Raw genomic sequence first — 57671 nt, 5'->3', positions numbered from 1 at the left:
TCATGCGCCAGTCCGTCAGGTACTGCATCGGGGTTTGGCAGAGGGCTTCGAGAATACGCGGGCGAAAGCTGCGGGGAGAGCCCGCTGAGCGCTACGCCGGCCCGCAGCAACCGCCCAGTAACACCAACACCGCGCTCATATGGTCGGCCGGCATCCTCAACGACTTCCCCGCCGCGCCACGCCAGCCAGGACCCGACTCATTGCACACGACGTCCTGGCCCGCACCATCCTGCGATGGTGGTACGGCGAAGCCGACATGCGAACACGCATGGCAGCACTGAAGGAAAACGAGCTCGACCCGACAGCCTTCGAGCCACTGATCCACCGCGTCCGCTCTGCGAAGCCCTCTCTCGACAAACCCACCGAGACTGGCTCGCCGCCGCGACCAGAGTGCTCAATGAAAATCCACCCGTGCCGGGGCTCGAACGAACAACCACCAAACTGAGAACCCCACCCGGCAAGTCGGCGACTACCGCACGGAAACTGGCGTCACTGCCCGACTCGTATCCCGCAATTTCCGGGCTGCCCCGAATTATCACAGTCCACCAAGTAAAAGGCGATGCGGCAAAAGCCGTCCTCGTACTACTTCCGAAAAGCAAGAGAGGAAAAGGCTTGGAAGGTAATAGCAATGCCTCGGCAGCAATGGAAGAGTGGCTCGGCGGCGAAACCTCTCCAGTGAAGCCATACGTGCGCACTGTGTGGCAGCTACCCGCGCCCGACGCCTACTCGGCATGGCTGTGCCAGCCGAGTTCAAACCCAGAACGTCCGAATTCTCAAAGGCATCGGAGTGCCGGTGCAAGAACACTGAACAGCACATCGATGTTTCCGGGCGTCGCTCTGTGCCGCGCAGCTACGCGCGTCCAGACCGGCACTGGGAAACACTGAGAGGACGCCGCTCCCGGAGCAGCGGTGGCAAACACGCAGGTCAGGTACGATGAGGGCAGTCGCAAAAGGGTGATGTGCGTGGACCCCTTTACTCGGCCGAGTATAATTTTCAACGACCTGGTAGAACGTTCGGTAGCACGTCGCTGGGCCCGCCAATGCCTGGGGGTCAAGGGGTCGCAGGTTCAAATCCTGTCAGCCCGACGATCAAGAAGGCCGTTTACCGTGGCATTATGCCTGGTAAACGGCCTTCTTTGTGTTTCGCTTGATCCTCAAATTCCTACTAGCTTGGGTGCATTCGGGGACCGTCTGGGGACCATGGGGGCAATCCTGGGGTCAATTGACTCCTGATCAGACGGCCCGGAGCCGGGGAATGGCAGGAGACCGTGGGGCCTTCAAGTGGGCGCTGAGCGCGTCACCCGCCTCGTCGATCGAGCGCTGATCCGGGTGCAGATACCGCTGTGTGGTGCTGAGTGACCCGTGCCCGGCGATCACGCGCAGTACGTGCACCTTGACACCGGCATCGGCTAGCCACGTCAGAGCGGTGTGCCGCAGGTCGTGCCGGCGTAGGTGCTCGTACCCCAGCGCGGTAACGACCTCGTCCCAGTGCGTGGCGTCCCGCAGCACCGCAGTGTTGATCCGTCCGCCGGCGGGGACCACACGGTATGCACGCCAGCGCTCTGACCCGCACGCTTGGCGGTCTCGCGAACGGTCCGCATCGCGTTTGACGTGCGTAAAGACTGTCCACAATGGCCTGGGGGTCGGGCGGTCTGGCAGGTCGCCCTCCCATGTCAACTCTTCCTACAGGACCGACCTCGGGACCTCGATAGAATCCAGATCCAGGCGAAAGCCGATAGTCCCACCATAAGATACAGATGAGTTGGCTTGCTGGGCGCCTGTTGGATCACGCGCTCAACTACCGAGGGCTCTTGGCCTCCCTCCGATGCCGCTACTTGGGGTCTTTGGTCGATGCCGCTAGCGACGCTCGGCTTAATGTGGGGTGGGAGAAAGTACTTCAAGACTTGTTTACGCTCATGTAAATCTCCTGCCATATCTCGTATGCGCAGTCGAAATTCAAAGTCTTCAAATTTCCGAAGTGATTCGGTTGTGAACCAAGCTACGACGTGCTTGTCCCTCCTCCCGGTTTTTGGCACGAGTGGATAGCCGCCAGCGCCGATCCATTTCAGATGGAAATCCCTATCCGGAACCAGTCCAAGACCTGTCAGTGCGGTGAAGGCTTGATTGAATGTGATCCAATTTCGGTCTGTGTCGTCGTACTTGTTAGCCTCGATTGAATAGGCGACCTCCTCTATAACCCCGGTCCCTGGGCCGGCATTCAAGAAGCAAATATTCCAGGCTTGAACGTCGTCCGCGACCGATAATAAATCGATTTCCGTGCCTATTGACGGTCTGATTGAGCGCGCCCACTGTTGTCGCGCAAGTATTAAGCCGGCGGTCACGCCAAGAAGGCTGGCCGAGGTGGGGAGATCGAATAGTGAAACCTTCAGGAAGCCATCACTATTTCCTGCGCGGATGAGGTTAGCGCGAAGAATCTCCCACGTTGTGTTTAGCGTCAGTAAGGCGAGAATAATGAGCGGAAGGTGGAGGAAGCCAAATGACCGTGCTACTACCTTCTGCCTGCCGTATAAATCGGCTTTTTCGAACTTGGGTGCCGCTGGCTTCATTCGCCCGCCTCCCTGGTCGCAACAACGACTACAACCCCCAGTGTGGCTCCGGCGGTCCAGGATCACGCCCTGTCAGGCGTGGGGCCCCTCTACCCAAGGCCCGGTTCAGCCTGTACCTGCGGCTGCTGTGTGGCTGTCTGCGCCGGGGACCAGATGGGGACCACACGGTATGCACACCGATGCCTTCAGCCGCACACTTGACATGTGCATAAACGCTGCGTATCGCGTCTGACGTGCGCAAACGCTTGATCCGCCGGCCTGGGGGTCAAGGGGTCGCAGGTTCAAATCCTGTCAGCCCGACCAATCTGACCAGGGGATATGCGGAATTCAGCATATCCCCTGAGATCATTTCGGGGTCATGTTGTCGCCTGGCTGTCGCAGCCGAACACGAATCTTGCAACGGCGCTCAGGCTGCCATAGCGTCGGCCGCGTCGAGGGCCGCGCAGGTGGCGGTGACGCCGTCGTCGGCGGCGTCGCGGGTGAGATGGCCGTAGAGGTCGATCGTGGTGGCCACATTCTTGTGCCGCAGATCGTGCACCCGGATGGCTGGCAGCTCGGCGGCGGCGGTGAGGCGGCGCAGGTGGTCGAGCACGTACTGCGGGCGTAGGGGTTGCCCGTCGGGCCGGGCGGACCACCCGAAAGCTCTCGTCGCTGAACCTGCGAACTCGGAGGAAGCTGCGGATATCGAGTTTGGCAAGGTAGCGGAAGATTTCGTTCGGGAGGTCGATTCGATTGATCCGGGCAACTCATAGCGGGGCGGGCGCGATCAGCGCCTCGGACGAGGCTCGGGACGAACGCGGTCGGCGAGTCTGTTTATATTGTCTATTTTTCGCTTGTTGCCCGAGCCAAGTGCGTCAGTAGAATTGGCCATGCGTCTGTCGCTTCCTCGCGCGACACGTGGATGCATTGACCGCAGCGCAGTTGCCAAATGTCAATTCCGGTTACAGTTTCGCCGAAGAGGGCATCTTCTGGCTCGAACTCGTCGCAGAGTGCTTTGAAGGGTGCCGCAGCCACAAGCGCGCATCGGTCCAGGGAGAGTCCGTTCCCAACGTCGGCGAGGATGCAAACGCGGCCGGCAACGCTGAGCGCATCTTGTAGGACCACATCGACGTCTGCGTTGATGACGTGGCCGAGGGTCCGTACATCGCTCTTACCGACGGTGGAAACTGTCCGCAGGTCGGCCCTTGCGAGGTCGATGTAGGTGTCGAGCATGTACCGCGCGTTCTTCGCTCTACTGACGCCGGCTCGACGCCAGTACTCCGACTTCAGGCCGTCCTCGAGCGCTGAGGATGCGGTTTCAACTCCGCCGGTGTGGAACATTCTGATCGCCTTGCGCAAGGTTCCGTCGGTGCTGATCTTCGGACCTGGCTTCTCTTGCGCCACGCGATAGGTGGGATCGCTGATCGCTTTCCGGATCTGGCTTGGCGATATTCGCACGATGCCTCCCGCAGGATCGCTTATCGGCCTAGAAGGTGCGCTGAGTGCGGATGCCGTTCCAAAACACTCAGGCACTGCTCGGCCCACCGATAGTGCATGTCCATTGACTGCCTGCGCGTGAGTTGCCCGTCACAGTTGATTATCTCGGTGAAATCAAGTTCTAGCTCGAACTCGTCGGATTGGGACAGCGCAAGGACATGGGCAGCGAGGTGGGTGACATTGTCGATCGCGGTTTGCTGACGTATCCCCCCGTTAGGGATAGTGTCGAGCGGGTAGATCTCGTGTGACGTGTCGCTCAGTCCAGCGTGTTCGAACGATATTTGCCGGATGAGGCAGGGGACGCAATATCCGCAGTGTCGCCTTGTTCTTCCGATCTGCCAGCAGCTCACGGTCTTCGGGAGAACGTCGCGTAACCCGAGTGTCGCTGCTTCCAGTACGACTTCGGGCTTTGTTGATGTCACAATGATGTTGTGGATGGTCCCGGTCCAGCCGAGAGCCTGCCCGGCTATTTTAGCGACGTCGTAGACGATGGTCGGATTGCACGTGTGGGTACTGAAAGAACCGATGCGGGCCGGGGTGAGAGGCACGTTAATGGCCATGATGCCATTCTCGTTGAGATAGACGTCGGAGATATCTAGGCATGCAGCAGCGAGGCATGCCACCCCCATATAGAGGAGCGAACGGGAGCGCTGACTGCTCTCGGTCCCGTCGATGCCCTCCTTCTGCGCGGTGAAGGAGCGACGGCCGGCATGTTGGCCGATGCGAGCGAGTCCCTCATCGACTGCTTGCAGCGCATCGGACACGGCACCGCTGTTCTGATGGCTGATGAACAGCGGTGTGCGGTGGAGGTCGAGCAGCCTGGCTGCGCCAGTCAGGCTGTCTATACCGCCCGAGACCAGAGCGACGCTGTCGGCCCGCGGGAACGCTTCGCGGTCCTGGCGTGGTGTCGGCGGCGCGTCGGGGTCGGCGACGAACGTGACCGCAAACTGGTCGTAGGTGAGGGATTTGAAGACGAGCTCGATTTGCGGTTTCAGCGGCTTCCAATGGTCGGGTTCGCGTACGCCGATCCATAGCTGGATGCGTCGGCTCCAGTCGTCGCCGGCTCCCCGTTTGCTTGCGACGTCGGCGGCGAAAATGCTCGTCAGGATGTGGAGCCAGTCCTGCTGGATCGGCGTAAGCCGTTCTGGTAGGCCCCCGATGATGTCCTGGAAGGAGCTGGTGAAGTTCCGTCCGCCGTATGGGGTTGCGCGCGTGCGCAGATGCGTGAGCCCGAGAACTGGAGGGCTGGCGCAGTCGTTGACGACGATGTTGTAGTCCTTGGGCATCACATGCCCGGATTCGCGTTCGGTCGCGCCGCCGATTGCATCGCGGCGCGGACGGCGGCAGTCCAGCCATCAGTTCCTCGGCCGCTCAAGGCCGGACGACCGGCGCGGGCGGCGTTCGCGGCCGCCTCGCCGATACGGCGAGTCGTGGTGTTAAAGGTCTGGACGTCCGGGATCGCAGCGGTTCCGGTATAGGCGGCGGCGTCGCGGGTGTAGAAGTGCATGGCAGTCTGGCGCATCAATTCGCCGAGTAGACCGGGGATCAGGTTCGGTGGTGGGAGGGTATGTGGTTGCTGCCCACGACCGGCGGCATCGGCGTCGTCCTGCAGCCGTCCAAGGAGGGTGCGGGCCAGCGCTCTTTCGGCGAGCCCGACGGCAACACCCGCACCGCCGGCCGAGAGTGCTCTTGTTCGCGCGTCGCGCAGCACCGAGCTTACTTCGGCACGCCGGTCGTCTTCCGTTGGCTTTTCAGCCACTTGGGCCCAGGCGTCGGCGGCGTATTGCGCGTACACCGTGACTCCGTCGCTGGTTAACATGCTGAGCCAATCGCCCGCAGCCGCGCGGATAACGTCGGTCAGGACCGTCTCGGGGGATGCTCCGGTGCTGATGCTGGCGCGCGCCATGGCCCAAGGCCGGCTGGTGCGCGATGATCGCATCGAGACGGAGGTGCCCATCAGTGTGGTCCGGGCGAGCTGCGACAGGATCCCACCAATGTCTCTCGGGTGACCATTCCCTCTGCGAGTACGTCACACCAGGCGATGCTGTCGACGGGGCGGGTGTCGCCCGGGTGGTCCAGAAGTTCGAGCGACGCCTCGACGAGGTCGTCGGCTCGGATGCAGGCTAGGTCACTTCCGGCGTCGGTGAAGCGGCGTCGGCGGTCGGTGAAGCGCCGCGGCTGCTCGTCGAAGGTGGGGAAGGAGGAGCTAACCAAGACGACGCAGCGGGGCTGTCCGCTGAAGCCGTATTGCATATAGGACTGGCCGGCGTATTCGAGTAGGCGCCGCTCGTCGTCGACGCCGAGGCGGTAGCCGTCTTGGGCGGCTTTGCAGTCCAGGAGAATGAAGTTGTCGTCTCTCCATAGCAGGGCGTCACCTACGCGCTGACCGCGCTTGGCGGTGCCGAGGCGCAGGCCCCCGAGCCGAAACGTCGACGTGGCGAGTTGGAAGACGATGCGCTCGAACCACTCGTCCGGCGGGGTCGCGGTCTCTCGTAGTTGCCAGGGATGCTTGAACCGAGATAGTGATGGCAGCCAGGCCAAACCTAAGCGGTCTACTTCTTGAAGTCGTTGGGCTCGACGCCGCGCGCTAATGAAGTCGCTGCGGCGCGGGCGGGGCAGGTCACCGGACCACGCGACGGCATGGGACGAACGCAGCAGCGCTAGGAACTGCTCAGGGCCTAACACATGGTCCGATGGCGCTAATCCGGCGGGCAGCGGCCGTGCTGTGACGATTAGATAGTCAGCGCACTCCCGGCGGTGTGCTTCCTCAGCGACGTCATGCAGCGTGGCGGGGGTTGGCACGTCGATTGTGGAGCGTACTAGAACGCGGCGTGGATGCAGCAGAACGTTGCAACTGAAGAAGACGTCCGTGCCCGATGGGTGGAAACGCGTCTCAGTGACAACGACACAAAGTTCCTTCATCTCGGCGAGCGTCAGCCCTAGGCCGACCTGTTGTCCTTCCCCGGGCTGCAGCTCTCCGGGCGGATTCGGTTCGGCCGTGGTCAGAGAGCCCACAACGCCTCCACCGATGTCGATGTATGAACACACTATGTCATGGTGCGGTTACTTGGCGAGACGGCGGCATGATCGGGCCGTGGTCGTGCTCGCCTCAGCCGGTGGGAACAACGTGTCGCGCCGATCGCGCGTCTCGTGCAGGCCGACGAGGATACGATCCGGCAGGTCATCCCTCGGCTCAACGGATGGGGATGGCCAGCCTGGACCCTCATTGGTGGGTGGCCGTCCCGCCATATCAGTCCTGACGATGAGCAGCGCATCGACACGACGGCCTTACCTGCCCCGAAGCCTGCAAGGCGGTTGCGTGATCGCCGGTGCCATCGCCCTGCTGCTCACCCTCGCCCACTACCTCGCAGGACGGTGAACCATGGCTGGACCGACGAACTATCGCGCTCCCGCCGACGTGCGCTACCAGGTGAGCGGCGACAACAGCATCCTGAAGCTGGTGCTCTACCGACTGTGGAACAAGCGCTGCTACTGGTGCATGACTTCTGTCGTCTTCCGCGACGCTCAGATCGACCACGCCATCCCGCGCAGCGGTGACGAGGCGGTACGATCTGACCGACGTGCAGTGGGCAGCGCTGGAGCCGCTCTGCCCGTGGCGCGCCGTCCAGTACGTCCGCCGAACTGGACGAAACGGCAGCTCATCAATGGGATCCGGTGGCGGGTCCGGGCAGGGACACTATGGCGTGACATCCCGGCCTGCTATGGCTCGTGGGCGGCGGCGTATGCGTTGTTCCGGCGGTGGCAACGCGACGGGACGTGGGCGCGGATCCTGACGCGTTGCGGCGGCCGCGGACGTGGCGGGCCGGATCGTGTGGGACGTGTCGCTCGACTCGACGGTGGCCCGGGCGCATCAGCATGCCGCCGGTGCCCTTAAGGGGGATCTGCAGACCGAGCCGCCGGGCGGCGTCGCGGTCGAGCCGGCCGATCACGCGCTGGGCCGATTGCGGGGCGGGCTGACCACGAAGTTGTATCTGAGCCGCGAACAAGGGCAGACGCCGTTGTCGATGGTGCTGACTGCGGGCCAGCGCGGTGACAGACCGCAGTTTCATCGCGGTGATGGAAGGTATCCATGCTCCTCGTCCGGTCGGGCGTCCGCGCACCCGGCCGGACCGGGCCCTGGCGGATAAGGCGTACACGTCTCGTGCGAACTACCCCGAGATTTACAAACAGCGCCACGCCGTGGAACGCGGTATCAACCGGCTCAAACGCCACCGGGCGGTGGCGACCCGGTTCGAGAAAATGGCCGTGCGCTACGCAGCCACCGTGACCATCGCCGCGATCAACGAGTAGCTATGACTTCGATACACGCCCTGGACCGTGACAAGGCGCTCCCGGCCCGGCGACCAACTCGTGCCGATCGTCGAGTTCAAGCCGCCGGCCCTCGTGGACGAGTCCAGTTCTTGATCTCGGAGATGGGACGACGATTTCGCAGGACATCACCGCTCGAGCCTGGTCCGATTCATTGAAAGCCGACACCGTGCAGCTGCGCAAGCGTCGAATCATCGATCGGGGCGGCCGGTCACCCGTACCTCGGAACGGGTTTGCCTCGTCCCCCAGGCCGGATCGGTGACGCGGGACAGGGAGACGAACTTCAGCGGCAGGAGGAGACCGATACTGATCAGTGAGAAGAGGGGCAACCTCCAGAGGAAGCTGAAGCGGTTGGTCGCCAGCGTGGCCGCGACGGCCCGAGTCAGGAAAATCGCCAGGACCGCGCCGGCCAGGGCCGCCAGATGTGCTGGCGAGAAGAGCGACACCAGCACCGTCGCCAGTAACAACGGTGTCGACAAAGCACCGATGACCCAGTCCAGGGCGAGCATCGGCGATTGCACCTTAATCGCCTGGAAAGTCCAGATCATCTCGCGCCAGTATGATTTGCCCCACCGGGTCTGCTGGCGGCAGTACCGCGCGAACGTGGCGGGCAACTCGGCGCGGCCGCGCGCCCGCGCGTAGAGCACCCGATGTCCGCGACCGAGCACCAGATTGGTGAGGTGGCGGTCGTCGCCAAACGTGCATGGCCGGCCGAGGAACGTCTGCGTCACGAACTCGTCCCTGATCTCGTCGATCAGGGCGCGGCGATAGCCACCCAGCTGCCCGGAGACGCAGGTCAGTGTCCCGGCCCAGGCGGCTGCCGCGAACTCCACCTGGAAGGTCAGCCAGGTTCGGGCGGCGGTCAGCCCGGTTAACCAGGACTCGCCGGGGTTGAGAGCGACCACCTCGCCGCCGCACGCGCCCGCCCCGGGGTCGGATTGCAGGCAGGCGACCATACCCCGCACCGCGCCCGGGTCCCAGACGGTGTCGTCATCGCAGGTCAGCACGAACTCGGTCGCAGGGTTGAGGTTCGTGAAGGCGCGGTACATGGCCTGCCGCTTGCCGATCTGTGGCTGGCGCAGATATCGCAGGCCGTGCCGCTCGCAGAGGATGCGCACCACCTCTGGATCCGGGGAGCCGTCGTCGACGACGATCACCTCGAACCGGGGCCAATCCTGCGCGGCGAGGGCCGCCATCGCGCGGTCGAAGGTGGCGACGCCGTTGCGGTCCAGCAGGGTGGCGACCACAATCGAGATCATCGGCTCGCCGGTCGGCTCGGGGTTCCGGCGCCGGACCGCAGCGGCGAGCACGCTCTGCACGACGGTCCAGGCCACCGCTGTCGCGCCCAACGCGGCGATCGCGAGCCAGGTGCGCGGGAGCCACACGAGGTAGCCGAGGGCCGCGAACACCCCCGCGGCGACGACTCTCATCCGGTGACCGGTGCCGTGACCGGTTCTGGGCTCGGCGGCGGCGGGACCCGGGCGAGGCGGCGTTGCAGGCTGATGTGCCGGAACTGGTAGTACGCGCCGCTCTGACGAAGCACGCCGTGCTGGATGTGGGCGTCGGCGAGGAACGTCATGAGCCGCCAGGGTAGGCGGCCGGTGAGCGCCAGCGCGCAGCGTACGACGAGGTAGCGTCCCCAGGCGGCTTGGCCGGCGGCGGCGATCGGGCCGATAATCAGGCCGTAGATGAGAGTGGCGCGGATGCCGTACGGCACGTCGGACGCCCGCCCCGGATCGAACATGGCGTCGACGATGACCGCGATCGCGACCGGCAGCACCAGCGCCACGATCGCCATCGCCACGACGAACACCAGACGGTCCTGGGCAAGCACGCGTGCCGGGCTCTCCGGGGAGGACTGCTCGTGCGGCTCGCCGTGGAAACCGTAGGCGGCGCCGATGCACACCGCGATCAGTACTGCGGCGAGGAGACCAACCCGCATATCGAAGTTGAAGCCCACCACCAGCAGCGCGAGCACCCCAGCGCTGGCGGCGATTACGAATCCGGTGCCGTCTGGCTCGAGCGTGCGTGCCGGCAGCGGCTCGGTGTCCAGGCGGCCCATCAAGATGGTGATGAGGACGGCGCCCAAGCCCGCGGCGATGCCGTGCGTGAAGCCGTAGACGATGCCGAACAGCACGGTGACGAACGCGGTGCCGACCGTGCCGGCCACGATCCGGCTCGACGGCGCCCGGCGGCGCCGGTGTGCGGCTGCGCGGACCGGACGCAACAGGACGGCGGCGAATCCGACGACGATGCCGGTGGCAACGCCGGATGTGACGCCGAACTGAAACCCCTGCCACGCGGATCCGGTGAACCAGTACGTGCCGCCGAGCACCACGCCGATCAACAGTCCGGCGCCGAGCCCGCCGAAGCGGTTTGCTGGCGCCAGGCCGTTCCAAGCCCGGGCAAGCTCGACGACCAGGCCGGTGACGAGGCCGACCACGAGACCGGAAGCGATGGCGATGGACAGCGGTGCCGCTGCCTCGCCGGAGAACGCGAACTCGGAGCTGTAGCCGCTCCAGCTGATGTCATCGGCGATCACTCCACCGCCGACCAGGTAGAGCGTGCCGACCACGACGCTGGCGGTCACGGCCGCGCCCAGCGTCGCGTAAAGCGCGGTGCTGCGGCGAGCTAGCAGGCCGGGGTTGCGGATCGCCGCGATCAACAGGGCGCCGAGGCCGGCGATCAGTCCGGCTGCGATTCCCCAGTCGATGCCGAAGACCGCGGCGCGCAGGGCGGCGTCACCCCATTGCCCAGGTTGGTCGGCGTCCCAGATGTCCCACGCCCGATCCAGAAAGAACGCGGATCCGATCGCGGCCGCGACGGTTCCGCCGACGGCGAGCCCGGCCACCGGCCAGCGGGTCTGCCGCACCGGTTGGCCGGCGGGATCGCCGAGACCGCGCGTGAGCCTCGGGCCGAGCGCCGTGACGAGGGCGGCACTTATGCCGCAGGGAACACCTTGCGGCAGCATGCTGATGGTTCGATCGAGGACGAACAGCAGATCCGGCTGCCGCACGCCGTCGAGATCGACGAACTCCAGGAAGACATAGGCAGCCGTCATGGCGGCGGTCATGGCGACGCCGGTGCGCACGGCCATCCCGGTGAGTCGCCGTCGTGGCACGTACGGCGGCCAGGACAGACCGACCGCGAACCCGGTCGCGATAGCGAAGGAGACCCCGACCTCCGGCGGGGAGGCGAGATCGGCGACTACCGCCGCCGCGAACCCGGCGGTCAACCCGGTGGCCAGCCCGGCCCGGACACCGGCGGCGACGCTGCGGGTGAGACGGAAGATCGCCACACAGGTCGCCGCCGCAGCGACGGCGGTGAGGAATCCGGTGTAGAAGCCCCGGGACTCGCTGGTGAAGACGAAGGCGAGGGTGAGCCATACGGCGGTGCCTGTGACCACCGCCAGGGCCAGGGCGGCGTTGACCACGAGCGGTCCGTCCGCCTCCGGCTCGCGCGGCGGTGTGCGCAGCCGCCACCAGGCGAAATCGGGTCGGCCTCCCTCGTCTCGCTGGAGGTGGACGGCGAGGGTTTGCAGCCAGCGCTCGGCCTTCTCCGGGTTCCAGCGTCGGCGGCGCTTGCCGTGCCGCACGCGCCTGAACGACTCCCGCACGTAGGTGTCGAAAAGGTAGTCCCGGACCTCGGGCGCGCTACGACCCCGGGTGAGCTCGTCGGGGTCGCGCATTGGTCGCGGACCGTCCAGCTCCGCGCCGCGCGGCGGGTTGTATACCGTCCGGGCCAGCATCGCGATCAGTGGCGTGGTCAGCGCTTCGGACAGCGCCGGCGATCTGTTGCCGACCTTCTCCGCAACGCCGTCCCAGCGTTCGGGTTCCGAGCCCGCGCTGTCCCGGAGGTAGGCGATGACCGCGTCCGGCTCGAGCGGGTTCATCGCCACGCCGGCGGTCGCGAACAGCTTGGCGTGGCCGCTGGGCTGCGCCTCCACGGCGGCCCGGAACTCGTCGATGCGGCTGCTGAGGATCAGCGGCTGCCCCGCTGGCAGGGCGGCCGCCCCGAGCCGGGCGACGACCGCGCCACGGACGTCCTTCGGGATCTCGTCGAATCCGTCGAGCAGGACAATGATCCTCCGGGCACGCAGGAGTACCTCCGCCAGGCTCTGCGTGTCCTCATCGGCTCCGCGCACCCTGCGGTCCAGCCAGGCGTGGTCGACGGTGAGGCGCCACGCCAGCCAGTCGATCAGGGTGGTCCGCTTCGGGTCCCAGGACGCCACCGACACCATGACCGGCACCGGTCCGCCGTCCACGCGCTGTCCAAGCAGGTCCAGGACCAGCCGCGCGAGGAGCATGGTCTTACCGGAGCCCGGGTCGCCGAGCAGCACCAGCCGGCCGGTCGGCACCTTCTTCCAGCGCGCCAGCAGTTCGTCACCGCGGCCCGCGAGTTCGTCCGCGGACGCGGCCGGCGTCCCGGGCTCGCCGGGCCAGCGGGCCACTGCGGATCTGTTGTCGAGCAGCTTCTGCCAGTCCTCGAACAGCTCGGCCGGCGCCGCCCGCCACGACACGGACAGCTCGGGGTCCATCAGGTCCCACCGTGCCACCTCGGCCGACCACTGTGCCTCGACGTTGCCGGCCAGGCGGTCGGCCGCCTGTTTGAGGTCGGTCGGACCGGGCTCGTCGGCTTTCCATCGGGCGCGCAGCCAGCGCAGGTACGGCACGCCGATCAGAGTGATCACCGCGAGGATGGCGGCGACCAGGCCCACATCGAACTGGCCCATGGCACCGCGGTAGGTCTGCGTGGTCTGGTCCGGCGGCCGATGCACCCAGCGGTAGTACTCGATGGACGCCCAGAGGGTCAGAACGGTCACGACCGCTCCGGCCACCGCACCGACGACAAACCGCGGACCCCGGCTCATCAACGTATTATCACGGCCAGTCGGCGATTTTGCTCGCCCGCGGATCCCTGATGGTTGTCATGCATTTTCGTCCCTCTCCGGAGAGAGCGTGGACTTGCTGATCACACTGCTGGCGGTCGCGTTCTTCCTTCTGATGCCGGGCCTGCCGGCCGCGATGCTGCTGCGCCTGCCGGACCGTCTCGCGACGCTGGTGCTTGCCGTCGGCGTATCTCTGGCCACGAATCTGGTGGCCAGTTACGTGCTGCTCCGGATGGGCCTGCTCAGTACGGCTACGGCGCTCGTGCCGATCGCCCTCATCGGCGCGGTCCTCCTCGCGGTCCGCTGGTGGCGTGACCGGCCACGTGTGGCCGCTTGGCGACCGGGTCGGTGCACGCCCGTGGCGCTGCTCGTCGCGGGCGGGCTCTTCGCCTGGGCGATAGCGGTCACCGATCCGGCCGAGATGAACGGGTACGGCCTCATCTCGGTGGTCCCGATCCCGCTGCTGCTGGCGCTGGCCGTTCTGTCCGTGCTGGGGCCGAAAGGGCTGGTCGGCTTTGCCGTCGTCCTGTTTGGATTCCCGGCCGCCATCGAGCCGGAGCCGTTCCCACCCGTGGCCTGGACAATCGCGTCCTTCGTCGACTACATCGCGGTATACGGCGACGTGGTGCCCTACTTCGACGCCAGATTCAGCTGGCCGGCCTTCTTCGCCGCCTCGGCGAATCTGACTGATGCGGCCGGACTGCCAAGTGCGATGTCCCTCCTGGCACCCACGCCGATCGTACTCAACCTGCTGATGGCGCCACCCGTTCTGCTGATGGCACGGGTGCTGCTGCGGGACCGCCGGGCTGCGTACCTAGCGCCGCTGCTGTTCCTGCTCGGCAACTGGTACCAGCAGGACTACCTGTCCCCGCAGGCGGTGGCGCTGGTGCTCGCGGTCTCGGCGGTGAGCCTGCTGCTGTGGCTGACCGCGGGCTCCCCCGGCGTGCCCGGCGCGGGATGGCGGCGGTGGATCCCCGTCGCGGCGGCACGGCCCGGACTCGGACGCCGCGTACCGGTGGCCGTCGAGGCGTTCGTGCTGCTCATGACTGGCGCCGTGGTAATCACGCACCAGCTGACGCCGGTGGTCCTCGTCCTCTGGCTGCTTGTGCTGCAGGTGGCCGGCCGGCTGCGGCATCGGGGCCTCGCCATCGTAGTGGGTGTGTTGTTCGCCGGCTGGGTAGTGGTGGGAGCCGCTGAATTCTCCCGCCGGAACCCGGGCGAGATCCTCGGTGACATCGGCCGGCTGCGTGAGACGCTGCGGTTGGCAGTGTTCGTCCGCATCGACGGGACGCCGGAGCACGTGCGGATGCAGCTTCTGCGCGTAACCGTCAGCGCCGCCTACCTCCTGGCGGCGGCCGCGGCCGCTCTCACCAGACCTCGGCAGCTCGTCCTGGCCGGGCTCGCGGTCGCGCCGTTTATTCTGGTGGCACTCAACAGCTATGGCGGGGAGGTGATGCTACGGGCGTTCCTGTTCTCGCTGCCCGCGACGGCGGTGCTGGCAGCGTCGCTGATCCCGGTGCACCGGGTCGCGACGGCCTGCATCCTCGTGCTCGCCGCCGTCGCGTCGATCGCGTCTCGCGGCGCCAATCAGCCGTTCGAACGGGTCACACCCGCCGACGTGGCGGCCTCCGCATACGTCGGTGAGCACGTGCCGGCGACCGCCTCACTGGCGCAGTACAGCGGCTTCTCGCCGTACAGCCGGCTCGGGCCGGCCGGGCCGAGGTCGAGCTTCCTGCTGGACGACGACCGCTGCCTGACCCCGGGCGACCAGACCGACTGCGCGCTGATCCTGCGTCCCGACTGGATTCTCATCACCGAGGGGCAGGTCGCCCACGCCCGGCTCGCCGGCAACGGGCCGCCGGACTGGGCCGAACGGCTGCTCGCCAACGGCTACACCGAGGTCTTCCGCCAGGGCGAGGCTCGTGTCCTAACCGCCCGGTAGGCCCGCCAGCCACGGACGGCGAGGCCGTCACGCGCCCACGCCTGCGGGCGGATCGTGCCGTCGAGCCAGCCGCGCAGCCGATCCGTGTCCGTGGTGGCTCGGACGGTGAGGCGGCTGACGGCGTACGGCGGCTCGGCCGCGGTGGCATGGGTGTCGCGGACAGCGCAGGCCGTCGTGTGACCCGCCGCGGCGACCAACCGCCGGACACGGGCGCTGGCGTATCCGTACGGGTAGGCGAACGAGTGGACCGGCACGCCTAGAAGATCCCGCAGCGTGTCGCGGCAGCCGATGACCTCGGCGTGGGCCTGCCGGGCAGGCAGCACGTCCAGTTCCCGGTGGTGGACCGAGTGCCCGCCGATTTCGTGACCCATCGCGTGCAGGTCACGCACGCCGGCCCGGTCCAGACGGTTCCGGCCGCCGAGGAAGGCGGTCGTCACGTAGACGGTCGCCGGGATCCGATGCTCTGCGAGCAACGGGCCAGCCACCGTGGCCGTGTCGGTGAACCCGTCGTCGACGGTGACGACGACCGGCCGCTCCGGCTTCGGGCCGTCCCCGGCGAACAGCTCGGAGACTGTCATCGGCGTACGCCCGGACGCCACGATGATCCGCAGATGCTCCCGAAAGACGGCGTCGGTGATTGCGAACGGCGACGAGGCCTCGCTGACCGAGTGATAGAGCAGCACCGGGATCATCGGCGGCTCGCCAGGCCGGCCGCGTAGCCGAGCGCGGTGACGGCGAGTCCGCCAAGGATCGCCGCGAACCGGGCCGGGGTGGCACGGGCCAGGGCGCGGGGCAGGGTCCGACGGACGTGGGCCCGCTCGTCGGCGAGGCCGCGTCCGGCGCCGACCAGCCGGGTGATCCGCGCTTTCGACAGCCCTTCGCCGAAGCAGCGAGTCACGAAGTAGCGGACCGTCTGCCGCGCGACGGGCACGTGGTGCCGTACCCGTGCCCGGGGATCGTAGAGCAGGGTGCCGCCGATCCGAATGCAGAGCTCGGTCTCTTCACCGAAGAGCAGCCGGTCACCCCGGCGTCCCAGCGAGGTCCGGAACCCGCCCGACTCTCGCAGGACCGAGGTCCGGAACGACATGTTCGTCCCGATCAAGTTCCGCACCGCCGCCAGCTCCCGTGGCATTCCACTGTGGCTGCACCCGACGACCCAGTCGAATTCCGGCGGAAACCATGCCGGACGCCCGCCGTTCCACATCGGCTCGACGCAGCCACCTACCCCGGAAACCGACTCATCACTATATGAACGAATAAGCAAGGACAGCCACTGGCGGTCGACAACCGCGTCGTCGTCCACGAACGCGACCACGTCACCGGCGCAGGCGCGCACCCCGGCGTTGCGGGCGCCCGACAACCCGGGCGGCTCGGAGCTCTCCAACACCATGACCGAGAAAGATCGGTGACACCGATCCGCCAGCTCAGGGCAGTGATCGACCACCACGATGATCTCGAAGGGCGACAACGCCTCCACAGACGCCACCGACGCCCGCAGCGACTCCCACCGGCTCATCGAATAGGTGCAGACGACCACCGAGACGCGCAGCTCAGCCATCGCGATACCGCCACCGGCTGCGCAAGTAGCCCCACGGGCCGGCCAGCACCCCGGCCAGCTCGAGAAGGGTGAGCCCGGGACCCTTTCCGCGATTCCTCGGTGACGCCGGTGCGGCCAGGTAGCGTACGGCGCCCGCTCCCCGGCGCAGCATCATCGGCAACGCTTGCGGACGGCACGCGATGGTCGACAATAGGTAGGCGCTCAGACCGTACCCATAGCTGTGAATGATCTTGCGCAGCTCGCCGAGCTCGCGGCGATGGACATGCCGGACCACCGCGCCGGGTTCATAGACGAGGACGCGCCCATCGAGGAGCACGTCGGCGAAGGCGGCCAGGTCGTCACCACCGCGCGCCGGGGTGCCGGTGCCGATGGCGGCGTCGAACCCACCTCGTCCGCGCAGCCAGTCGGTGCGGAACGCCATGTTCGCGCCGGAGCCGAGGCGACCCACGGTGAACGGGAACAGCGGGTCCGGCGGCGGCGCTGCCGTCGAGAGCCTCCGTCGCTCGAAGCCGCGCGCGTAGCCCCCAAGGTCTTCTATCAGCTGCTGGGCCGGTGTATCGAGCTCGGCGGGCAGGATGAGCCCGGTGGCGCAGACGATGTCGTCGTCGGTGAACGCGCCGCCGAGCGCGGCCGTCCAGTTCGGATGGACGATCACGTCGTCGTCGGTGAACGCCACGATGTCGGTGCGTACCCGGGCGAGCGCGAGGTTGTGCGCATGGGCTACGCCTGGCCGGTCGGTGCGCAGGTAGCGCAGCGGAACGCCGCCCACACGATCGGCGAGGGCCTGCGCGGTGCGGTCCGACGCGGGAGCGCTGTCGACGACGATCACCTCGCTCGGCTGGTGCCGCAGCCGTTGCAGGGAGTCCAGGCAGCGGAGAAGACTTGCGGTGCGTTCGTGGCTGGCCACGACGACACTGATCAGGGTACGGGTGACCGGCGCCCCACCCGGAGAAGAAACGGACGGTCGTGCGCCGAGCTGTGCCCGCACCGCCGCGACGAGGTCCGCTCCGGTCAGGCCGGTGACCGGCAACGGCAGCCGGATCTCGCCGAGTGGTGTGTCCCCCGACCAGACCAATAGCCGCGCCGAGTCGTGCCCGGGCGACGGTCCGACCGCAACCGGGTCCTCCAGGCGGACGTCGCCGACCAGCGTAGCCATCAGACCGGCACCCGCAGCAGCACCCGCAGCACCCGCCAGCCGTCCGGGATGCTGCGCAGATGCGACCGTCCGCTGCGCCGCGCCAGCTCGACGCTCGGGACTTCGGCGATCCGCAGCCCGGCCCGGACCGCCCGGACAATCACCTCCGCCTCGATCTCGAACCCGTCCGCGGTGAGCGGCAGCCGGTCGAGAGCCTCCCGCCGGACCGCCCAGAAGCCGTAGCAGAGGTCGGTGTGGCGGGTGGCGTAAAGTGCGTTCAGCACCGTCAGCAGTAGCCGGTTGCCCAGCCGCCGCCACGGCGTGATGTCGTGCGATCCGCCGCCCGGCCGGAATCGCGAGCCCTTCACCAGGTCGTATCCGCGATGGAGCGGCCCGATCAGCGCCCGGATCTCGTCCGGCGACATGCTGCCGTCGGCATCCATCACCACCAGGATGTCGCCGGCCCCGGCACGCAACCCGGCCCGGACGCCGCTGCCCTTGCCGAGGCCGTCACCCTGGTGGACGACCCGGATGTCGGGCCGGTGGCGAACCGCCAGGTCGGCGGTTTCATCGTGCGAATCGCCGTCGATCAGCACGACCTCGTCGACGAACGACGGCATCCGCTGCAGCACCCAGCCGAGGTTGGCGGCTTCGTTGCGAGCAGGAAGGAGCACGGTGACCTGCGGTGCTCCTTGAACCACGCGCTCTCCTGCGGTAAGTGTCAGCCCACAGTACAGAGGTAGAGGCGCTCGTGAACCACGCCGGCGTGGCGCGCAGCGGTCTTGGGCTTGGAACGGACTCGCAGAGTCCGAGCCGCCGGTGCTCTACACGCAGATCCGTGGCGTTATGGGCCGGCACGCCGGGGCGGTGAGTGTGCTCTGGATGGCTCGAGCCTGACGATGGCGCCGCACCGGTCCTTGCAGACCCGGGACGTGATGAACAGATGGTGGGCCAGGTCAGCGGGTGGGGAGCTTCGCGGCTTGAGGCCGGTCTTGACCGGGAAGGCGACTTCGTACGGCTGGCCGGTACCCGGGTCACTGAGGTTCGCAGCCCGGTCGACGTCTTCGCCCGTACCGTGGAGGCGGTCCGGGCGCCGGTGCTCACCTGCTGGCGTTCGGACCGCGGCTTGATATCGCGATCTCGCCTGCTGTTACTCCTCGATGCTCTTCACGCGGATCGTGTGCGAGCTGGGTAGGAGGTTTCCCCAGGAGAGGTCGGTCATCAGCGAGGCGGTGAAGAGCCGCATGATGGCGAGGTAGGAGGCCCGTTCCGGGACGGTCAGGTAGGTGAACGCTTCGAGGCGGTCCAGGTCCTCGTCCGGTGCGCTTGTGGTCAGAGGTCGGCGCAGGTGTGTTCGTCCGGCAGCAGGGGCCGCATCATCAACGACACCCGCTGGCCCTGGGACTCCCAACGGGTGTCCGGGCCGGCGCCGGCGAACTCCGGCATCAGCGGTTCCGCCTCCTCAGGGGGCAGCACCTGGCACGGCTCCGACGGCGCCCCGTTGATCTGTGCCAGCGGCACGGTGAGCGGCCATGGCCGGGCCGGGCCCTGGCCGTCGGAAGCGCCCGTGACGAGTACCGCGTAGCGCTGTGGCCGGTACTCGCCCGCGTCGGTACCGCCGGCCATCACCGTCTCGGCGAACGCGATCACCTCGCCGCGGAGCCCACTTTCATCCTGTTCCGGCCCGGCCACGACGGTCTCGTGGGTGCCTGCGTCGTCGGTGATGCGCACGGTGAGCGCCCCGGCGTCGGCGATTGCGCGGTCGTGGGTGCGGCCGGTGAACAGCCCGGCCCGCTGCGCCGTCCGGTACCACTCGGCGATCCGCTCCGCTGTGACGGTGCGCCGTACCCCGGTCAGCAGGGCACCGCGGGTCTCTCCCGGAAGCACGGCGGTGCCGTCGCCGTAGAGCGTGAAATCCGGCAGCGTCCACTGCTCGGCGGTGGTGGGCAGGCCGGGTGACCGGTTCACCACCAGGATCGCGGTCGCCGGGTCCGCCGGTGGGCGCGGCGGTTCGCCGGAACCACAGGCGAAGATCAGGAGCAGCAGGGCCGGAGCGGCGTACATCAGCGGTCGTCGGCTCATCACTCTGGGACGCTCCCGGGAGTGGCGCGGTTCCGGTGGGCCAATCGGGCCCACCGGAACCGATCGGTCAGGACCGGGTCACCGTGTACGTCCCGACTCCCGCCCTGTTGATCACCACGACGCCGACGCAGCCGTCCGCGGGTGCGGTGTACGCCACCTGTTCCGGCTGGCCCGGGCCGGCCGGGGTGGCGGCGACAGCCGTGCCACGGATCTCGATGTCGGACTCGGTGCCGGGGGACTCGGCCAGGAACAGCTCCGGGTCCTGGGTGGCGGCTGAGGCGTACGACTCCGGCTGCTCTTACCGGAGCCGCGAGTCAGTTGACTGATGGCAACGGCCGCGCGGACCTCCACGATGGTGTTCAGCTGACCACCACGATCAGGAGCAGCCATGACCGCGCCGACTCTCACCCACCGCACCCAAATACTGCCGGCGGTCGACCCGTACCAGGTCGCCGCCCACTATCTGCCGGCCGACAGGGCGAACGCGGTGGGCGGCGACTGGTACGACGCGGTGCCCGGCATCAGCGGCAGGCTGACCGCGATGATCGGCGACGTGGCGGGGCACGACATGGCGGCGGCGGCGCGGATGAGCCAGTTGCGGAGCATGTTGCGGGCGTACGCGGTGGACCGCGACGAGTCCCCCTCCGCCCTGTTGCGACGGCTCGACGCGGCCAATCACCGGCTCGGCGATCCGTCCGTCGCCACCGCGGTCGTCGCCGCGCTCGACACCATCGACGGAAGACACCGGCTGCGCTGGTCCAACGCGGGCCACCCGCCGCCGGTGCTGATCTGCCGAGACGGCCGGGTACGGACGCTGAGCGGCCACGACATCCTGATCGGCGTCCGCCAGTACGCGCGCCGGCACACCTGGACCTGCGCCCTGCCGCCCGGCGCCACCGTGCTGCTCTACACCGACGGCCTTGTCGAACGCCGCGGCCACAGCCTCGACGACGGGATCGCACGGCTGAACCGCCGCCTCGCGGCGAGCGCCCATGGCAGCCTGGCCGACGTGCTGACCGCGGCCGGATCGGACACCGAGCAGACCGACGACATCGCGATGATCGCGATCCGCGTACCGGCGGCGGATCGCTGACGGCCTGGGCTCGATCGCGGTGGTTACCGTGTGCGGCGTGGTGCTCACGCCGGCGGCAGCGGTGCTGCCCACCGTTGTGGCCCTCCGCCGCCCGTTGCCGCAGGTCCTGGCCGCGTAGTGAATGGGTCAGTCGACTGACTTAGGACCGGGCGGCCGATCCGCCCGACGATGGTTTCAGTTCGAACCCACAACCGGAGGAATCCACATGACCATCACCACGACCACTCCCGGCAAGCCGACGATCGTCCTCGTCCACGGCGCCTTCGCCGAATCTCCAACGTGGCCGTGGCGGGCACGAACGTCACCGGGCTGGTCTTCGTCGGAGCGTTCGCCCCGGTCGCGGGGGAGAGCGCCGTCGAGCTGTCCGGGAAGTTCCCCGGCAGCACGCTCGGGGAGGCGCTGGCACCGGTCGGGCTGCCCGGCGGTGGCACCGACCTCTACATCCAGCAGGGCCGCTATCACCACCAGTTCGCGGCCGACTCGTCGCCGGAGCTCGCGGCTGTGATGGCGGTGACCCAGCGGCCGATCACCGACGCCGCTCTGAACGAGGCCTCCGGCGAGCCGGCCTGGCAGTCGCTGCCGTCCTGGTTCCTGTTCGGCAGCGAAGACCTCAACATCCCGGTCGCCGCGCACCGCTTCATGGCCGAACGAGCCGGTTCCCGCCACACCGTGGAACTGGCCGGTGGCTCGCACACCGTCGCCATCCCCGAGGCGGCCGCCCTCGTCGACCTCATCCGGGAGGCCACCACCAAGGCGAACTAGCCATCCACTTCGGACTTTGCAACGCGTTCTATGCTGCGGGCACTGGGAAGACCCGACCGGAAGGATCCCTATGCCAGCGGCATCGTGGCGGCTGCGTGCCGCTGTGACCTTGAGCGCGACCCTCGCCGTCACCGCGTCGCTCGCCGTGGGTGCCTTGCCGGTGCACGCCGCCGGCAAGGCCGGGCTGCTCGCTGTCGTCGACGGCACGGTCGTCGAGTACAAAGCGGCCAAGGGGAAGCAGAGCACGATCACGCTGACCCGCAAGGGCGCCACGATCACGGTCGACGATCGGGTCGCCATCACGGTCGGGGCCGGTTGCAGGCGAGTCAAAGGCGACAAGACCAAGGCCTTCTGTACGCCGGAAGGCGCCGCCGCGCCGACCCGGCTGCGGGTCTACGCCTACGACCGCAACGACACGATCGTCAACAGCACCGACCTGCCGATCACCGCGGACGGTGGCACCGGCAACGACAAGCTCACCGGCGGCCCCCGCCGCGACCGGCTCGCCGGCCACTCCGGCAGAGACGTGCTCAAGGGTCGCGGCGGCAACGACGCTCTCGACGGCGGGACGGGCAACGACAAGATCTACGGCAACGGTGGGAACGACACGCTGCTGGGCCACCGCGGCGTCGACAAGATGTACGGCGGCGCCGGCGACGACTATCTCGACGGCAACGACAACCCCGGCGACTACGACGAGTTCGACGAGGTGACCGACCTGCTCAACGGTGGCTCGAACACCGCGGCCGGCGACCGGTGCATCGTGCTCGTCCTGGCCCTCACCACCGGCTGCGAGAAGAACTGACCGTAACTACCGCCGGCAATACCGCCAAAGACATTGACGCTGGTCATAGCCTTAAACGCGATTTCCCTGCTTGACAGCGCAAATGTGAACGATAACATCAGCCCGAAACGTCGTCGTAACATGTGACGGACGGAGGGCTCGGTCCAATGATCGAAAATGCCATGAGGCGCCTGCTGTCGATCACCGTGGTGATCGCGCTGACCGCACTGGGCGGCGCGGTCGCCGGCTCGTCGCCCGCCGCTGCCGCCACCAGCCAATTCCGGGGGATGAACTGGGCTGTCCTCGGCGACAACTTCAGCACCGGCCCCCTGGTCGTTCAGGGCTTGAGTCAGTCCGACAGCAACGCGACGGTGCGGGCGAAAGCCAATGCGGTCTACAACAGCATGGCCGCCATCGGCGTGAACACCGTCCGGCTGCCGATCAACACCCACACGGTCGGTACAACCTGGTGGGAGGCCTACCGGGGCGCGATCGACGCCGCCACCGCCCGCGGCTTCAAGGTCATCCTGGCGTATTGGGAGGACGGCGCCGCCTCCGGTGGCCGGATCACGAACATCGCCGCGTGGAACACGATGTGGTCCAAGGTCACCTATACCTACGGATCGAACACCAACGTCTACTTCGAGCCGATGAACGAACCGCACGGCTACACCTCGGCGGACTGGCGCACGGTGGCGGCGAACTGGCTCAGCTACCACTACTCGGCGGTGCCGGCCCGGGTGCTCATCGGCGGGACCGGTTACAGCCAGGACCTGCGCGACGTGTGCAACGACAGCCGATTCTCCGCGACGTTGCTGTCATTCCACCACTACGCGTTCTTCTACAGCGCGATGACCTACGACGCCTTCCGCAGCCACGTACAGACCCGTCTCGGTAACTGCGCCTCCCGGGCGGTGGTGACCGAATACGGCGCGCCGATGTCCACCGGCCTCAATTACGCCGACGCGAACAGCACCGACAACTTCGTGCGTCACATCCGCGCCGTCACCCAGGTCATGCGGGACAACCAGATGGGTGGCAGCTATTGGCCCGCCATCGGCGGCAAGCCCACCGGCAGCTCCGGATTCGACTACTACTCGATGTTCGCGCTCAGCGGCAGCGGCACCAACCTGAACCTGACCGTCCGCAACACGTCCGGCCGGGACCGCATCCGGTACGGCTGGGGACTGTGAAGGACGCTAATCGACCGCGGCCAGCACCTCACGCACCCGCGCCCGCAGCCAGCCGTGTGCGGCGTCGGTGTCGTAGCGCTGATGCCAGCTGCAGATCATCGGCGGTGCCGGCGCCGGGAATGGCAAGGCTTCGGTACGCAGGCCGAACGCCTCGATCAGCGGACGCCATGTCGCCTCCGGTGCGGTAAGCACGGCGTCGCTGCGACTGATGATGAGCATCGCGCTCGCCGCCGTGCCGACCGAGGCGAGGACCCGCCGGTGCAGGCCGTGGGATTCCAGGATGTCGTCGACCGGGTCGGTCAGCCGGCCGCGGCGTGACACCAGGATGTGCGGCTGGGCGGCGTACGCGGCCAGATCGAGCCGGCCCGCGTACGGATGGTCGCGGCGCAGGATCGCGACCACCCGGTCGTGACCGAGCACCTCGCTGCGGAACTCTGGCAGGTCGGGTGCGGTCGCGCCGATCGCCAGGTCGATGCGGCCGTGGCGCAGGTCGTCGGTGTCGGAGGCGGGCTCGGCCAGGAAACGCAGGCGCACGTTCGGGGCGAGCGTCGCGATGGCGTTCAGCAGCGGCGGCGCCAGCGTGGTGGCGAGGGCGTCGTGGCACTGCAGTGTGAAGGTGCGGTCGAGCTCGGTCAGGTCCAGGCGCCGGCTCGGGGTGAGCACGTCGCTCGCCTGCCGCACGAGTTCGCTGACCTGCTCGCGGACGCCCAGTGCGTACGGCGTCGGGGTCATCGTGCGGCCGGTCCGCACCAGGATGTCGTCGCCGGTCAGCCGCCGGATGCGACCCAGCGACCGGCTGACGGCGGGCGAGGAGAGCCGCAACCGCTCGGCCGCGCCGAGGACGCTGCCCTCCTCGAGAAGTGCGTCGAGCACCGTCAGCAGATTCAAATCCAAGTGCATGGTGGTAAATCCTAGCTTAGCAAGAGTGCACTGGACTTAATCGTGGCCTGACTCGAAGCTGGACACATGACCGACGACCTGCTCGAAACCGTGACCACCGCCGTCCACGAAGCCGCGAAACGCCTGCCCAGCATCGACGTGAAGCCCGCGACCGCCGAGGCTTTGATGGCCGCGCTCCGGGCCAACGACGACGCCGTCACCGACGTGCTCCGGCCGGCCCTGACCGCCGCGCTGCCCGGCTCCGGCTGGAACACCGACGAGCACGGCTCCGGCCCGATGTCCGATGGTGACTGGTGGGTCGTCGACCCGGTCGGCGGTAACCTCAACGCCGTCTACGGCATGCCCGACTGGAACATCGGCGTCAGCCTGGTCCGCGAGGGCCGGCCCGCCCTCGCGGTCGTGCACGCACCGGTGCCCGGCGAGACGTTCACCGCTGTGGCGGGTCACGGGGCGCACGCTAATCACGTACCCATGAAGGTCTCGGGAAAGAGTGACCTGGCAGTGGCGCTGGCGGGGACCGGGCAGGCGAAGCCTGACCGTGATCCGGCGCATGCGGCGCGGGTGGGTGAGGCCGTCGCGGCGATGATGCGACACGCCCTCTATGTCCGGGTGTCGGTGCCGGTCAGTCACCAGCTCACGCAGGTCGCGGCCGGTCGGATGGATCTGCACTGGCAGTTCGACAACCTGCGCTCGCACATCGCGCCGGTGCTGATCGCGCGTGAGGCCGGCGCGACCGTGACCGATCTCGACGGCAAGCCGTGGGAGATCACCAGCGACGGCTATCTGGCCGCCGCGCCGGGTCTGCACGCCGAGGCCCTCGACATCCTGCGCTCCGGACGCTGACGATGGAACTCACCATTCTCGCGGCCTCCGGTGCGACCGGTCTCGAACTCACCCGCCAGGCCCTCGCCCGCGGCCACACGGTCACCGCCGTCGCGCGCAACCCCGATCGCCTCACCCTTGCGGATTCGCCGCGGCTCCTCCGCGTGGCTGCAGATGTACGCGTCCCGCACTCGATCGCGGCTGCTCTGGCCGGTCAGAAGGTCGTGCTGTCCGGGCTCGGCAACGCCCGTGGCGCCAAGCCGGGTGCGCTCACCGCCGGGGCGCGGGCCGTCGTCGCCGCCGCGCCGCAACGTGTCATCTGGCTCGGCGCCTTCGGTACGGGACCGTCCGCCGCAGCGGCCGGCGCCGCCACCCGGACGCTGCTGAAACTGATGGGCGCCGAGCTGGGCGACAAGGTCGCCGCCGACGCGGCCGTTCTGGCCGCAGGGGGAACGGTGTTCCACGCGGGTCCGCTGTCGAACGGGCCGCTCAGCTCGACCCGGCGCACGGTCGGCCTCGCCGAGGCGCCGCGGCGTTTCTTCCCCGCGCGGGTGAGCCGGGCGACCGTGGCGGCCGCGATGCTCGACGAAGCCGAGGACGCGGCTTTCCCGGGCATGATCGCCCTCCCGCTGGAACGCGCCTGAGAGGTGACACGAAAGCAGGAGACGAGCAGCGCTCACATCCTCATAGGATCTCCATAACACCAGCGCAGACGGGGGATCCCATGTTCAGTCTCGACCGTAAGAAGCTTGCCGCGATCGGTGTGGCGGCCGGTCTCGCGACCGCTTTCTTCGCCTCACCGGCGCAGGCCGCCACGGCCGCCAAGGCCGAGGTTCTGGGTGAGAGCAACACGACCGTACGGTTCGCCGCCGCTGCCGGACAGGTCAACTCGCTGGTCATCACGGTCTCCGGGCGCACCGTGACGCTGAACGACAAGGTCGCCATCAAGGCGGGCAAGGGCTGCAAAGCGGTCAAGGGTGACAAGACCAAGGTCAAGTGCACCACGGCGAAGAAGCCGACCGAGCTGAGCGTCACGCTCGGCAACAAGAACGACACCGTCACCAACAAGACCGGGATTGCCCTGTTCGCCGAGGGTGGCACCGGCAAGGACGTCCTGCGCGGTGGCTCCGGCGCCGACACCCTCTTCGGCGGCGCGGGCAACGACAAGATCTACGGCTACGGCGGCGCCGACAACCTGCAGGGCAGCCTGGGTAACGACACCATCCGCGCCGGCCGCGGCAACGACTACGTCGAGGGCGGCCCGGGCAAGGACAAGATCTACGGCGACGCCGGCAACGACGACCTGATCGGCGGCGTCCTCGACGGCGACGCGCCGGACAGCGACGACGTCATCCACGGCGGCACCGGCAACGACTACCTGCTCGGTGGGTACGGCAACGACAGCCTGTACGGCAACGCCGGCAACGACAACCTGGCCGGCGGCTCCGGCAAGGACAAGCTGGTCGGCGGCGCCGGCACCGACACGCTCACCCAGTAATTTTTTTGACGGGATGCCCGGCCGCCGATCATCGGCGGCCGGGCGCTTGCCGTATAGAGTGCGCTCGATCATCAAACCTCCACAGAGGACTCCGTATGACGAGCTGGGCGACGCGGGCACTGCTCGCCGTACTGATCTGTTCGACGGCCGTCGCCGTGACAGCGGGGCCGGCGTCCGCCGCGCCGATGAGCAGCACGCCGCTGATCACCTACAACATGCAGGGATCGACGTCCGGCGGCGACAGCAAATGGACGACCACGGTGGGCGCCTACGCCCGGGCCGCGGAGATCGTCGCGCTCCAGGAGGTGGGACCCACCCCGCCGGGCACCATGGTCGCGAACTACACGTTCAACGCCGGCGCACCGGGGCGGTCCGGATACATCCAGCACAACCGGTGGCGGTTCGGCCAGGAGTCGTACGAGGTCTACTTCCTGCAGACCGACGCGAACGGCGGCACCCACACGGGCGGCCGGACCAACGTCGCCCTCGTGACGCAGCGGCCGGCCGATCAGGTCACCGTCGTGCAGAACCCGAACGGCCGCAACGCGCTCGGCGTCCGGTACGACAACAACTGGTACTTCACCTTCCACGGTCAGGCTATGGGAGGCGTACCCAACGACTCCGCCGCCATGGCGCAGCAGATCGCCACCTTCGTCAACCTGGTCCCCGGCCGGCAGTGGACCATGCTGGGCGACTTCAACGTGGCACCCCGGTCGTTCTTCGCCCCGGCCGGTTCCTACTGGTACCACCCCGGGACGGCGACGCAGCAGAGCGGCGGCGAACTCGACTGGGCGCTGTCCTCGGAGAACCTTCCCGGTCATCCGGTGATGACCGTTCCCGGGGCGTCCAGCGATCACTACGCGGTCGCGATCGGGGCGATGCGGGCGCAGGCCGAGCCGACCCCGTTGCGGATCATGCCGCTGGGTGACTCGATCACCTACGGCGCGAACACCACCATCGGCGCCTACCGCGGGCCGCTCTGGGACGAGCTGCGGCAGAACGGCACCACCGTCGACTACGTCGGTTCCCGGCGGTACGGCAACATCCCGGACGCCGACAACGAGGGCTACCCCGCGTGGAAGATCGCCGACATCGCCGGGATCACCGACAATGCGCTCACCACGTACAAACCGAATGTCGTGCTGCTGCACATCGGCACCAATGACATGAACGAGAACGCCGACGCCGCTGGGGCGCCCGGCCGGCTCGGTTCGCTGATCGACCAGATCTTTCGTACCCAGCCCGACGTGACGTTGCTGGTGTCCACGCTGGTCCCGGCGGTCGACCCGGCCGTCGAGGGGCGGATCTTCGACTTCAACAACAGTCTGCCGGGCGTGGTCGCACAGCGGCAGAACGCCGGGCGGCGGGTGTGGCTCGTCGACATGGACCCGGTGACGACCGCTGACCTGGCCGATCTGCTGCACCCCAACGACAACGGGTACCGCAAGATGGCCGACGTGTTCGCCGAGGGCCTGCAGTCGGTCGGTGCCGCGGGCTGGATCACCCCGCCCTCCGGAGAGCCGGGCGGCAACCCGGCCGGTGGCCCGGTGCGCGGCTGGTCGCCGCAGGGTGTCGTGGCGGTCGGAACGGCGACCGGTGGCTCGTACCCCGGAAGTCTCTCCACATCGGTCGGCGACGACGTGCACTTCGCGGACATCAACGCCGACGGCCGGGCCGACTATCTGCTCACCCACACCAGCGGTGTCATCGATCAGTGGATCAACGGTGGTGTCGCGCCGGACGGCACGGTCGCCTGGACCTCGCACCGGGCGGTCACCACGGGCAGGTCCGGTCCCGCGAGATGGCATTTCCCCGACATGAATGCGGACGGCGTCGCCGAGATGGTGCGGCTTGACGTGGACGCGATGATGCAGTCCATCTACCGTGCCGACGGCCGTCTCTTCAGCGATCACCGGGGCGGTTACGCGGTCGAGTCGGATACCCAGTATCTGTACGCGGACTTCGACGGCGACGGGCACGGTGACCACGTGCACGTCCGGTCCGACGGCTCGGTCGAGGTGGCGATCAACCTCGCCTTCGGCGGCGTCGGGCCTTTCGAGAAGCCCGAGATCGCCGCGAGCGGCGTCGGCGCGTCCGGCGATCGCATCCGGTTCGCCGATCTCGACGGTGACCGCCGGGCCGACTACCTCGTCCTCGCCGACGACGGGTCGATCCGGGCCTGGATCAACGGCGGGCGTGGCAGCAACGGGTGGGCGTGGTACCCGGCGGGCACGGTCGCCAGCGGCGTCGGCGTCACGAGCAACCAGGTCCGCCTCGCCGACATCGACGGTGACGGCAAGGCCGACTATCTCGCGGTCAACCACTTCACCGGCGATACCCGGATGTGGCGCAATGCCAGCACCGGCAACGGGAGCTTCCCCTGGCTGCCGCTGGGCTCGATCACGGTCGGCAACTCCAGCCGGGTCGTGTTCGCCGACATCGACGGCGACCGCCGGGCCGACTACCTCCAGGTCAACAACGACAGCTCGGTACAGGCGTGGCTCAACGGCGGTGCGAATCCGGCCGGTGGTGACTACTTCTGGATTCCGCAGGGGACGATCGCGGTCGGGGTAGGTGCTGCCGGTAGCAGCGTCCGGTTCGCTGATCTCAATGGTGATCGGCGTGCTGATTACATCGTCGTGGGTGAGAACAGTTCGGTACGGGCATGGCTCAACGGTGGCGCGAATCCGGCCGGTGGTGACTACTACTGGACGCCGCAGGGCACGATCGCGATCGGGGTAGGTGCTGCCGGTAGCAGCGTCCGGTTCGCTGATCTCGACGGCGATCGGCGTGCCGACTTCATCGTCGTGGGCGACGACAGCTCGGTGCGGGCGTGGCTCAACGGTGGCGCGAATCCGGCCGGTGGTGACTACTACTGGATTCCGCAGGGCACGATCGCCGGGGGAGTAGGCGCCGCCGGTGGCGACGTCCGGTTCGCGGACCTGACCGGCGACGGCCGCGCCGACTTCGTCGTCGTGCGCAGCAACAGTGCCGTTGACCTGTGGGCGAACGGCGGCCCCAAGACCGGCGAGTGGTACTGGACCCCGCAGGGCACTGTCGCGTCCGGCGTCCTGGTGGCCGGCCACCGCATCCAGTTCGCCGACATCAACGCCGACGCCCGCGCCGATTACCTGGAGGTGGACCCGACGACCGGCGCCACCCAGGCCTGGCTCAACATGGGCTGAGCCGGCCGGGCAGGTGACGCCGTTCGAAGGCGCGATGTCGCATACGGTTCACTGCCCGGGCCGGTTTTCCGGGCAGTCGCCTCTTTGATGGTCAGGTGCCTGGCTCGGGGTCGACGGCGAGTGGTGTGGCGAAGGCGTCCGCGGGTGGGCGCCTGTCGTCCGCGCTGGACCGGCGCACCGCCGCCGTCGCCGCCACCACCGCGACGACGCTCAGCACGATGGCGCCGGCCACGACCGCGGTTCGAAGCCCGGCGTGGCCGGCGACCACGCCGAGGGCGGGCGCGGTGACCGCCTGGGCCAGGTACGCCAGCAGGTACATGACCGAGAATGCGGACGCCCGGGTCGACGCCGTGGTCAGTGCGCTCACCAGCGACAGCCCGCCGAGGAACAGCAGGCTGTAACCGCCGCCGAGCAAAGCGGCGGCCCCGAAGAACAGAACGAGCGACTGCGCCGTCGCGGCGGCGATCAGCGTGGCCAGCCCGGCCACCGCGACCCCGGCGCCGGCGGTGACGGCCGGCCGGGCGGGCAGGTTCCGGGCGAGGACGGCGACGCCGGCGATGACGACAGCGAACAGGGCGATCGTCGCACCCAGTACGACCGCGTCGGAGGAGCCGATCAGGGCGTGGCCGATCTGCGCGCCGAGCGAGAACATCAGCGCGCCGATGGCGTAGCTGGCCGCGACCACCGCGACGGCAAGCAGCACCGGGCGGCGCCGGCCGGGCTCGATGGTGAACCGGGCCGGCCGCCAGGCGGGTACGGCCGGTCGGCGATCATCGTGGCGGGGCAGCATCCCGGTGAGCAGCAGCAGGAGCGCGATCACGGCGGCGAGTACGACGAAGGTGAGCCGTGCCGGGTGTGGCGCGTATTCGATGAGAACGCCGCCGATCAGGGCGGAGGCGGTCACCCCGATCGCGGTGGCGACGGTGTTGGCCGTGCTCGCCCGGCCGGGGCGGCCGGCCCCGGCGTTCTCCACCTGGACCGCGGTGGCGGGGCCCATCGACAGGGCCACTCCGGCCCCGGTCAGTGCCCGAGCGGCGAAGACCCAGCCGATCGACGGAGCGAGCGCGAACATGACGGCGCCGGCCAGCGAGGCCGCGAGTCCGAGCTGGATCGTCGAGCGGTGCCCGATCCGGTCCGGCAGATCCGCGGCGAAGATCAGCACCACGATGAGCGCGATCGGGAAGACCGCGAACAGTGAGGTGGTCACCGTCGTGCTCAGGTGCCACTGCCGGCCGTACAGCGGATAGACCAGCGATGGTGCGGCACTGGTCCACAGGCCCGCACCCGCCACCCCGGTGGCGATCCAGAACACGCCGCGCATCTCGGCCCCTCTCGTCGGCGTGCTCCATCAGATCGGCGAGCACCAGGCGGCACATCACATGAATGCGGTGCTTCCAGCGGCGGGGACCTCGTGGGAGGGTCACGTGTTCAAGCGATCGACGGTGATTTGTCACCATGCTCTACTCGTGGGTGAGTCAGGCGTCACAACGGACCGGCGCTTGTCGGTCTCGCAACGGACGGAGTCCGGTTGTATTTCCATGTGACAGCGGCGCTGGCCGATCCGGCGTCGATGCGGACGGTCGATGCCGCCGGCCCGTCCTGGAGGGAGCTCCAGGACGAGCGGGTGATCATCAACGCCTGGCGGCGTGCGGACGGCCAGGCGTTCTACCTGATCGTGGAGGCCGGCGACGACGGCGAGGCGCAACGCTCGATGTCCCGGCTGCCCTGGGTGCTGGACGGCAGGGTGACCCTGTCCATGGTCGCGGTCGACCCGATCTGAACTCCGGGTCCGGTCTCGGCTCAGGCCGGCGAGCTGACCTCCCGGACGACGTTCGCCAGCTGTACGCGCGACCGGACGCCCAGCTTGCCGAACACCGACCGCAGATGGGTGTTGATGGTGTTCGGTGAGATGCCGAGCTCGGTGGCCGCGGACCGGTTGGTGTGCCCGGCGCTGATCAGTCCGGCGACCAGCTGCTCGGTGTCGGTCAGCGCCGGCCAGCCGGTGACCGCCCGCCCGGATGCCGGGGTGTCCCGGCGGCGCCGCACGCCGAGGCGGGTCAGCGTCACCGAGGTCCGTTTGACCTCGAACGCGGCGCCGGCCCGCGCGTAAAGACCCGCTGCCTCCTCCAGCAGCGGGACGGCGTCGCTCTGCCGTTCCACGGTCACCAGCAGCTCCGCCTGGTCGGTGAGGGCGTCGGCCAGCAGCAGAGGACGCGGACCGGTCCGCAGGACGTCGACCGCCGCGCCCAGTGCGTCCGGGTCGCCGGCCAGAACGGCGGCCGCCTGCCTCGCCACACCCACCCAGCTCGCCACCCGGTCGTTGTGCAGGGCGGCCAGCTCGGCGTTCTGCTGGATCGCCGCGGCCAGCTGCCGGTTCCCGGCGCGCAGGGCGACGGCGAGCAGCGGGCGGGAGAACGCCGCCGACCACTGCGACGAGCAGTAACCGGCCTGGTAGGCGCTGACCGCCGGCATGATCAGCCGGAGCGCGCCGTCGACGTCGTCGCCGCGCAGCGCGGCGGTCGCGTGCATGATCCGCAAGCCCATCGACCACTCGACCACCGGCGACTCCGGCAGGTCGGCGGTGGCGAAGTCGAACGGGTCGCCGCGGCGTAACGCCACCTCGGCGAGCACCACGTCAGCGCCGATCCGGTGCGCCGGCACCAGGGTCTCCCGCGCCTGGGCGGCGAGCACCCGGGCGCGGGTCTCGGCGGCGGCGAGGTGTCCGATGTCGAGCTCCTGGCGTGCCGCGGCCAGCAGCACCGACGGCTCCAGATGCCGGAAGTCGCCGTCTGCTGTCGCACCCGCACCGACCGCCTCCAGCAGCGGTGCGGCCTGGTCGAGACGGTCGATGTCCTGCAGGGCCCTGACTCGTTCCGCGGTCGAAGCCGGCGTCGGCGCCACCGCGACGCCGGCCACGGCCCGCCAGGCGTCGCCGAACCGGGAGAGCCGCCGGGCCGCGGTGGCGCGGGTCGTCGCTGCGAGCCGCCGGGCCGGCACCTCGGCCGCGGGGTCGGCGAGCACCTGGTCGGCCCGGTCGGCGATCGCCGGCAGGGCCGATCTCGGCCCGTCGCCGGCCGCTGCGGCGGCGCGCAGGGCTTCCAGACGTGACCGGGGCGCGCCGGTGATGCGCTCGTCGTCCAGCAGGACATCGATGCGGCGTGCGGCCGCGTCCCATCGGCCGGCGGCGACCAGGGCGTGCAGGGCGGCGAGGCGCCACCACAGCGCGGCCTCCGGGCCGGTCAGGTCGGCGGCAAGCACCGCGTCGACGATGACGACCACGTCCGCGTGCCGCTCGGTCGCACCGAGAATCTCCGTCGCGGCTCGGGCCGGACCGAGAGCGGCGGGACCGGACAGCTCCGCGACGAGGTGCCAGACGTGCCGTGCGAGGGCGGCCGCGCCGGCCGGTGACGCGCCGATCCGTTCGGTGGCGGTCCGCAACAGCCGGCGGGTCAGTCCGGCGTCGTCGGTCTCGGCGAGGCGGAGGTGACGGACGGCCTGCTCCTCCTCACCGGGGCGGTCCAGCAGCAGATCCGCGCACCGCCGGTGCCGGTACCGGCGGTCGGCGGGCGTGACCTCGGCGTACACGGCGTCGCGTACCCAGGTGTGCGGGAACGACACGGCGTCACCGTTGCGAACCAGAACGCCGCCGGCGGTGGCTTCCTGCACGGACTCCGCGATCCAGCCGCGCGGGCCGCCCAGTAACGCGGTCGCGTCAGCGATGGTCAGCGGCTGCCCCCACGCCGCGGCGAGCCGTACCAGCTCGGTGGCGCCGGCGGTCAGCGCGGTGAGCCGGCGCCTGGTGGTGACCAGTACGCCGATGTGTTCCGCGTCGGCGGTCTCGGGCGGCCGCGACCCGTTCGCCGTCAGGCCGCGAACGATCTGATCGGCCCAGAACGGGCTGCCACCAGCCGCGCCGAGGGCCGCCCCGACGTCGGGAGTGGGCGGCTCGCCGAGCCGGTCGCGGGCGAGGTCGTCGATGTCGGCGCCGGACAGCGGGCCCAGGCTGATCCGAGCCACTGCGGCTGTCTCCGCCGCCGCGACGGTCTCGTCGAGGACTCCGGTCGACAGGGTGCGGCTGGTCAGCATCCAGACGATCGGCAGGGCGCTGAGCCGGGCGGGCAGGAGCTTCAGGGCCAGCCGGGTGAGGTCGTCGGTGAGGTCGACGTCGTCGATGGTCACCAGCAGCGGTGCGCTCCTGGCGCTGGTGGCGAGTACGTCACCGATGCGGTCGATCAGCCAGATCGGGCGTTCGTAGAGCGCGGCCAGCTCGGTGAAGTCGCCACTGTCGAGCAGCGGCTGCGGCCCGGATCGCAGCGCGACCAGCAGCGCCCCGCCGGGGATCGCCCGGGTCTCCGGGCCGGCCTGGCTGAGCCCGGCCCGGAAACCCAGCGACCGGGCCTCGTCGGCTACCGACGTGACGAAAGCTGTCTTGCCGATGCCGGCCGGGCCGGCCACCGAGAGCACGGCGCTGTGTCGTGTCCGCACGGCGCGGCGCAGCGTGCCGAGCGCGTGCGTCATCTCCGCTGAGCGTCCTCGGAGCACCAGGCGTGCCATGGTCCTGCCTTCCTTCTCGTGGAGCGCCGGGCAGCGGCGTCACCGGTTCACGGTAGGGCGGCGTGGAGCCCCGTCGATTGATGAACGCCGGGGTGTGCAGACATCGCACAGCCCCGTGCACCGGCCGTGCAATCCGCGGGGGCTACCCAGCCGCCCGGTCCCGCCATTCCCGCGGCGATGTTCCGTACGCCGACCGGAACGACCGGCCGAACGACGACGCACTGCGGAAGCCCCACCGGCGGGCGAGCGCGCCGATCGGCGCCGGACCCGGGCAGCTCAGCGCGGTGCGGCAGTGCTCCAGCCGCTGCGTACGGATCCAGTCGCCCAGCAGGATGCCCTCGCCGGCCAGGACGTTGTAGAGGTGCCGTACCGAGATGTGGTGCGCAGCGGCGACCCGGGCGGCGTCCAGATCCGGATCGCCGAGGTGCCGGCGCACGTACTCGAGGATGCGCAGCGGCAGCGAGGCCTGCGAGGGTGCCCGGGCCGTATCCGCGCCGCGATGGGTGGTCAGCAGCGATCGGATGAGGTCGATGGTCGGCGGGCCGGCCGTGTACGCGCCGGGATGACCGGTGAGTTCCGGCCGGTCGCCCAGCCGTCGCAGATAGGTGCCCGCCAGGTCGCTCAGCGGCAGGCCGGGGCAGAGCACGGTCGCTGAGAGCCGCCGGATCATGTCCGGCGGCAGGCCGAGCGCGGCGACCGGGACCGAGAAGAAGTGCTGCTGGATGCCCTGGCCGTCGACGAGGGTGTAGGCACTGGTCGATTCCGAGAAGGCGAGGTCGCCGGGCCGCAGGACCGCCTCGCGATCACCCTGCACGATCAGGCTGGAACCGGCGAGCTGCACGCCCAGGAAGATCCGGGGCGGCAGCTCGTCGCGGGCGAGGGCGGCGGTACGCTCGACCGTGACGGCGTTCGATCGGATGGAACACACGGTCAGGTCGCCGAGACCGGTTATCTCCCCGCGCACCGATGCGGGACGGGCGGTGGGGAAATCGATGTTCACGGGCACCACCGTGTCGGCGATGGTCTGCCGCACCGCGTCCCGCCGGTCGGCGACAGGAATGCCGTCGGTGTCGAGAATGTGCATCATCGTGGGGTGACCTGGCATCCTTCCGTCGTGTTCGAGGCCAAGTCTGAAGTGCGGGCTCCGGCGGTGCATGAGTCATCCGACTGCGATCGCGGACGTGGAGCCAGGCCATGACCATGACCGGCCTGATCGGCCGTGACCACGAGATCGAGGACATCCGCGCGTTCCTGGCCGGGGCCGCGCGCGACGGCGGCACCTACCTGATCTCGGGCGCGGCCGGCGTCGGCAAGACCGTGCTGCTGGACGCCGCCGCGCACAGCGCCCGGACTGCGGGAGAACTGGTGCTGCGGGCCGGCGGGGTGCAGTTCGAGGCCGATGTCAGCTATTCGAGCCTGCACCAGCTGCTCACCCCGCTGCTCGACGATCTCGGTGACCTTCAGCCCCATTACCACGATGCGCTGACCGTCGCCCTGGGCATCGGTTCCGGGCCGCCTCCGCCTCGACTGGCACTGCTCAACGCCGTACTCACCCTGCTCGGCCGGGCCGCGGCCGAGCGCCCGGTCCTGCTGGTCGTCGACGATCTGCCCTGGCTCGACCGCGCCAGCGCCGTCCTGCTCAGTTCGGTGGCCCGTCGCCTCGGCGGTACCGGCATCGGCCTGCTCGGCGCCTCCCGATCGGCGACCGACGGCTTCTTCGAACCCGCCGGTCTGCCGGAGATCGAGCTGCACCCGCTGGGCGAGGAAGCGGCCTCCGAGCTGCTCGCCACCCGATTCCCGACGCTGGTCCCCGGCGTACGCCGGAGGCTGCTGCTTGAGTCGCAGGGCAACCCGCTGGCGCTGATGCAGTTGCCCGCCACGCTCACCGACCGGCAGCGTCAGTCGGCCAGCATCCTGCCGGCGGTGCTGCCGCTCACCGGCCGGCTGCAGGCGCTGTTCGCCGAGCGGATCGACGGTCTTCCCGCGGCGACCCGGGCCGTGCTGCTGCGGGCGGTGCTCGACGGCACCGGCGATCTGCGTCTGCTCGCCGACGAGCGCGACGACCTCGCCCCGGCAGAGGCCGCGCAGCTGATCACCCGGGAGCCGGCGACGTCCCGGCTGAGTTTCCGGCACCCGCTCATCCGGTCCTCGGTGGTCGACCTGGCCGGCGACGAGGATCGCCGGCAGGCTCACCAGGACCTCGCCGCCCGGCTGCTCGATCAGCCGGACCGCCGGGTCTGGCACCTGGCCGAGGCGGCCACCGGAGCCGACGAGCAGGTGGCCGCGCTGCTGGAGCACGCCGCGCACCGCACCCTGCACCGCGGCGACGCCACCGGTGCGGTGACGGCGCTGACCCGGGCCGCCGCGCTGAGCCCGGCCCGGCAGGACCAGAGCCGCCGGCTGGCCGTGGCCGCGTACGTGGGCGCGAACACGACCGGGGAGATGCTGAACGCCTCGGAACTGCTGGACCAGGCGAGGCGGCTCGACCCGGCCTGGGGCGGGTCGATGCACGCGGCGATGGCGGCGACCTTCATCCTGATCAACGGTGAGGGCGACCTGAATACCGCGTACCGGCTGCTGGTCGGCGCGATCGAGGCCGGAACGCATGGGTACGCCGCGGACGACGAGGGCTTGATCGACGCGCTGAGCTCGCTGCTGCTGATCTGTTACTGGCTGGGGCGCGCCGAGCTGTGGCCGCCGTTCTACGCGGCACTGGACCGGCTCACTCCGGCCGTACCCGAGCTGCTTCTCCTGCAGAGTCGCATCTTCCCGGACCCGGCCCGGACGAGCGCCGCGATGCGGGCCCGCTTCGTGGAGCTGATCAAGGACGTCGACGCCGTTCATGAGCCCAGCCGGATCACCCGGATCAACACCACCGCCGCCTACCTGGATCTGCTCGGGGCGACGCGGGACAGCGCCTGGCGGCTGGTCCACGACGGACGCTCCGGCGGGGCCGTGCGCAGTAGCGTCGGCGGCCTCATGTACCTGTGCATCGACGACTTCTTCGGCGGACGCTGGGACGAATGCGCGGATCTGGCGGCGGAAGGGCTCGCTCGCTGCCGGGCCAACGGGTACGGCTTCAACGCCTGGTATGCGCTGTACATCCAAGCACTTCTCGCTGCCGTGCGCGGCGACCAGCGGGTCGCCCGGGAACGAGCCGACGAGCACATCCGGCTGACCGAGGCGCGGTCGGCGCCCGGAGCGGCACAGTGGGCGCAGCATCCACGGGTGCTCGCCGCCATCGCGCGGGAGGACTACGAGGACGCGTACCGGCAGGCTGTCGCGCTCGGCCCGGCCGGCACCTTCGCCGCCTACGTCCCGCATGCCCTGTGGGTGTCGTTCGATCTGGTGGAGGCGGCCGTGCGTACCGGCCGGCACCGTGAGGCCGCCGACCATGTCGCGGCCATGCACCGGACCGATCTGTTCGCCGTCTCGCCGCGTCTGATGCTGCTGCGGGCCGGTGCCGCCGCCGTCGCTGACCGCGGCGAGAGCGCCCTGGCCGCGTTCGAGGAAGCCTGCGCCACGCCGGGTGCCGGGCAGTGGCCGCTGGATCTGGCCCGGCTGCGTCTGCTCTACGGCGAGCGGCTGCGCCGGGCCCGCCGTAACGGCCCGGCCCGTGCCCAGCTCAACGAGGCGCTGGAGACGTTCGAACGGCTGGGCGCCGTGCCCTGGATCGAGCGGGCCCGCCGGGAACTGCGCGCCGCCGGGGAGGGGCAGCCGCGGACGGATGCCGAGACGCTCACCGCACAGGAGCTCGAGATCGCCCGGCTCGCGGCCGAGGGACTGACCAATCGGCAGATCGGCGAGCGGCTCTTCCTGTCACATCGGACGGTCGGCGCCCACCTGTACCGGCTCTATCCCAAGCTCGGCATCACCAACCGGACCGGCCTGCACGCCGCCCTGGCCGGCCGCGGTCAGTCGTGAACGAGCGGCGTACCCGGGCCGGGGCGCCGTTGCCCCGGCCCGGGTCGCTCAGGAGGTCTTGCGAGCCGCGTCGACGATGACGCGCTCGACCTTCGCCGGCTGCGACACCATCGACAGGTGCGCGGCCTTGATGGTGGTGACGTGCGAGCCGGCCCGTTCGGCCATGAAGCGCTGGGTGGCCGGCGGGATGACGTTGTCGAGCGTCCCGACGATGTCCCAGCTCGGAATCGTCTTCCAGGCGGGCTCACCGGACGGCTCGCCGAGCGCGGCGACGTTCAGCGGCCGCTGACCGGCCGCGAGCAGCGCGGCCTTCTTCTTCGGCTGGTCGTTGGCGAAGATGCCGGGGAAGAGCTCCGGCTTGATGTACGTGTCGGTGTACGCGCCGGTGCCGTCCCGCGGGCCGACGATGTTGAAGGCGGCCTCGCCGACCTGGCTGCCAGGGGCGTACGCGCTGAGGCTGCCCAGCGAGTCACCCTTCGCGGGCAGGTACGCGTCCACATACACCAGTGCCTTGACGTTGGTGTTGCCGAGCGCCGCGTTGCTGATCAGGAAACCACCGTACGAGTGGCCGACCAGCACGATCGGGCCCGTCACCTTCGCCAGGTAATCGGCCAGGTAGGCGGAGTCGCTGGACACCCCGCGCAGCGGGTTCGGCGGGACGTCGACGGTGTAACCGTCGTCCTGAAGCCGTTCGGTGACGCCGTTCCAGCTGGAGCCGTCGGCCCAGGCGCCGTGCACGAGCACGACGGTGGGCTTGGGCCCGCCGGCCGCCGAGGCGGAGGCCGTCACCGTGGGCAGCAGCGCCGCGACGCCGGCCACGGCGACCCCGGCGGCCGCGAGGCGGATCGCCTTGCGGTGTCGTCCGGTAGTGAATCTCATGGTGTCCTCTCGGGAAGCTCGCGTCCGGGCTTGCCTGCCCGGACGCTGTCATCGCAGGACATCAGCTACGAGCGCGGCCCGGATCCTCGAAACACGTGATCGGTGCCGGAGCGATCGTGCGAAGGCGATAAGCGACGATCACGTGTTCAGGGGATCCGGCGCCCGGCGGCCGCTGGTGGGGTGGGACCAGACACGAACCGCACCCCGTCAGACAGGACAGACATTTCATGCAACCGGTACGCACGCCCGTCGTCTTCATCCATGGCCTGTGGCTGCACGCCAGCGCCTGGAGCCCGTGGCTCGAGTTCTTCGCCGAGGCCGGATACGACCCGATCGCGCCGGGCTGGCCGAACGAGCCGGACACCGTCGAGTCGGCCCGGGCCGACCCGGACGCGGTCGCCGGCACCGGCATCGACGACGCCGTCGCCCACTACGCGAAGATCATCGAGTCGCTGCCGGTGAACCCGATCCTGATCGGCCACTCGTTCGGCGGCCTGGTCGCCGAGAAACTGCTCGGCCAGGGGATCGGCGCGGCCGCGGTAGCCATCGACCCGGCCCAGATCAAGGGTGTCCTGGTGCTGCCGCTCGCTCAGGTGCGGTCCGCGCTGCCGGCCCTGAAGAACCCGGCGAACCTGCACAGGTCGGTGTCGCTGAGCCGGGCGGAGTTCCGGTTCGCGATCGGCAACACGCTGACCGAGGAGGAGTCCGACCGGCTGTACGACACGTGGGCCATCCCCGCACCGGCCCGGCCGCTGTTCCAGGTCTCCGCCGCGAACTTCGTCCCGCACTCCGAGGCGAAGGTCGACACGGAGAACGCCGGCCGCGGCCCGCTGCTGATGATCTCCGGCACCGACGATCACACCGTGCCGGACGCGAGCACCCGGTCGAGCTTCCGGCAGTACCCGCAACAGGGGGCGGTCACCGAGCTGAAGCAGTTCGAGGGCCGCGGGCACTCGCTGGTGCTCGACCACGGCTGGCGCGACGTCGCCACCGCCGCGCTGCGGTGGCTCCAGGAGAAGGGTTTCTGACATGCCGTCCGTCACCACCGCCGAGAGGACATCATGACCGGCCTGCTGGACGAGGCGGTGCGGGCCCACGGCGGGCTCGACCGCTGGAACGACCTCACGACCGTGACCGCGGATCTGTCCATCACCGGCGCGATCTGGCAGGTGAAGAGCAAACCGGACTTCTTCACATCCGTACGCCTGCGGGCGGCGACCCACCGCGAGGAGGTCACCCTCGAACCGGTCGGCGGGCCCGGTCGCCGCACGGTCTTCCGCGGCGACACGCTCACCCTGCTGACCGAGGCCGGCGACATCATCGAGACTCGCCCGGACCCGGAGACCTCGTACGCCGGCCAGACACTGTCGACACCCTGGGACGACCTGCACGCGGCGTTCTTCGCCACCACCGCACTGTGGACCTACTTCACCACGCCGTTTCTCTACACGAACCCGGGCTTCACGACCGAGGAGGTGGCACCGCGGTACGAGAACGGCGAGCAGTGGCGCGGGCTGCGGGTCACCTTCCCCGGCCACATCCACAGCCACACCCGTGAGCAGACCTCCTGGTTCGGCCCGGACGGGCTGCTGCGCCGGCACGACTACACCGTCGACCTGCTCGGCGGGGCCACCGGCGCCAACTACGCCACCGAGTTCCGGGACGTCGGCGGCATCATGGTGCCGACGCGGCGCCGCATCTACGCGTACGACGACCGGCACGACGCGGTACCTGAGCCGCTGCTGGTCGCCGTCGACGTCCTGGATGTGTCGTTCGCATGAGTGACGTGAGGTGGATCGCGGAATCGCACGGCGGGATCGACTCGATGCGGCTCGTCGCGGCCCGGGTGCCCGCGCCCGGGGCCGGCGAGGTCACCATCGCCGTCCGGGCGTGCGGGATGAACCCGATCGACTACAAGAATCTGGCCGGCCTGCCCGGCTTCGAGGTGGCCGGCGTGATCAGCGCGGCCGGTCCGGGAGCGCGGCACTCCGTCGGTGAGGAGGTGCTGGCTTTCCGGGTCGAGGGCGGGTACGCGTCCGCGCTCACCGTCGCGGACCGTGACGTCTTCGCCAAGCCCGCCGAGCTGAGCTTCCCGCAGGCCGCGAATTTGCTGCTGGCGGGCACCGCGGCGGCTGAGATGCTGCACCTCGCCCGGATCGCGGCCGGGGACACCGTGCTGGTGCACGGCGCGGCCGGTGCGGTCGGGGTCAGCGTGCTGCAGCAGCTTCGTGAGCTTGGGGCCACCGCGATCGGTACCGCCTCGGCGGCGAGTTTCGCGACCGTCCGGGAGTTCGGTGGCACCCCGATCACGTACGGTCCGGGGCTGGCCGAGCGGGTCCGCCGGCTCGCCGGTCCGGGGCTGACGGCTGCGTTGGACTGCGTCGGCACCCGTGAGGCCGTCGACGTCTCCCTGCTGCTGGTACCAGACCGCGACCGGATCGTCACCACGGCCGCGCACGACCGCGCGTACGCGGAAGGGTTCCATGCCGTGGGTGGCACCCGGGCGAGCGTGGAGTTCCGTGATCGGGTTCGCCCCCACCTGATCGATCTGGCTCGCCGGGGCCGGTTGACGGTGCCGATCGGCCGCGTCTTCCCGCTCGGCGAGGCGGTGCCGGCGTTGCGGCTGCTCGCCTCCGGCCATGCCGGCGGCAAGCTGGCGCTGATCCCGGCGGGGGCCGCATGACGGTCACCCTCAACGACGGCAACACCATGGCGTCGATCGGCCTGGGCACGTACGCGTTGAGCACGGCCGAAGTGCTGAGCGGCCTGGAAGCCGGCTACCGGCTGCTCGACAGCGCTCTGAAGTACGGCAATGAGGCCGAGGTCGGCGCGGCCGTGCGGAGCTCGGGAATCGACCGCGCCGACATCCAGGTGACCACCAAGTTGCCCGGCCGGTACCACGGCTTCGACACGACGATCGAGGGTCTCGAGGTGTCGCTGCGCAATCTCGGCCTCGACTACGTCGACCTCTACCTGATCCACTGGCCGCTGCCGCGACTCAACCGGTACGTCGACTCCTGGCGGGCCATGATCCGGTTACGGGATCAGGGCCGGGTCCGGTCGATCGGGGTCAGCAACTTCACCCCGGAGCAGCTGACCCGGCTGTCCACCGAGACGGGTGTGGTGCCGGCGGTCAACCAGATCGAGCTGCACCCGTACTTTCCGCAGGCCGCACAGCGTGCCGACGACACCGCCCGGGGCATCGTCACGCAGAGCTGGAGCCCACTCGCCGAGGGCCGGGATCTGGGCCGCAGCCGGACGATCGCCGGCGTCGCGCGTACCCATGGAGTGACCACCGCTCAGGTCGCGCTGCGCTGGAACATCCAGCTCGGTGCCGTGCCGGTCCCGCGTTCCGGCAATCCCGGCCGGCAGCGGCAGAACCTCGACGTCTTCGGGTTCACGCTCTCCGCCGCCGAGATGACAGCGTTGTCCTCGCTCGGTTCGGGCCGGCTGTGGGGTGCGGACCCGGACGTCTACGAGTCGTTCTGACGTCGGTGGCCGCCGGGGTTCGGCGGGGCCGTGGACACCTCATGTTCGCCGGGGAGCGGCCGACCATAGGGCCATGGGAAACCCGGAATGCCGATGAACAGCCTGCCGGTGCTGGTGTCGCCCTATGGTCCCTATGCCGGTCTGGCGCTGCACGTGCACGACCTGACCATCCGTGGACACCACACGGAGACGCTGGTCGCCGCGGACGAGGCGGAGGCGATCACGCTGATGCTCGGTGACCACCGCACCCATCGGGTCTGCCGGCTGGGCCGAATGTACGCGCTGAGTGCCCTCGGCCGCCTGGACGAGGCGCTGCGTATCGCCGAGGACCTGATCGCCGATCAGGACATGCTGGGCGGGCCCAAGGCGACCGACGCCAAGATCATGGCGGACACCGCCGAGATCCTGATCCACCTCGGGCGCATCGACGACGGCCTGCACTACGTCGCCCGGGCGATGGCGCTGCTGGACGTGGCGCCGCGTAAGGGTCTGCGGTACTTCTCGGCGATGTCGTCGCTGGGTAAGGCCGCCCGCGGCGCCGAGCTGTTCGAGCTCGCCGACGATGCCATGCGCCGGTGCGTGGAGGCGTTCGAGTCGCCGGACGACCTGTACCGGTCCGCTGCCGAGTTCACGCACACCGAGTTGTGGCTGGAGTGGGCTCTGCGGCTGGAGCAGGTGGGCCGCACCGAGGAGGCGACGAGCCTTCTCGACAAGAGCGTCGCGGTGCTGCGGTTCTGGACCGATCAGGGCGTCGACACCCCGCTCGGTGCCGCGGTGCTGGCGGTCTGCCACGCCAAGGCCGGCCGCACCGCGGAAACGTTCGCCGTGGTGGGTGAGCTGCTGCCCAGGATGCGTGCGGCCGGCCAGCACCACGAGGCCCGGCTGTTGCATCTGGCGTACGGGCTGGCCCTGCGGGCCGTCGGGGAGTGGCGGGCCGCGCGCCGGGAGTTCCAGGCCGCGTTGCAACTGTCGGTGCTGCGGTCCCAGCGCCTCCACTACCAGTACGAGCTGGCGGTCACCGCGACGCTCGAGTTCCCGGGTGACGCCACCCGGACGGTGCTGGAGTCGTTGCGGGGCCATGTCGAGGCGCTGTGGCAGCTCCGACTGGACCGGCGCACGATGCTGCGGCAGGCGTACCGCCGGGTAGAGCTGGAGGCGGCGCGGAGCAGCGCCGACCTGGCCGCCACCTCGGACGCGCTGACCGGGCTGGGCAACCGGCGGATGTTCGACCGCCGGATCAACGCGGCCGCGGCCGGTGGCTCGCTGCTGCTCATCGACGTGGACCACTTCAAGGACATCAACGACCGGTTCTCGCACGGCGTCGGTGACCGGGTGCTCGGCGAGATCGCCGCGGTGCTGCGGTCGCACTGCCGGCACGACGAGGTGGCGATCCGCTTCGGCGGGGACGAGTTCGCCGTCTTCCTGTCGGTCGGCGAGGACGATGCCCGGCAGATCGCTGAGCGCATCCGCCGGGTCATCGAGGCCCGCGACTGGAGCACGATCGTGCCGGGCCTGACGGTGACGCTGAGCATGGGCCTGGCGGCGTGCCGGGCGGGCGAACCGGGCCGTGAACTGTACGACCGCGCCGACGCCCGCCTCTACACCGCCAAACGAGCAGGCCGTAACCAGCTGGCCGCCGCCTAGCCCAGCGTGCACACGCCGGGCAGGCGCGGCCTTTACGCGTACGGATTGAAGGGGATCGTGGAAGGTTTGGCGGCGTTGAGGAGGTACTCGAAGGAGCCGTCCTTGATTTTGATGGTCGCCGAGCCGAAATTCGCGGCCATCAGCTTGTCGCGCAGTTCCACGCTGGGGTAGCCGTTCCAGTCGACGAGCGGGGGATAGCGCCAGTTGTGGTAGTGGTTCTCCGGCGGCTCGTCGTTGCTGTTGGCCAGCCTGAAGAAGTGCGTCGACGCGCCGTCCTTGTGATAGACGACCTTGGGGTGGCTGCCGTCGAAGCGCACCTGCGAGCGGGTGTAGGTCTTCTGCGAGCTGTGCTGGGTCGTGCTGACGTAGTCCACCTGGTTCGTCGACTGGTTGACCCAGGAGATGACGTGTTCCCAGTCGTGGCGGTGGCCGCCCAGCCCGCTGCCGGCCACGGCCTGGTCCTTCTCGAAGTAGCTGGCGTAGACGATCGCGCACCAGCCGTTGTTGCACTTCGAGCGGGCGTAGGTCTGTGAGTTGTCCAGGTCGACCTGGTCGCGGCAGCTGCCGTTGACCGCGCCGGTGGTCTTCAGGCCGCCGGCGATCGTGCCGTCGGGGCCGATGGCCGAGGTGGCGTAACAGCCGTCGGTGTCGTAGTCGAAGGCGGGGGAGAAGGACTGCTCGTACCCTCCGGCGTTCTGCGGGAGGCTGCCGGGCGGGTCGGCGAAGGCCGGGGTGGCCGAGATCGCGAGGACGAGGGCGGCGAGGCCGGATGTGGTGGCGATCCGGGCCAGGGTGCGGTTACGACGCATACGTCGTCAAACCTTCCATCGGGGTGGCGGCTCGCAGTGATCTTCGCCAGCACGATAGAGGCGGGTCAATAGATTCCAGTTCCGGAATCGACGATGTTGAGTCCTAGGGGACATCGGGTCGGGCTGCATGCCGACCGTACCGGCCGCGGCAAGCACGCCGAATGCTTGGCTCCTGGAAAGGCGGCAGCCCCGGGGATATCCCGGATCGTGGCGCTAGCTTGGGGTGACGCGGGGGCGAAAGTTGCGTTTACCTGTGCGAACTCAGCCGTCGTAGGCTGCTGAAGACAGGTGAGGCGGTTAATGCCTTCATGATCCGATCGATGAGTTCCAGGCGATGCGCGGAGGCGGCTGGTGAAATTGATCTAGGTAAATCACCGATGCTGCGCCGCTTCAGAATCTCAACTTCCTTAGCGATGCGAAGCCGGGTTGCCTTGTCCTCGGCGGCTTCTTCCCGCAGGCTTGCCACGGTTGCCGACCATGAGGCATCCAAATGGTCGCTGTCCTCCAGGAGCCGCTCGGGGGGAGTGGCATGAGGTACGTACTCGGCGCTAGGTAGCTGCCAATACGCGTCTTCTAGCTCTAGGGCATGTGTGTTCTCACGACGTGCCATAACTCCTCCAGGGAAACTTCGATGCTATCTCGCCTTGAGTCCTAGTCCATCCTCCTTGCGGAGGAGCCCATGGTAGATCCGGACTTTTAGGGCGAATCGGTACGCGGTGTAGGCCAAGTTGAAGGCTGACGCAAGGAATAGATATGCCCATACTGGCTCGGTGATGCCAACGATGCTGACGTTCCCCCAGAGGTGTCCGTGATGTGACGTGAAGTAGACAGCGATTGCCAGAGCGGAGATCACCGCTGTGACGATCTGAGAGATCCGTGAAAGCATCGATGACCCGACGAGAGACTTGCTGTCCACCGAGAATCCGAACCATGTTGCTGCGGCGGCCGGCAGTGCCAGGACCAAGCCTGGCAAACTTCCCATCGATGGTGATCCGCTGGACACGAGTCGCCCCATGATCGCGATGAGGAATGTGGCGACGATCGCGGTCACAACTGCTGAAGCCCGTGATCCGGGCGGCGTCTCCTTGAGTTCCGCAGCGAACTCAAGATCACGAAACTGACTTTTCGTGAGATTGCCAAATCCTCGCGTGTAGAGATGAACGAAGCTCTGGCCTCGTCTCGCCGACACCCGGTATTGCCGATCTTCGTTGGATTGGGCGACAGTGGAGGCGGTTCCCATCTTGTGCCAACAAGGATTTTCATCTGTTGGCTCTCGAACCTCCCACTGTCGCGAAACTCTTTCTTCGCAATGGCGGCACCGGAACTTCTGTTCCAGGACGTACATCGTCGGAGGGCCGACAACGTACATGTGGAAACTTCCGGCGGTGAGAGCAAGGTCGGCTGGCGCGACGATCTTATTAGGCCGAAGTCCTAAAATTACGCGGAGCAGTCCGAGTTCTCGTTTGTTCAGGGCGGCAGGTATCAGAGTTCGCTCGTAACGCAACATGACGCGGTCGCTGGATTCGCTGGCACGTGGCACTACTGCCACGATTGGGTAGGCGAGGCTGAGGGCCTCGACGTATCTGCGCAACTCTTGGTCGTCGTTGAGCAGACTTCGGCAAGCGGTCAGCGCGTCATTGGTGATCTTTTGAACCTCGGTAGGATTGACCGTCCCCCGGCGTGTTAATTGTTCAAGAAGGACGAGCTCTAGTGCCCGCAATTTGTCGCTGAGTTTTGGAGGCGTGCTGGAGGATGTCGATCGTGATGGCTTATTCATGGCCTGGATCAATAGCAATCTGAGACCCGCGGCTACTAGCTGGGTAGATTCCTCGAATGATAGATCGGGGAGCGGCTTGCTGCCCGCGTCTGTAATTTTCAAATTATCTACAAGTTGCCCCTTGGGTGGTGAAAACAGGGGGACGTATCTTGGGCCACCCTTTTCGTCGGTAACCACAGGGAGGCGGAGTTCGACAGTGACTTCCTGTTTCGCAACTCTCTCTTCCAGAGTGATGGACTCGACAACCCTCACTCGGTGCCTGGCCGGCGAAGTTATCATTGCTACGAATGTGACTACGGCTTCCTTGTTGAATCTTTCCTCTAGATGTTTGGAAACCTGCTCCTGAAACTCCTGCAGAAGGGCGACACTTGGCTGCATTACTGCAGGTGGTCCGCTTCTCGGGTTGCCTTCGAGATTTTTTTGGAGGCGACGAAAGACAATGGCTCCGATTGCCAGTGCAAACACGGCGCAGGCGCCTTTGGCGAGCCCTTCGTAAACCACACCATTTGACGTGAAGAAATGACGGAAGAGGCCTGTTGATCCTGCGAATATGGCCAGAGAAAATGCCAGCAGGACCAGGATCGCGGTTACTATCGAGAACCGTTTCTTCTCCAAGTCCACTCCATCAAGATCGCAAAGGGCGACGCGGCCCTCACACTCTGCCAAGCGCGGTTCCCTGCTGTCTAGCGGACACATGTGCCGAAACCAGGGCGCCCCGGTGGCTGGCTCATGGCATCCACGGATCGAAGCGGGCCTGCGCTGCGTCGTCGCCGTCCGGGAACTGGTGCCCGGAACGCCAGTTCCCTTCGCGATCGACCTCCCCGTGGCGGTTCGTGGTCGTACGCGGGCGCGCCCAGCTGTGTCAGTGGACACGTATCTGATGTTCGATCGTCATTTTCTGGTTTCCGCACGTAACGTTGAGTGCCGCCTGGGTGGCTCGCCGTCGTGCGCCTGGCCGACCGCGATTCTCAGGTGGAAATGGAGCGCGCCCCGGTGACCGTGACAACTGACCTGCGTCTGATCGAGCTTCCCGAGATCGAGCTGGAACCGGAGGCTCCGGCGCTGTTCAGTTCCACGTCGACGCCGATCCGGCGCACGCTCGTCGACATCTTCGAGGCGACCGTACGGGATCACCCGGGAGCGCCGGCGATCGATGCCGGGGACACCACGCTGACCTATCGTGAGCTGGCCGACGAGGTCGAGGCGCTGCGGGTGACGCTGGCCGGCCACGGGATCGGTGCCGGTGACCGGGTGGGCATCCGAATCTCGTCCGGTACCGCCGAGCTCTACCTCGCGATCCTCGGTGTGCTGGCGGCCGGCGCGGCCTATGTGCCCGTCGACGCCGACGACCCGGAGGAGCGGGCCGAGCTGGTCTTCGCCGAGGCGGGCGTCTGTGCGGTGCTCGGCGACGGGCTGGCCGTGTCGTTGAGGCGTACCCAAGAGAACAGGGACAACGGACGGCCTGGACCGGCGGATGACGCCTGGATCATCTTCACGTCCGGATCCACGGGCACCCCGAAGGGTGTGGCGGTCTCGCACGGCTCGGCGGCGGCGTTCGTGGACGCCGAGGCGCAACTGTTCCTCGTCGACGAAACCGCGGAACCTCTCGGCCCGGACGACCGCGTCCTGGCCGGGCTGTCCGTCGCCTTCGACGCCTCCTGCGAGGAGATGTGGCTGGCCTGGCGGTACGGCGCCTGCCTGGTGCCGGCCGCGCGCTCACTGGTACGCAGCGGCGTCGACCTGGGTCCGTGGCTGGCCGAGCAGCGCATCACCGTCGTGTCGACAGTGCCGACGCTCGCCGCGCTGTGGCCGGTCGAGGCCCTGGAGGATGTCCGGCTGCTGATCTTCGGTGGCGAGGCGTGCCCGCCGGAGCTAGCGGAGCGCCTCGCCGTCGAGGGACGCGAGGTCTGGAACACGTATGGCCCGACCGAGGCGACAGTGGTCGCCTGCGCCGCGCGGCTGACCGGTGAGGGCCCGGTACGCATCGGCCTGCCGCTCGCCGGCTGGGAGCTGGTCGTGGTCGACGCCGCGGGCGAGCCGGTCGCGATGGGCCAGACCGGTGAGCTGGTCATCGGCGGGGTCGGCCTGGCGCGGTATCTCGACGCCGCGAAGGACGCCGAGAAGTTCGCGCCGCTGGCGTCGTTGGGCTGGGAGCGGGCGTACCGCAGCGGTGACATCGTGCGCGCCGAGCCCGAGGGGCTGCTGTTCCTCGGCCGCGGTGACGAGCAGGTCAAGCTGGGTGGTCGCCGGATCGAGCTGGGTGAGGTGGACGCCGCCCTGCAGGCGCTGCCCGGTGTCGCCGGCGCGGCCGCGGCGATCAAGAAGACCGCCGCGGGCAACCAGCTGCTGGTCGGTTACCTGGTGCCGCGGGAGGGTGAGTTCGACCTGGCGGCCGCGACCCAGCGGATCCGCGAGCAGCTGCCGGCCGCGCTGGTTCCGCTGCTGGCCGTCATCGACGATCTGCCGACCCGGACCTCGGGCAAGGTGGACCGGGCGGCGCTGCCCTGGCCGCTGGCCGGTAACAACGACGACGATGCCGAACTGACCGCCACCGAGGAATGGCTCGCCGGCGGCTGGGAGGAGATCCTCGGGATTCGGCCCGCCCAGGCCGGCGCCGACTTCTTCAGCAGCGGCGGCAGCAGCCTGAACGCGGCGCAGCTCGTTGCCTGGATCCGGCTGAAGTACCCGCAGGTGGCGGTCGCCGACATCTACCAGAGCCCGCTGCTGTCCCAGATGGCCACGGTGGTCGAGGCGCTGAGCTCGGAGGCCGGCGCCCGCCGTGAGGTCCGGCCGACGCCCCGGCTGTCCGGGCTGATCCAGGGCCTGCTGATGCTGCCGATGCTCGCGCTCGTCGGGCTGCGCTGGCTCACCGTCCTGGCCGCGCTGGGCAAGGTGACGACCCTGGCCCCGCAGGTCTCCTGGTGGTGGATCGCGGCGGGCTGGCTGGTGCTGTTCAGTCCGGCCGGCCGGATCGCGGTGGCCGCCGGCGGCGCCCGGTTGCTGCTGCGCGGCGTACGCCCCGGCGACTACCCACGCGGCGGCAGCGTCCACCTGCGGATCTGGGCGGCCGAACGGCTCGCCGAGCTGACCGGCGCGAACGGTGTCGCCGGAGCCGGCTGGATGATCACGTACGCGAAGGCGCTCGGCGCGCGGATCGGCCGTGACGTCGACCTGCACTCCGCGCCGCCGGTCACCGGCCTGCTGAAACTCGGCCGGGGCGCGGCGATCGAGCCCGAGGTCGACCTGTCCGGTTACTGGATCGACGGTGACGTCGTGCGGGTCGGCATGGTCCGGGTCGGCGCGGGCGCCCGGGTCGGGTCCCGCAGCACGCTGATGCCCGGATCCCGGGTCAGCAAGGGCGCGAAGATCGACGCTGGGTCGACCGTGACCGGTGCCGTGCCGGCCGGCCAGCGGTGGGCGGGTTCGCCGGCTGTCCGGGTGAATGCGAAAGACGCCGAAGGCTGGCCTGCGCAACGCCCGGCCCGCTCGCGTCTGGGCAAGACGTTCTGGGTCGGCGCGTACAGCCTGACCGCTCAGCTGCTCGGTCTCGTGCCGGTGGTGGCTCTGCTGCCGGCGCTCGCGCTGATCGGCTGGAGGATCTCCGAGCAGCCGGACCTCGGCGCGGTGCTCACCGTCGTCCCGCTCGCCGCGGTCGTCTACCTCGTCGGATACGCCCTGGTCGTGCTGGTCGCGGTCCGCATGCTCAGCATCGGTCTGCGGGCGGGCTTCCACCCCGTACAGGGACGGGTCGCCTGGCAGGTGTGGACGACCGAGCGCCTCATGGGGATGGCGCGGGTCGCGCTGTTCCCGATCTACGCCAGCCTGTTCACCCCGGTCTGGCTGCGGCTGCTCGGCGCCAAGGTGGGCCGCAACGTCGAGGCGTCGACCGTGCTGGCGCTGCCGGCGATGACCACGGTGGACGACGGCGCGTTCCTGGCCGACGACACGATGGTCGCCACCTACGAACTCAGCCACGGCTGGCTGCGGGTCGCCCCGGCCCGGATCGGCAAGCAGGCGTTCCTCGGCAACTCCGGGATGGCGGCGCCGGGCCGGTCGGTTCCCAAGCGTGGCCTGGTCGGGGTGCTGTCGTCGGCGCCGCACAAGGCGAAGAAGGGTTCGTCGTGGCTCGGTGCACCGCCGATGCCGCTGCGCCGCGTCGTGGAGACCGGTGACGCCGGGCGGACCTTCGACCCGCCGATGCGGCTGAAGGTGGCCCGCGCCCTGATCGAGCTGTGCCGGATCGTCCCGGTGATGTGCGCCGGCGTGCTGGCGGTGCTCGTTCTCGCGGCGCTGGCGTCGATCTGGCGTACCCAGGGCGGTTGGGTGGCCGCGCTCGCGGCCGGACCGGTGCTGCTGGGCGCGGCGATCGGCGCGGCGCTGATCGCGTCGGCCGCGAAGTGGATCCTGGTCGGCCGGTTCCGGGTCACCGAGCACGCGCTGTGGACGTCGTTCGTCTGGCGCAACGAGCTCGCCGACACGTTCGTCGAGGCGTTCGCCGCGCCGCTGCTGTTCCGTTTCGCCAACGGCACGCCGCTGCTGAGCATGTGGCTGCGCACGCTCGGCGCGCGGATCGGCCGCGGTGTGTGGCTGGAGACATATTGGCTTCCCGAGTACGATCTGGTGCGTCTCGGCGCCGGCGCGACCGTGAACCGGGGGTGCGTTGTTCAGACCCACCTGTTCCATGATCGGATCATGAGCATGGACGAGGTCACTCTGGGCGCGGGCGCCACGCTCGGCCCGCACGGGATCGTGCTGCCCGGCGCCAGCATCGGCGCGCGTACCACCGTGGGACCCGGCTCGCTGGTCACTCGCGGTGACGTCGTGCCCGACGACAGTCAGTGGCTCGGCAACCCGATCGCATCCCGGCGGTCGTGATACCCGCCTCGCCGGGCGCCGACCGCTCGACCGATTCCTATCTGCCGGCGCACGGCAACGGCGGCTATCGAGTCCTGCACTACGACCTCGACCTCGACTACAAGGTGGCGACGAACCGGCTCGCCGGCAAGGCCGTCATCACCGCGCGAGCCGTCCAGCAGCTCTCCCGGCTCACCCTCGACCTCGGCCGCTTCCGCGTCCAGGAGGTGCGCGTCGACGGCCGCCCGGCGAAGTTCGAGCATCGACCCAACAAGATCAAGATCAGACCCGAGAGACCTATCGGATACGGCGCCACCTTCAAGATCGAGATTCGGTACGCGGGGAAGCCCGTGCCGATCTCAGGACGCTGGGGCGACATCGGGTGGGACGAGCTGACCGATGGTGCCCTCGTCGCGAGTCAACCGATCGGGTCGCCGTCCTGGTTCCCGTGCAACGACCGCCCCGACGACAAGGCCACTTTTCTGGTGTCGGTGACCACGGCTTCGGCGTACACGGTGGTGGTCACCGGCGACCCGGTCGCCCGTCGCCGTGGCGTCGGCACCACCACCTGGGTGTACGAGCGCAACGAACCGACCGCCCCGTACCTGATGAGCGTCCAGGTCGGCCGGTACGACCTGATCCAGCTGGCCCCGGGACGGGTGGTCCAGCGGGCCGCCGTCCCGCCGCGTCTGCGTACCGTCTTCCGGCACGACTTCGGCCGACACGGCGAGATCATGATCGCCCTGGAACGGATCTTCGGGCCGTACCCGTTCCAGGAGTACGTCGTGGTCGTCGCCGACGACGACCTGGACGACCCGATCGAGGCGCAGGGCATGGCCGTCTTCGGGCGCAACCACCTCGACGGCCGGCGCACCCACGAACGCCTCGCCGTGCACGAGCTCGCCCACCAGTGGTTCGGCAACAGCCTCACCGTCGCGGACTGGCGTCACATCTGGCTCAACGAGGGCTTCGCGACGTACACCGAGTGGCTCTGGTCGGCCGCCTCCGGCGGCCTGTCCGTGGACGCGCACGCGGCCCAGTGGTACGCCTGGGTCGCGACCCACCCGGCGAACATCGCCGTCGCCGACCCGGGCGTGGACCGGATGTTCGACACCGTGGTCTACAAGCGCGGGGCGCTGGCCCTGCACGCTCTGCGGGCCCGGATCGGCGAGGCGTCGTTCTTCGCGCTGCTGCGCTCCTGGGTCGCCGAGCACCGGCACCGGACGGTCACGACGGAGCAGTTCCGCGAGCACGCGGCGAGGTTCGCGGCCAAGCCCCTGGACGACCTGTTCAACGCCTGGCTGGACCGTCCGGCGTTGCCGCCGCTACCGCGGATGGCCCTTCGCCCACCGAACATCTGGTAAACATCGTGGATGACTTCTGTGTGGTCGAACGTCGCAACCCTGGAAGTCAACGGCATCCGGCTTGGTTACCGCGAAGCCGGCTGTGGTTCCCCCGCGGTGCTGCTGCACGGCACCGGGAGCTGGGCCGGCACGTGGGACCGTTTCGCGCCGGTGCTGCTCGCCAGAGGGCATCGGGTGATCGCCGTCGACCTGCGCGGTCACGCGGACAGCGCCCGGACCGGCGATTACCGGCTGGACACCCTGCGCGACGACCTCCTCGGCCTGGTGGAGACGCTCGGGCTGCGCGATGTCCTGGCGATCGGCCACTCGGTCGGCGGCTACGCGGCCCTGGCCGCGGCGCAGCACTCGCCTGACGTGTTCGCTCGCCTGGTGCTGGAGGACCTGGCGGCCCCGCCGCGGCGTTCCGGCTTTGGGTTGCCGCATCTGCTGTCGGTTGCCGGCGGCCTCCTGGCGGCCCGCCCCGACCACGAGCTGTCCGTCAAGGCATCGATCTTCCTCCAGCTGTCCCGCCCGGATCCGGCGTGGTGGGAGCGGCTGCGCGAGGTGCACCAGCCGACCCTGGTCCTGTCGGGCGGCCGGACGAGCTGCATCCCACCCCGCCGCCTGGCGGACGTGACCGCCGCCCTGCCGGACGCCAGACTGGCAACGATCCCGGTCGGCCACCGGGTGCACAGCCTCGCCCCAGAAGCGTTCGCCGCCGAGGTGACAACCTTCCTCACCGACCCCGCTCACCGCGATGTCGGGCACGAGCCCCGGACCGTCGTACGATCGACTCCGCGGTAACGATGCTTTCCGTCAGATAGGTGACCATGGCCTACCAGCCGATGACTCTGGCCGATCTTGCCGGCCACCTCCTTCGTCAGCACGACGAACGGATCAGGTGGAAACACGTCTGGGAGTTCTTCGAGGAGTATCGCTGGGCTGCTGCCGAGCAGCAGCCGCACCTCTTCCGGGACGAGCCCGCACTCACCGGCGATGAGCAGTGGGACGTCCTCCTGGCTGCCATGGCGGAGCATCTGGCCGCGCAGCGGGACCTTGCTCCGCCCGAGTGGTCCCGTGCCCGGGTCCTGGAGACCCCGTGGTTTCCGTCGTCGCTACCGTCCAAACGGATGGAGGCGCTGGTCTCGGCGCCGGCCGCATTCCGCAAGCACGGCGTCTACCTCTCCGCACGAGACCTCGAAGCCGCATGAGCGACGACGGCCTCCTCGGACGAGCCGAACTGGAACGCGCTTTTACCGCTCTCGGTGACCGCCTGGTCCGCAGAGGTGTGACAGCCGATCTGTTCATCGTCGGCGGCGCGGCTATGGCCTTGGCCTACGACGCTCAGCGGGTGACCCGAGACGTGGACGCGACCTTCGTGCCGCACGGCGTGGTCCTCGAAGAAGCCCGCAACGTCGCCGAGGCGATGGGATTGCCGCCGTGGTGGTTGAACGAGCAGGCCAGCGCATATGTCTCTGCCCAGAACGATCCCGGCAAGCGCGAAGTGTTCGACCATCCAGGGATTCGGGTCATGGCGGCCTCGGCGGAGCACGTCTTCGCCATGAAGGCGTTCGCGGCTCGTTCTCGTGACGAGGAAGATCTCCGGACTCTCGCGGCGATCATCGGCGTGACGGCGATCGGTGCCGCGCTGGAGCTGTGTGAGCGGTTCTTTCCACGAGAGCCGCTGCCGGCCCGATCCCAAGCGATGCTCGAGGATCTGTTCGGTTCTGAATAGCTCTTAGGTAGATGCAATCTACGTAAATGGCATCTACCTAACTCAGGGTGACTATTTGGCCAGGATCTGCTCAGCGGGTGGGGTGTTGGAGGGTGGAGATCAGGGCGAGGGTTGACTCGGCGCCCTGGTTGAGGTTGGGGCCCTGCAGGGTCAGGCCGTCGTAGCCGCCTCCGGTGGCCGGGTCCCACATGGGCCGGCCCACGTCGTTGTCGCCCAGGAACCAGGCGATCGACTGGTGGACGCCCTCGTGCCAGATGTCGCCGTTGGTGATGGCCGCTGCTGTGGCGCAGGCGTCGGCCAGGGCTGCCACCTCGATGGGCTGCTGGTCGTGGCGTAGCCGGGGAGTGCCTCGCTGCCAGCCCGCTGACGGGAGGACCGAGAGGTGGCCGTCGTCGAGCTGGATCTCCAGCAGCCAGGTCAGCATGCGCAGGCCGGCGTCCAGGACCGGCGGGTCGTCCAGCAGATCGCCGGCGAGGATGAGGGCCTCGGCCAGGGCGGCGTTGGCGTAGGTGAGCCGGTCGTGCGGCCAGGCCCAGTCGGGGTCGGGGTTCGGGCGGCCGATCTCGGCGGCGGCGTCCGACAGCAGGGTGGCGGCCTGTTCGTTGCCGGGGTCCGCGCGCAGCAGCTCGGCCGCACCCAGCGCGGCGAACGCCATGGCCCGCGGTGCGGCGGAGCGGCAGGTGGCTCCCCGGGTGAACGCGAGCAGCGCTTCTTCGCGTATCCACGGCACCCGGGCGCGCGCGGCGGCGGTGCCCAGGCCCCAGAGGGCGCGTCCCCACCAGTCGCCGAGGCCGGGCTGGTCGAGCCAGGTCCGGTTGAAGCCCAGCCGGTTGTGGAAGGCGCCGTGGGCGTCCTGGGCGTGGGTGAGGAAGGCCAGATAGCGTTCCGCCAGCCGCAGCACCTCGGCGGTGGGGCTGACCTCGCGGGTGGTGACGACGAGGCCCCGGGCCACGTCGTCGGTGCAGTACCCGTGTTCGCGCCGGACGATGGCGTGGCGAGCATGTTCGAACAGGCCGGTGTCGTCGGTCAGGCGTACCAAATGGGCGAACGACGGAGCGTGAGGGATGCGCCGGGGTTTCGGCGCCGTGGTGGTGGCCTGGTCGGTCACCTGCCGGCCACGGCTTCGGCGCGGATGCCGGAGGTGACGAGGGTGGTGGCGAGCTCGTGGTAACGCTGCGCGACGGCGGGCCATCCCGGTGCGTGGCTGTTGCGGTCGCGCAGGGTGGCCGCGAGGGCCGGCTTGGTGAGGATCCGCCTGATCGCGGTCGCCAGGGCGGCCGGTTTCTTGTGCGGCACGAGTAGGCCGGGGCCGTCGGTGAGCAACTCGACGGCGTGCGGGAACGCGGTAGCGACGACCGGGATCCGGGCCGCGACCGCCTCGACCAGCACACCTGAGGTGACCTGCTCGGTGGAGTCGTACGGCAGCACGACGACATCGGCGGAGCGGATGAGCTCCCCGAGCGCCGCGTCGTCGAGATAGGACGACTCGAAGCGCACGTCGTGCGCGACGCCGAGGTCCGCGCTCAGGCGGTGCAGGCTCGCCCGGTACGCCTCACCGTGCAGTTCGATGACCTTGGGGTGGGTCCGGCCGGCCACCGTGTAGACCGGCGACGGGTCGAGGTCGCGCAGCTGGGCCAGCCCGCGCAGCGCCCACTCGATGCCCTTGCCCGGTCCGAGCAGGCCCCAGGTGAGCAGGTGCGGCCGGTCGTAACGCCGGGCCGGCTCGCCGGCGAACGCGGAAGCGCCGTGCGGGATCACCGACACCTTCGAGGCGTCGACGTCGTAACCCTGCAGCAGCCGGTCGTGGGCGGCCCTGGTGATCGTCACGACCGCGCCGGCGGCGGCGGTGATCTGTTCGAGCAGCGACTTCTGCCGCGGCGTCGGGTGGGTCAGCACGGTGTGCAGGACGACCAGGCTCGGCACGCTCAGCCGGCGCAGCACGGACAGGACCTCGCCGCCGTCGCGGCCGGGGTAGATGCCGTACTCGTGCTGGATGACGGCGACGTCGAAGGTGTTGAGCACCTCGGCGCTCTCCCGCCAGCCGGCCGGTGTCGAGGCGTTCCAGGTGTGCACCACCGACGAGCCGGGGACGGACTCCTCACCGCCGGCGGCGACGCGGACGACACCGCCCGGGTTGCCGGCCCGGCCGACGTGGTCGGCGAGCGCGGAGTTGAAGGTGGCCAGACCGCACCGGGTCGGCGGATGGGTGCTGAGGAATCCGTATCTGATGCTCATGCGGACTCGACTTTGGCCAGCTCGGCGGGGGTGACACGAAGCATGGCCAGCAGCCCGCCGTGCCGCGCCTCGTCGATGTCCTCGGGGAGTTCCTTGTCGACGAAGTCGGCCCTGTCGTGCTGGCCTCGTTCCCGGAGCACGGTGATGACAGCTGCCTTGGAAATGGTCATTGTCTGCTCTCTTCAAACCCGCCGACGGAATGTTCGCGGCCGCC

45 protein-coding genes and 2 pseudogenes (1 of these 47 cut by a window edge) are annotated in these 57671 nt (G+C 69.0%); 23 read left to right on the top strand and 24 right to left on the bottom strand.

The window, feature by feature from the left end; all coding sequences use genetic code 11:
- The 7 genes and pseudogenes from B0I29_RS47910 to B0I29_RS45485 all read right to left on the bottom strand — a co-directional run.
- Window positions 1–67, bottom strand: a pseudogene (locus B0I29_RS47910) (helix-turn-helix domain-containing protein); its annotated part reaches 326 nt to the left of the window's first position; the annotation flags it as partial.
- A 1166-nt stretch (window positions 68–1233) separates the two neighbouring features.
- Window positions 1234–1509, bottom strand: coding sequence for a tyrosine-type recombinase/integrase (locus tag B0I29_RS42785; protein WP_245973187.1), 276 nt, complete (start codon window positions 1507–1509; stop codon window positions 1234–1236).
- Between the two features lie 1464 nt (window positions 1510–2973).
- Window positions 2974–3159: a hypothetical protein gene (locus tag B0I29_RS42780; protein ID WP_111654904.1), complete on the bottom strand. Its 186-nt coding sequence runs from the start codon at window positions 3157–3159 to the stop codon at window positions 2974–2976.
- Window positions 3160–3389: 230 nt separating this feature from the next.
- Window positions 3390–4004: a hypothetical protein gene (locus B0I29_RS42775; protein ID WP_146617087.1), complete on the bottom strand. Its 615-nt coding sequence runs from the start codon at window positions 4002–4004 to the stop codon at window positions 3390–3392.
- A 20-nt stretch (window positions 4005–4024) separates the two neighbouring features.
- Window positions 4025–5329, bottom strand: a complete 1305-nt coding sequence (locus B0I29_RS42770) for a 7-cyano-7-deazaguanine synthase (protein ID WP_146617086.1) — start codon at window positions 5327–5329, stop codon at window positions 4025–4027.
- Window positions 5329–5949, bottom strand: coding sequence for a hypothetical protein (locus tag B0I29_RS42765; protein WP_111654901.1), 621 nt, complete (start codon window positions 5947–5949; stop codon window positions 5329–5331). Before B0I29_RS42765 ends, B0I29_RS42770 begins: the two co-directional genes overlap by 1 nt.
- A 50-nt stretch (window positions 5950–5999) precedes the next feature.
- Window positions 6000–7058 (bottom strand): PDDEXK family nuclease, encoded by a 1059-nt coding sequence (locus B0I29_RS45485; RefSeq protein ID WP_146617085.1) that lies wholly within the window; start codon window positions 7056–7058, stop codon window positions 6000–6002.
- Window positions 7059–7597: 539 nt separating this feature from the next.
- Here B0I29_RS45485 and B0I29_RS42750 point away from each other — a divergent pair.
- Window positions 7598–8354 (top strand): annotated as a pseudogene (locus B0I29_RS42750) (IS5 family transposase).
- A gap of 209 nt (window positions 8355–8563) precedes the next feature.
- Here B0I29_RS42750 and B0I29_RS42745 read toward each other — a convergent pair.
- Window positions 8564–9802: a glycosyltransferase gene (locus B0I29_RS42745; protein WP_111654899.1), complete on the bottom strand. Its 1239-nt coding sequence runs from the start codon at window positions 9800–9802 to the stop codon at window positions 8564–8566.
- Window positions 9799–13242 carry an NACHT domain-containing protein gene (locus B0I29_RS42740; protein ID WP_111654898.1) on the bottom strand — a complete coding sequence of 1148 codons (3444 nt, stop codon included), beginning with the start codon at window positions 13240–13242 and terminating at the stop codon, window positions 9799–9801. The genes B0I29_RS42745 and B0I29_RS42740 overlap by 4 nt, the downstream gene beginning before the upstream one ends.
- Before the next feature lie 88 nt (window positions 13243–13330).
- Between B0I29_RS42740 and B0I29_RS42735 the strand changes: the two genes are divergently transcribed.
- Window positions 13331–15202 carry a hypothetical protein gene (locus B0I29_RS42735; protein WP_111654897.1) on the top strand — a complete coding sequence of 624 codons (1872 nt, stop codon included), beginning with the start codon at window positions 13331–13333 and terminating at the stop codon, window positions 15200–15202.
- Here B0I29_RS42735 and B0I29_RS42730 read toward each other — a convergent pair.
- From B0I29_RS42730 to B0I29_RS42710, 5 genes are all read right to left on the bottom strand, one after another.
- Window positions 15151–15894: a polysaccharide deacetylase family protein gene (locus B0I29_RS42730; RefSeq protein WP_111654896.1), complete on the bottom strand. Its 744-nt coding sequence runs from the start codon at window positions 15892–15894 to the stop codon at window positions 15151–15153. The two genes, B0I29_RS42735 and B0I29_RS42730, sit on opposite strands and share 52 nt — an antisense overlap.
- Window positions 15891–16760: a glycosyltransferase family 2 protein gene (locus B0I29_RS42725; protein ID WP_111654895.1), complete on the bottom strand. Its 870-nt coding sequence runs from the start codon at window positions 16758–16760 to the stop codon at window positions 15891–15893. The genes B0I29_RS42730 and B0I29_RS42725 overlap by 4 nt, the downstream gene beginning before the upstream one ends.
- Window positions 16753–17916 carry a glycosyltransferase family 2 protein gene (locus B0I29_RS42720; RefSeq protein WP_111654894.1) on the bottom strand — a complete coding sequence of 388 codons (1164 nt, stop codon included), beginning with the start codon at window positions 17914–17916 and terminating at the stop codon, window positions 16753–16755. The genes B0I29_RS42725 and B0I29_RS42720 overlap by 8 nt, the downstream gene beginning before the upstream one ends.
- On the bottom strand, window positions 17916–18596 hold the full coding sequence (locus B0I29_RS42715; protein WP_245973186.1) for a glycosyltransferase family 2 protein: 681 nt from the start codon (window positions 18594–18596) through the stop codon (window positions 17916–17918). The genes B0I29_RS42720 and B0I29_RS42715 overlap by 1 nt, the downstream gene beginning before the upstream one ends.
- Window positions 18597–19227: 631 nt before the next feature.
- Entirely contained in the window at window positions 19228–19980 is a 753-nt protein-coding gene (locus B0I29_RS42710; RefSeq protein ID WP_181558263.1) for a hypothetical protein, read from the bottom strand.
- A gap of 80 nt (window positions 19981–20060) precedes the next feature.
- Between B0I29_RS42710 and B0I29_RS42705 the strand changes: the two genes are divergently transcribed.
- From B0I29_RS42705 to B0I29_RS42685, 5 genes are all read left to right on the top strand, one after another.
- The gene (locus B0I29_RS42705) at window positions 20061–20303 is read left to right on the top strand and encodes a hypothetical protein (protein ID WP_146617083.1); all 243 of its coding nucleotides are present in this window, start codon (window positions 20061–20063) and stop codon (window positions 20301–20303) included.
- 62 nt (window positions 20304–20365) lie between these two features.
- Complete coding sequence (locus B0I29_RS42700) at window positions 20366–21070, top strand: PP2C family protein-serine/threonine phosphatase (RefSeq protein WP_111654890.1); 705 nt, start codon at window positions 20366–20368, stop codon at window positions 21068–21070.
- A 285-nt stretch (window positions 21071–21355) separates the two neighbouring features.
- Complete coding sequence (locus B0I29_RS42695; protein WP_245973185.1) at window positions 21356–21832, top strand: alpha/beta fold hydrolase; 477 nt, start codon at window positions 21356–21358, stop codon at window positions 21830–21832.
- 70 nt (window positions 21833–21902) lie between these two features.
- Window positions 21903–22637: a calcium-binding protein gene (locus tag B0I29_RS47650; RefSeq protein WP_111654889.1), complete on the top strand. Its 735-nt coding sequence runs from the start codon at window positions 21903–21905 to the stop codon at window positions 22635–22637.
- A gap of 161 nt (window positions 22638–22798) precedes the next feature.
- A complete protein-coding gene (locus tag B0I29_RS42685; RefSeq protein ID WP_245973184.1) occupies window positions 22799–23809 on the top strand; it encodes a glycoside hydrolase family 5 protein in 1011 nt (336 codons plus the stop codon).
- A 6-nt stretch (window positions 23810–23815) separates the two neighbouring features.
- On the opposite strand, the gene B0I29_RS42680 is transcribed toward B0I29_RS42685, so the two are convergent.
- On the bottom strand, window positions 23816–24709 hold the full coding sequence (locus B0I29_RS42680) for a LysR family transcriptional regulator (protein ID WP_111654888.1): 894 nt from the start codon (window positions 24707–24709) through the stop codon (window positions 23816–23818).
- Between the two features lie 66 nt (window positions 24710–24775).
- Here B0I29_RS42680 and B0I29_RS42675 point away from each other — a divergent pair, with 66 nt between their 5' ends.
- From B0I29_RS42675 to B0I29_RS42660, 4 genes are all read left to right on the top strand, one after another.
- Window positions 24776–25552: an inositol monophosphatase family protein gene (locus B0I29_RS42675; RefSeq protein WP_111654887.1), complete on the top strand. Its 777-nt coding sequence runs from the start codon at window positions 24776–24778 to the stop codon at window positions 25550–25552.
- Window positions 25553–25554: 2 nt separating this feature from the next.
- Entirely contained in the window at window positions 25555–26175 is a 621-nt protein-coding gene (locus B0I29_RS42670; protein WP_111654886.1) for an NAD(P)-dependent oxidoreductase, read from the top strand.
- A gap of 80 nt (window positions 26176–26255) precedes the next feature.
- Entirely contained in the window at window positions 26256–27029 is a 774-nt protein-coding gene (locus B0I29_RS42665; RefSeq protein ID WP_111654922.1) for a calcium-binding protein, read from the top strand.
- A gap of 95 nt (window positions 27030–27124) precedes the next feature.
- A complete protein-coding gene (locus tag B0I29_RS42660) occupies window positions 27125–30214 on the top strand; it encodes an FG-GAP-like repeat-containing protein (protein ID WP_111654885.1) in 3090 nt (1029 codons plus the stop codon).
- A gap of 91 nt (window positions 30215–30305) precedes the next feature.
- Here the strand turns inward: B0I29_RS42660 and B0I29_RS42655 are convergent, their stop codons facing one another.
- Window positions 30306–31535, bottom strand: coding sequence for an MFS transporter (locus tag B0I29_RS42655; protein WP_111654884.1), 1230 nt, complete (start codon window positions 31533–31535; stop codon window positions 30306–30308).
- Between the two features lie 219 nt (window positions 31536–31754).
- Here B0I29_RS42655 and B0I29_RS42650 point away from each other — a divergent pair, with 219 nt between their 5' ends.
- Complete coding sequence (locus tag B0I29_RS42650; protein WP_111654883.1) at window positions 31755–31994, top strand: hypothetical protein; 240 nt, start codon at window positions 31755–31757, stop codon at window positions 31992–31994.
- 20 nt (window positions 31995–32014) lie between these two features.
- On the opposite strand, the gene B0I29_RS42645 is transcribed toward B0I29_RS42650, so the two are convergent.
- Window positions 32015–34768 (bottom strand): LuxR family transcriptional regulator, encoded by a 2754-nt coding sequence (locus tag B0I29_RS42645; protein WP_111654882.1) that lies wholly within the window; start codon window positions 34766–34768, stop codon window positions 32015–32017.
- 142 nt (window positions 34769–34910) lie between these two features.
- The gene (locus B0I29_RS42640) at window positions 34911–35855 is read right to left on the bottom strand and encodes an AraC-like ligand-binding domain-containing protein (protein ID WP_181558262.1); all 945 of its coding nucleotides are present in this window, start codon (window positions 35853–35855) and stop codon (window positions 34911–34913) included.
- A gap of 107 nt (window positions 35856–35962) precedes the next feature.
- On the opposite strand from B0I29_RS42640, the gene B0I29_RS42635 reads away from it, so the two are divergent.
- Window positions 35963–38692 carry an ATP-binding protein gene (locus B0I29_RS42635; RefSeq protein WP_111654880.1) on the top strand — a complete coding sequence of 910 codons (2730 nt, stop codon included), beginning with the start codon at window positions 35963–35965 and terminating at the stop codon, window positions 38690–38692.
- 48 nt (window positions 38693–38740) lie between these two features.
- Here B0I29_RS42635 and B0I29_RS42630 read toward each other — a convergent pair whose 3' ends face one another.
- Window positions 38741–39571, bottom strand: coding sequence for an alpha/beta fold hydrolase (locus tag B0I29_RS42630; protein ID WP_111654879.1), 831 nt, complete (start codon window positions 39569–39571; stop codon window positions 38741–38743).
- A gap of 227 nt (window positions 39572–39798) precedes the next feature.
- Here B0I29_RS42630 and B0I29_RS42625 point away from each other — a divergent pair, with 227 nt between their 5' ends.
- The 5 genes from B0I29_RS42625 (at window position 39799) to B0I29_RS42605 (ending at window position 44704) form a co-directional block, all read left to right on the top strand.
- Window positions 39799–40599 (top strand): alpha/beta hydrolase, encoded by an 801-nt coding sequence (locus B0I29_RS42625; protein ID WP_111654878.1) that lies wholly within the window; start codon window positions 39799–39801, stop codon window positions 40597–40599.
- A 33-nt stretch (window positions 40600–40632) separates the two neighbouring features.
- Complete coding sequence (locus B0I29_RS42620; protein WP_111654877.1) at window positions 40633–41352, top strand: hypothetical protein; 720 nt, start codon at window positions 40633–40635, stop codon at window positions 41350–41352.
- Complete coding sequence (locus B0I29_RS42615; RefSeq protein ID WP_111654876.1) at window positions 41349–42254, top strand: quinone oxidoreductase family protein; 906 nt, start codon at window positions 41349–41351, stop codon at window positions 42252–42254. The genes B0I29_RS42620 and B0I29_RS42615 overlap by 4 nt, the downstream gene beginning before the upstream one ends.
- A complete protein-coding gene (locus B0I29_RS42610) occupies window positions 42251–43060 on the top strand; it encodes an aldo/keto reductase (RefSeq protein WP_111654875.1) in 810 nt (269 codons plus the stop codon). Before B0I29_RS42615 ends, B0I29_RS42610 begins: the two co-directional genes overlap by 4 nt.
- A gap of 87 nt (window positions 43061–43147) precedes the next feature.
- Complete coding sequence (locus B0I29_RS42605) at window positions 43148–44704, top strand: tetratricopeptide repeat-containing diguanylate cyclase (RefSeq protein WP_111654874.1); 1557 nt, start codon at window positions 43148–43150, stop codon at window positions 44702–44704.
- A 32-nt stretch (window positions 44705–44736) separates the two neighbouring features.
- Here the strand turns inward: B0I29_RS42605 and B0I29_RS42600 are convergent, their stop codons facing one another.
- Both B0I29_RS42600 and B0I29_RS45480 read right to left on the bottom strand, forming a co-directional pair.
- On the bottom strand, window positions 44737–45513 hold the full coding sequence (locus B0I29_RS42600) for an NPP1 family protein (RefSeq protein WP_111654873.1): 777 nt from the start codon (window positions 45511–45513) through the stop codon (window positions 44737–44739).
- Window positions 45514–46147: 634 nt separating this feature from the next.
- On the bottom strand, window positions 46148–47911 hold the full coding sequence (locus tag B0I29_RS45480; RefSeq protein ID WP_146617082.1) for a hypothetical protein: 1764 nt from the start codon (window positions 47909–47911) through the stop codon (window positions 46148–46150).
- 372 nt (window positions 47912–48283) lie between these two features.
- Between B0I29_RS45480 and B0I29_RS42590 the strand changes: the two genes are divergently transcribed.
- Genes B0I29_RS42590 through B0I29_RS42570 form a run of 5 tightly spaced genes read left to right on the top strand, consistent with a single transcriptional unit; the run spans window position 48284 to window position 55222 of the window.
- Window positions 48284–52165 carry a Pls/PosA family non-ribosomal peptide synthetase gene (locus B0I29_RS42590; protein WP_111654920.1) on the top strand — a complete coding sequence of 1294 codons (3882 nt, stop codon included), beginning with the start codon at window positions 48284–48286 and terminating at the stop codon, window positions 52163–52165.
- A complete protein-coding gene (locus B0I29_RS42585; RefSeq protein WP_245973183.1) occupies window positions 52129–53508 on the top strand; it encodes a M1 family metallopeptidase in 1380 nt (459 codons plus the stop codon). The genes B0I29_RS42590 and B0I29_RS42585 overlap by 37 nt, the downstream gene beginning before the upstream one ends.
- A gap of 9 nt (window positions 53509–53517) precedes the next feature.
- On the top strand, window positions 53518–54291 hold the full coding sequence (locus B0I29_RS42580; RefSeq protein WP_111654871.1) for an alpha/beta fold hydrolase: 774 nt from the start codon (window positions 53518–53520) through the stop codon (window positions 54289–54291).
- Between the two features lie 20 nt (window positions 54292–54311).
- Window positions 54312–54698: a hypothetical protein gene (locus B0I29_RS42575; RefSeq protein WP_111654870.1), complete on the top strand. Its 387-nt coding sequence runs from the start codon at window positions 54312–54314 to the stop codon at window positions 54696–54698.
- Window positions 54695–55222: a DUF6036 family nucleotidyltransferase gene (locus B0I29_RS42570; protein ID WP_111654869.1), complete on the top strand. Its 528-nt coding sequence runs from the start codon at window positions 54695–54697 to the stop codon at window positions 55220–55222. Before B0I29_RS42575 ends, B0I29_RS42570 begins: the two co-directional genes overlap by 4 nt.
- Window positions 55223–55292: 70 nt before the next feature.
- On the opposite strand, the gene B0I29_RS42565 is transcribed toward B0I29_RS42570, so the two are convergent.
- From B0I29_RS42565 to B0I29_RS46205, 3 genes are read right to left on the bottom strand one after another with little or no spacing between them, the layout of a single operon-like run.
- A complete protein-coding gene (locus B0I29_RS42565) occupies window positions 55293–56330 on the bottom strand; it encodes a glycosyltransferase (RefSeq protein ID WP_111654868.1) in 1038 nt (345 codons plus the stop codon).
- Window positions 56327–57457, bottom strand: coding sequence for a glycosyltransferase (locus tag B0I29_RS42560; protein ID WP_111654867.1), 1131 nt, complete (start codon window positions 57455–57457; stop codon window positions 56327–56329). The genes B0I29_RS42565 and B0I29_RS42560 overlap by 4 nt, the downstream gene beginning before the upstream one ends.
- Window positions 57454–57627 (bottom strand): hypothetical protein, encoded by a 174-nt coding sequence (locus tag B0I29_RS46205; protein WP_181558261.1) that lies wholly within the window; start codon window positions 57625–57627, stop codon window positions 57454–57456. Before B0I29_RS46205 ends, B0I29_RS42560 begins: the two co-directional genes overlap by 4 nt.
- Window positions 57628–57671: the final 44 nt, after the last annotated feature.

Origin of the sequence: Actinoplanes lutulentus, assembly GCF_003259845.1 — a bacterium.
GTDB lineage: Bacteria > Actinomycetota > Actinomycetes > Mycobacteriales > Micromonosporaceae > Actinoplanes > Actinoplanes lutulentus.
Note: the sequence above shows the minus strand (reverse complement) of the source record. Positions and strands in the feature narration are given on the sequence as shown.

Coding starts and splice junctions, on each gene's coding strand:
- B0I29_RS42580 (WP_111654871.1), top strand. CDS start 53,518: ATGACTTCTGTGTGGTCGAACGTCGCAACCCTGGAAGTCAACGGCATC.
- B0I29_RS47650 (WP_111654889.1), top strand. CDS start 21,903: ATGCCAGCGGCATCGTGGCGGCTGCGTGCCGCTGTGACCTTGAGCGCG.
- B0I29_RS42610 (WP_111654875.1), top strand. CDS start 42,251: ATGACGGTCACCCTCAACGACGGCAACACCATGGCGTCGATCGGCCTG.
- B0I29_RS46205 (WP_181558261.1), bottom strand. CDS start 57,627: ATGACCATTTCCAAGGCAGCTGTCATCACCGTGCTCCGGGAACGAGGC.
- B0I29_RS42630 (WP_111654879.1), bottom strand. CDS start 39,571: ATGAGATTCACTACCGGACGACACCGCAAGGCGATCCGCCTCGCGGCC.
- B0I29_RS42680 (WP_111654888.1), bottom strand. CDS start 24,709: ATGCACTTGGATTTGAATCTGCTGACGGTGCTCGACGCACTTCTCGAG.
- B0I29_RS42660 (WP_111654885.1), top strand. CDS start 27,125: ATGACGAGCTGGGCGACGCGGGCACTGCTCGCCGTACTGATCTGTTCG.
- B0I29_RS42770 (WP_146617086.1), bottom strand. CDS start 5,329: ATGCCCAAGGACTACAACATCGTCGTCAACGACTGCGCCAGCCCTCCA.
- B0I29_RS42720 (WP_111654894.1), bottom strand. CDS start 17,916: ATGGCTACGCTGGTCGGCGACGTCCGCCTGGAGGACCCGGTTGCGGTC.
- B0I29_RS42665 (WP_111654922.1), top strand. CDS start 26,256: ATGTTCAGTCTCGACCGTAAGAAGCTTGCCGCGATCGGTGTGGCGGCC.
- B0I29_RS42685 (WP_245973184.1), top strand. CDS start 22,799: ATGAGGCGCCTGCTGTCGATCACCGTGGTGATCGCGCTGACCGCACTG.
- B0I29_RS42670 (WP_111654886.1), top strand. CDS start 25,555: ATGGAACTCACCATTCTCGCGGCCTCCGGTGCGACCGGTCTCGAACTC.
- B0I29_RS42765 (WP_111654901.1), bottom strand. CDS start 5,949: ATGGCGCGCGCCAGCATCAGCACCGGAGCATCCCCCGAGACGGTCCTG.
- B0I29_RS42635 (WP_111654880.1), top strand. CDS start 35,963: ATGACCATGACCGGCCTGATCGGCCGTGACCACGAGATCGAGGACATC.
- B0I29_RS42640 (WP_181558262.1), bottom strand. CDS start 35,855: ATGATGCACATTCTCGACACCGACGGCATTCCTGTCGCCGACCGGCGG.
- B0I29_RS42605 (WP_111654874.1), top strand. CDS start 43,148: ATGCCGATGAACAGCCTGCCGGTGCTGGTGTCGCCCTATGGTCCCTAT.
- B0I29_RS42745 (WP_111654899.1), bottom strand. CDS start 9,802: ATGAGAGTCGTCGCCGCGGGGGTGTTCGCGGCCCTCGGCTACCTCGTG.
- B0I29_RS42625 (WP_111654878.1), top strand. CDS start 39,799: ATGCAACCGGTACGCACGCCCGTCGTCTTCATCCATGGCCTGTGGCTG.
- B0I29_RS42740 (WP_111654898.1), bottom strand. CDS start 13,242: ATGAGCCGGGGTCCGCGGTTTGTCGTCGGTGCGGTGGCCGGAGCGGTC.
- B0I29_RS42655 (WP_111654884.1), bottom strand. CDS start 31,535: ATGCGCGGCGTGTTCTGGATCGCCACCGGGGTGGCGGGTGCGGGCCTG.
- B0I29_RS42725 (WP_111654895.1), bottom strand. CDS start 16,760: ATGGCTGAGCTGCGCGTCTCGGTGGTCGTCTGCACCTATTCGATGAGC.
- B0I29_RS42645 (WP_111654882.1), bottom strand. CDS start 34,768: ATGGCACGCCTGGTGCTCCGAGGACGCTCAGCGGAGATGACGCACGCG.
- B0I29_RS42700 (WP_111654890.1), top strand. CDS start 20,366: ATGACCGCGCCGACTCTCACCCACCGCACCCAAATACTGCCGGCGGTC.
- B0I29_RS42615 (WP_111654876.1), top strand. CDS start 41,349: ATGAGTGACGTGAGGTGGATCGCGGAATCGCACGGCGGGATCGACTCG.
- B0I29_RS42730 (WP_111654896.1), bottom strand. CDS start 15,894: ATGATCCCGGTGCTGCTCTATCACTCGGTCAGCGAGGCCTCGTCGCCG.
- B0I29_RS42570 (WP_111654869.1), top strand. CDS start 54,695: ATGAGCGACGACGGCCTCCTCGGACGAGCCGAACTGGAACGCGCTTTT.
- B0I29_RS42560 (WP_111654867.1), bottom strand. CDS start 57,457: ATGAGCATCAGATACGGATTCCTCAGCACCCATCCGCCGACCCGGTGC.
- B0I29_RS42620 (WP_111654877.1), top strand. CDS start 40,633: ATGACCGGCCTGCTGGACGAGGCGGTGCGGGCCCACGGCGGGCTCGAC.
- B0I29_RS42600 (WP_111654873.1), bottom strand. CDS start 45,513: ATGCGTCGTAACCGCACCCTGGCCCGGATCGCCACCACATCCGGCCTC.
- B0I29_RS42675 (WP_111654887.1), top strand. CDS start 24,776: ATGACCGACGACCTGCTCGAAACCGTGACCACCGCCGTCCACGAAGCC.